Origin of the sequence: Moritella sp. 24, from assembly GCF_018219155.1 — a bacterium.
Taxonomy (GTDB): Bacteria; Pseudomonadota; Gammaproteobacteria; order Enterobacterales; family Moritellaceae; genus Moritella.
In genome coordinates this window covers 1,903,161-1,960,831 of the sequence record NZ_CP056123.1, presented here as the reverse complement: position 1 = coordinate 1,960,831, position 57,671 = coordinate 1,903,161, and the positions used below count along the sequence as shown (strand labels likewise).

52 protein-coding genes (1 of these 52 only partly in view) are annotated in these 57,671 nt (G+C 40.4%); 23 read left to right on the top strand and 29 right to left on the bottom strand.

Annotation, left to right across the window (positions count from 1 at the left end):
- Nucleotides 1-1,060, top strand: partial view of an aromatic amino acid transport family protein gene (locus HWV00_RS08850; RefSeq protein ID WP_255555026.1) — the 3' portion only. The gene continues 110 nt to the left of window position 1, outside the view; the window shows 1,060 of its 1,170 coding nt (coding positions 111-1,170); its start codon lies beyond the left edge, outside the window; it ends in the stop codon at nucleotides 1,058-1,060.
- Between the two features lie 99 nt (nucleotides 1,061-1,159).
- Here HWV00_RS08850 and HWV00_RS08845 read toward each other — a convergent pair whose 3' ends face one another.
- The 3 genes from HWV00_RS08845 to HWV00_RS08835 are packed head-to-tail and all read right to left on the bottom strand — an operon-like array spanning nucleotide 1,160 to nucleotide 4,278.
- Nucleotides 1,160-1,480: a YdbL family protein gene (locus HWV00_RS08845; RefSeq protein WP_211685722.1), complete on the bottom strand. Its 321-nt coding sequence runs from the start codon at nucleotides 1,478-1,480 to the stop codon at nucleotides 1,160-1,162.
- Nucleotides 1,481-1,497: 17 nt separating this feature from the next.
- Entirely contained in the window at nucleotides 1,498-1,680 is a 183-nt protein-coding gene (locus HWV00_RS08840; RefSeq protein ID WP_017219822.1) for a YnbE family lipoprotein, read from the bottom strand.
- Nucleotides 1,681-1,689: 9 nt separating this feature from the next.
- On the bottom strand, nucleotides 1,690-4,278 hold the full coding sequence (locus HWV00_RS08835; RefSeq protein ID WP_211685721.1) for a YdbH domain-containing protein: 2,589 nt from the start codon (nucleotides 4,276-4,278) through the stop codon (nucleotides 1,690-1,692).
- A gap of 248 nt (nucleotides 4,279-4,526) precedes the next feature.
- Here HWV00_RS08835 and HWV00_RS21580 point away from each other — a divergent pair, with 248 nt between their 5' ends.
- The gene (locus HWV00_RS21580) at nucleotides 4,527-5,057 is read left to right on the top strand and encodes a type II secretion system protein (protein WP_211685720.1); all 531 of its coding nucleotides are present in this window, start codon (nucleotides 4,527-4,529) and stop codon (nucleotides 5,055-5,057) included.
- 38 nt (nucleotides 5,058-5,095) lie between these two features.
- Nucleotides 5,096-5,347, top strand: coding sequence for a hypothetical protein (locus HWV00_RS08825; RefSeq protein ID WP_211685719.1), 252 nt, complete (start codon nucleotides 5,096-5,098; stop codon nucleotides 5,345-5,347).
- A gap of 21 nt (nucleotides 5,348-5,368) precedes the next feature.
- On the opposite strand, the gene HWV00_RS08820 is transcribed toward HWV00_RS08825, so the two are convergent.
- On the bottom strand, nucleotides 5,369-5,896 hold the full coding sequence (locus HWV00_RS08820; protein WP_211685718.1) for a YgjP-like metallopeptidase domain-containing protein: 528 nt from the start codon (nucleotides 5,894-5,896) through the stop codon (nucleotides 5,369-5,371).
- Nucleotides 5,897-6,070: 174 nt separating this feature from the next.
- Between HWV00_RS08820 and HWV00_RS08815 the strand changes: the two genes are divergently transcribed.
- Nucleotides 6,071-6,415: a YajD family HNH nuclease gene (locus HWV00_RS08815; protein WP_211685717.1), complete on the top strand. Its 345-nt coding sequence runs from the start codon at nucleotides 6,071-6,073 to the stop codon at nucleotides 6,413-6,415.
- Nucleotides 6,416-6,533: 118 nt separating this feature from the next.
- Here HWV00_RS08815 and HWV00_RS08810 read toward each other — a convergent pair whose 3' ends face one another.
- Nucleotides 6,534-7,883, bottom strand: coding sequence for a BamA/TamA family outer membrane protein (locus HWV00_RS08810; RefSeq protein ID WP_211685716.1), 1,350 nt, complete (start codon nucleotides 7,881-7,883; stop codon nucleotides 6,534-6,536).
- Nucleotides 7,884-8,230: 347 nt separating this feature from the next.
- Here HWV00_RS08810 and HWV00_RS08805 point away from each other — a divergent pair, with 347 nt between their 5' ends.
- On the top strand, nucleotides 8,231-9,076 hold the full coding sequence (locus HWV00_RS08805; RefSeq protein WP_255554981.1) for a DUF547 domain-containing protein: 846 nt from the start codon (nucleotides 8,231-8,233) through the stop codon (nucleotides 9,074-9,076).
- Between the two features lie 44 nt (nucleotides 9,077-9,120).
- Here HWV00_RS08805 and HWV00_RS08800 read toward each other — a convergent pair whose 3' ends face one another.
- From HWV00_RS08800 to hisA, 3 genes are all read right to left on the bottom strand, one after another.
- On the bottom strand, nucleotides 9,121-9,666 hold the full coding sequence (locus HWV00_RS08800) for a prepilin-type N-terminal cleavage/methylation domain-containing protein (RefSeq protein ID WP_211685715.1): 546 nt from the start codon (nucleotides 9,664-9,666) through the stop codon (nucleotides 9,121-9,123).
- Nucleotides 9,667-9,735: 69 nt separating this feature from the next.
- Nucleotides 9,736-11,013 carry an HD-GYP domain-containing protein gene (locus tag HWV00_RS08795; protein WP_211685714.1) on the bottom strand — a complete coding sequence of 426 codons (1,278 nt, stop codon included), beginning with the start codon at nucleotides 11,011-11,013 and terminating at the stop codon, nucleotides 9,736-9,738.
- 206 nt (nucleotides 11,014-11,219) lie between these two features.
- Nucleotides 11,220-11,978, bottom strand: coding sequence for a phosphoribosylformimino-5-aminoimidazole carboxamide ribotide isomerase (gene hisA / locus HWV00_RS08790; protein WP_211685713.1), 759 nt, complete (start codon nucleotides 11,976-11,978; stop codon nucleotides 11,220-11,222).
- Between the two features lie 237 nt (nucleotides 11,979-12,215).
- Here hisA and HWV00_RS08785 point away from each other — a divergent pair, with 237 nt between their 5' ends.
- Nucleotides 12,216-15,128, top strand: coding sequence for an HD domain-containing phosphohydrolase (locus tag HWV00_RS08785; RefSeq protein WP_211685712.1), 2,913 nt, complete (start codon nucleotides 12,216-12,218; stop codon nucleotides 15,126-15,128).
- 160 nt (nucleotides 15,129-15,288) lie between these two features.
- Nucleotides 15,289-15,768, top strand: a complete 480-nt coding sequence (locus tag HWV00_RS21575) for a prepilin-type N-terminal cleavage/methylation domain-containing protein (protein WP_211685711.1) — start codon at nucleotides 15,289-15,291, stop codon at nucleotides 15,766-15,768.
- Between the two features lie 86 nt (nucleotides 15,769-15,854).
- On the opposite strand, the gene HWV00_RS08775 is transcribed toward HWV00_RS21575, so the two are convergent.
- The 6 genes from HWV00_RS08775 to HWV00_RS08750 all read right to left on the bottom strand — a co-directional run bounded on the left by HWV00_RS08775 (nucleotide 15,855) and on the right by HWV00_RS08750 (nucleotide 24,819).
- A complete protein-coding gene (locus HWV00_RS08775) occupies nucleotides 15,855-16,376 on the bottom strand; it encodes a GNAT family N-acetyltransferase (protein WP_211685710.1) in 522 nt (173 codons plus the stop codon).
- Nucleotides 16,377-16,932: 556 nt separating this feature from the next.
- The gene (locus HWV00_RS08770; RefSeq protein ID WP_211685709.1) at nucleotides 16,933-20,466 is read right to left on the bottom strand and encodes a methylmalonyl-CoA mutase family protein; all 3,534 of its coding nucleotides are present in this window, start codon (nucleotides 20,464-20,466) and stop codon (nucleotides 16,933-16,935) included.
- Between the two features lie 55 nt (nucleotides 20,467-20,521).
- Entirely contained in the window at nucleotides 20,522-21,673 is a 1,152-nt protein-coding gene (locus HWV00_RS08765) for a dihydrolipoamide acetyltransferase family protein (RefSeq protein ID WP_211685708.1), read from the bottom strand.
- Complete coding sequence (locus tag HWV00_RS08760; protein WP_211685707.1) at nucleotides 21,673-22,650, bottom strand: alpha-ketoacid dehydrogenase subunit beta; 978 nt, start codon at nucleotides 22,648-22,650, stop codon at nucleotides 21,673-21,675. Before HWV00_RS08760 ends, HWV00_RS08765 begins: the two co-directional genes overlap by 1 nt.
- Nucleotides 22,647-23,753, bottom strand: coding sequence for a pyruvate dehydrogenase (acetyl-transferring) E1 component subunit alpha (gene pdhA / locus HWV00_RS08755; protein WP_211685706.1), 1,107 nt, complete (start codon nucleotides 23,751-23,753; stop codon nucleotides 22,647-22,649). Before pdhA ends, HWV00_RS08760 begins: the two co-directional genes overlap by 4 nt.
- Complete coding sequence (locus HWV00_RS08750) at nucleotides 23,746-24,819, bottom strand: Glu/Leu/Phe/Val dehydrogenase dimerization domain-containing protein (protein WP_211685705.1); 1,074 nt, start codon at nucleotides 24,817-24,819, stop codon at nucleotides 23,746-23,748. The genes pdhA and HWV00_RS08750 overlap by 8 nt, the downstream gene beginning before the upstream one ends.
- A 500-nt stretch (nucleotides 24,820-25,319) precedes the next feature.
- Between HWV00_RS08750 and HWV00_RS08745 the strand changes: the two genes are divergently transcribed.
- Nucleotides 25,320-26,654, top strand: a complete 1,335-nt coding sequence (locus HWV00_RS08745; RefSeq protein WP_211685704.1) for a sodium-dependent transporter — start codon at nucleotides 25,320-25,322, stop codon at nucleotides 26,652-26,654.
- 139 nt (nucleotides 26,655-26,793) lie between these two features.
- On the opposite strand, the gene HWV00_RS08740 is transcribed toward HWV00_RS08745, so the two are convergent.
- From HWV00_RS08740 to HWV00_RS08710, 7 genes are all read right to left on the bottom strand, one after another.
- Nucleotides 26,794-27,192: a CBS domain-containing protein gene (locus tag HWV00_RS08740; RefSeq protein ID WP_211685703.1), complete on the bottom strand. Its 399-nt coding sequence runs from the start codon at nucleotides 27,190-27,192 to the stop codon at nucleotides 26,794-26,796.
- Nucleotides 27,189-27,539 (bottom strand): P-II family nitrogen regulator, encoded by a 351-nt coding sequence (locus HWV00_RS08735; RefSeq protein ID WP_211685702.1) that lies wholly within the window; start codon nucleotides 27,537-27,539, stop codon nucleotides 27,189-27,191. The genes HWV00_RS08740 and HWV00_RS08735 overlap by 4 nt, the downstream gene beginning before the upstream one ends.
- 56 nt (nucleotides 27,540-27,595) lie before the next feature.
- Entirely contained in the window at nucleotides 27,596-28,405 is an 810-nt protein-coding gene (locus HWV00_RS08730) for a DUF1538 domain-containing protein (RefSeq protein WP_211685701.1), read from the bottom strand.
- Complete coding sequence (locus tag HWV00_RS08725) at nucleotides 28,402-29,106, bottom strand: DUF1538 domain-containing protein (RefSeq protein WP_211686458.1); 705 nt, start codon at nucleotides 29,104-29,106, stop codon at nucleotides 28,402-28,404. Before HWV00_RS08725 ends, HWV00_RS08730 begins: the two co-directional genes overlap by 4 nt.
- 321 nt (nucleotides 29,107-29,427) lie before the next feature.
- Entirely contained in the window at nucleotides 29,428-31,665 is a 2,238-nt protein-coding gene (locus HWV00_RS08720; RefSeq protein ID WP_211685700.1) for a TonB-dependent receptor domain-containing protein, read from the bottom strand.
- 204 nt (nucleotides 31,666-31,869) lie between these two features.
- A complete protein-coding gene (locus HWV00_RS08715; protein ID WP_211685699.1) occupies nucleotides 31,870-32,544 on the bottom strand; it encodes a LysE family translocator in 675 nt (224 codons plus the stop codon).
- Between the two features lie 84 nt (nucleotides 32,545-32,628).
- Nucleotides 32,629-33,153: a hypothetical protein gene (locus HWV00_RS08710; RefSeq protein WP_211685698.1), complete on the bottom strand. Its 525-nt coding sequence runs from the start codon at nucleotides 33,151-33,153 to the stop codon at nucleotides 32,629-32,631.
- A gap of 323 nt (nucleotides 33,154-33,476) precedes the next feature.
- On the opposite strand from HWV00_RS08710, the gene HWV00_RS08705 reads away from it, so the two are divergent.
- Nucleotides 33,477-34,394, top strand: a complete 918-nt coding sequence (locus HWV00_RS08705; protein WP_211685697.1) for a bile acid:sodium symporter family protein — start codon at nucleotides 33,477-33,479, stop codon at nucleotides 34,392-34,394.
- Between the two features lie 131 nt (nucleotides 34,395-34,525).
- On the opposite strand, the gene HWV00_RS08700 is transcribed toward HWV00_RS08705, so the two are convergent.
- Nucleotides 34,526-35,734, bottom strand: coding sequence for a NupC/NupG family nucleoside CNT transporter (locus HWV00_RS08700; RefSeq protein WP_211685696.1), 1,209 nt, complete (start codon nucleotides 35,732-35,734; stop codon nucleotides 34,526-34,528).
- Nucleotides 35,735-36,339: 605 nt separating this feature from the next.
- Between HWV00_RS08700 and HWV00_RS08695 the strand changes: the two genes are divergently transcribed.
- The 10 genes from HWV00_RS08695 to HWV00_RS08650 all read left to right on the top strand — a co-directional run bounded on the left by HWV00_RS08695 (nucleotide 36,340) and on the right by HWV00_RS08650 (nucleotide 47,386).
- Complete coding sequence (locus HWV00_RS08695) at nucleotides 36,340-37,512, top strand: isovaleryl-CoA dehydrogenase (RefSeq protein WP_211685695.1); 1,173 nt, start codon at nucleotides 36,340-36,342, stop codon at nucleotides 37,510-37,512.
- 5 nt (nucleotides 37,513-37,517) lie between these two features.
- Nucleotides 37,518-39,125 carry a carboxyl transferase domain-containing protein gene (locus HWV00_RS08690; RefSeq protein ID WP_211685694.1) on the top strand — a complete coding sequence of 536 codons (1,608 nt, stop codon included), beginning with the start codon at nucleotides 37,518-37,520 and terminating at the stop codon, nucleotides 39,123-39,125.
- 57 nt (nucleotides 39,126-39,182) lie between these two features.
- The gene (locus tag HWV00_RS08685) at nucleotides 39,183-39,998 is read left to right on the top strand and encodes an enoyl-CoA hydratase-related protein (RefSeq protein WP_211685693.1); all 816 of its coding nucleotides are present in this window, start codon (nucleotides 39,183-39,185) and stop codon (nucleotides 39,996-39,998) included.
- A 5-nt stretch (nucleotides 39,999-40,003) separates the two neighbouring features.
- A complete protein-coding gene (locus HWV00_RS08680) occupies nucleotides 40,004-42,106 on the top strand; it encodes an acetyl-CoA carboxylase biotin carboxylase subunit (RefSeq protein WP_211685692.1) in 2,103 nt (700 codons plus the stop codon).
- A complete protein-coding gene (locus HWV00_RS08675) occupies nucleotides 42,103-43,071 on the top strand; it encodes a hydroxymethylglutaryl-CoA lyase (RefSeq protein ID WP_211685691.1) in 969 nt (322 codons plus the stop codon). The genes HWV00_RS08680 and HWV00_RS08675 overlap by 4 nt, the downstream gene beginning before the upstream one ends.
- Nucleotides 43,072-43,078: 7 nt before the next feature.
- A complete protein-coding gene (locus HWV00_RS08670; protein ID WP_211685690.1) occupies nucleotides 43,079-45,148 on the top strand; it encodes an acetoacetate--CoA ligase in 2,070 nt (689 codons plus the stop codon).
- Between the two features lie 164 nt (nucleotides 45,149-45,312).
- Nucleotides 45,313-46,200: an MBL fold metallo-hydrolase gene (locus HWV00_RS08665; RefSeq protein ID WP_211685689.1), complete on the top strand. Its 888-nt coding sequence runs from the start codon at nucleotides 45,313-45,315 to the stop codon at nucleotides 46,198-46,200.
- Complete coding sequence (locus HWV00_RS08660) at nucleotides 46,193-46,618, top strand: YeeE/YedE family protein (RefSeq protein WP_211685688.1); 426 nt, start codon at nucleotides 46,193-46,195, stop codon at nucleotides 46,616-46,618. Before HWV00_RS08665 ends, HWV00_RS08660 begins: the two co-directional genes overlap by 8 nt.
- 12 nt (nucleotides 46,619-46,630) lie before the next feature.
- The gene (locus HWV00_RS08655) at nucleotides 46,631-47,074 is read left to right on the top strand and encodes a DUF6691 family protein (protein WP_255554980.1); all 444 of its coding nucleotides are present in this window, start codon (nucleotides 46,631-46,633) and stop codon (nucleotides 47,072-47,074) included.
- 6 nt (nucleotides 47,075-47,080) lie between these two features.
- Nucleotides 47,081-47,386, top strand: a complete 306-nt coding sequence (locus tag HWV00_RS08650; RefSeq protein ID WP_211685687.1) for a helix-turn-helix transcriptional regulator — start codon at nucleotides 47,081-47,083, stop codon at nucleotides 47,384-47,386.
- Nucleotides 47,387-47,528: 142 nt separating this feature from the next.
- Here HWV00_RS08650 and HWV00_RS08645 read toward each other — a convergent pair whose 3' ends face one another.
- On the bottom strand, nucleotides 47,529-48,980 hold the full coding sequence (locus HWV00_RS08645) for a catalase (RefSeq protein ID WP_304610861.1): 1,452 nt from the start codon (nucleotides 48,978-48,980) through the stop codon (nucleotides 47,529-47,531).
- Nucleotides 48,981-49,387: 407 nt separating this feature from the next.
- Between HWV00_RS08645 and glgC the strand changes: the two genes are divergently transcribed.
- A complete protein-coding gene (glgC, locus tag HWV00_RS08640) occupies nucleotides 49,388-50,608 on the top strand; it encodes a glucose-1-phosphate adenylyltransferase (RefSeq protein WP_211685685.1) in 1,221 nt (406 codons plus the stop codon).
- A gap of 2 nt (nucleotides 50,609-50,610) precedes the next feature.
- Here the strand turns inward: glgC and HWV00_RS08635 are convergent, their stop codons facing one another.
- The 3 genes from HWV00_RS08635 to HWV00_RS08625 all read right to left on the bottom strand — a co-directional run bounded on the left by HWV00_RS08635 (nucleotide 50,611) and on the right by HWV00_RS08625 (nucleotide 53,118).
- A complete protein-coding gene (locus tag HWV00_RS08635; RefSeq protein ID WP_211685684.1) occupies nucleotides 50,611-51,585 on the bottom strand; it encodes an electron transfer flavoprotein subunit alpha/FixB family protein in 975 nt (324 codons plus the stop codon).
- Entirely contained in the window at nucleotides 51,586-52,338 is a 753-nt protein-coding gene (locus HWV00_RS08630) for an electron transfer flavoprotein subunit beta/FixA family protein (RefSeq protein WP_211685683.1), read from the bottom strand.
- 162 nt (nucleotides 52,339-52,500) lie between these two features.
- Nucleotides 52,501-53,118: a hypothetical protein gene (locus HWV00_RS08625; protein WP_211685682.1), complete on the bottom strand. Its 618-nt coding sequence runs from the start codon at nucleotides 53,116-53,118 to the stop codon at nucleotides 52,501-52,503.
- A 333-nt stretch (nucleotides 53,119-53,451) separates the two neighbouring features.
- Between HWV00_RS08625 and HWV00_RS08620 the strand changes: the two genes are divergently transcribed.
- The 3 genes from HWV00_RS08620 to HWV00_RS21450 all read left to right on the top strand — a co-directional run bounded on the left by HWV00_RS08620 (nucleotide 53,452) and on the right by HWV00_RS21450 (nucleotide 54,684).
- Nucleotides 53,452-53,700 (top strand): hypothetical protein, encoded by a 249-nt coding sequence (locus tag HWV00_RS08620; RefSeq protein WP_211685681.1) that lies wholly within the window; start codon nucleotides 53,452-53,454, stop codon nucleotides 53,698-53,700.
- A gap of 112 nt (nucleotides 53,701-53,812) precedes the next feature.
- The gene (locus HWV00_RS21455) at nucleotides 53,813-54,295 is read left to right on the top strand and encodes a LysR family transcriptional regulator (RefSeq protein WP_255554979.1); all 483 of its coding nucleotides are present in this window, start codon (nucleotides 53,813-53,815) and stop codon (nucleotides 54,293-54,295) included.
- Complete coding sequence (locus tag HWV00_RS21450; protein WP_370630520.1) at nucleotides 54,235-54,684, top strand: LysR family transcriptional regulator substrate-binding protein; 450 nt, start codon at nucleotides 54,235-54,237, stop codon at nucleotides 54,682-54,684. The genes HWV00_RS21455 and HWV00_RS21450 overlap by 61 nt, the downstream gene beginning before the upstream one ends.
- A gap of 99 nt (nucleotides 54,685-54,783) precedes the next feature.
- On the opposite strand, the gene HWV00_RS08610 is transcribed toward HWV00_RS21450, so the two are convergent.
- The 3 genes from HWV00_RS08610 to HWV00_RS08600 form a co-directional block, all read right to left on the bottom strand.
- Nucleotides 54,784-56,457: an amidohydrolase gene (locus tag HWV00_RS08610; RefSeq protein ID WP_211685680.1), complete on the bottom strand. Its 1,674-nt coding sequence runs from the start codon at nucleotides 56,455-56,457 to the stop codon at nucleotides 54,784-54,786.
- A 134-nt stretch (nucleotides 56,458-56,591) separates the two neighbouring features.
- Entirely contained in the window at nucleotides 56,592-57,182 is a 591-nt protein-coding gene (locus HWV00_RS08605) for a uracil-DNA glycosylase family protein (RefSeq protein WP_211685679.1), read from the bottom strand.
- Nucleotides 57,183-57,226: 44 nt separating this feature from the next.
- Nucleotides 57,227-57,646 carry a hypothetical protein gene (locus HWV00_RS08600; RefSeq protein WP_211685678.1) on the bottom strand — a complete coding sequence of 140 codons (420 nt, stop codon included), beginning with the start codon at nucleotides 57,644-57,646 and terminating at the stop codon, nucleotides 57,227-57,229.
- Between the last annotated feature and the right edge of the window lie 25 nt (nucleotides 57,647-57,671).

Below are 57,671 nucleotides of genomic sequence, written 5' to 3'. Positions count from 1 at the left end.
TCATCAGCATGCAGATCAAGATGCAACACTGAACTCGCTTGCGAAAAGCTTACTGGGTAAACCCGGTCAATATCTCGCGACATTTGCTTCTTTCTTCCTATTTTATGCACTTTGTGCTGCTTATATTGCAGGCGGCGGTTCGCAGTTAACAAATAAGATTAATGATTTACTGAATGCAGAGCTAACACCACAGTTTGGTGCCGTATTGCTAACTATCATCATCGCAACTGTCGTTTCAATTGGCACACATTCGGTTGATATCGTGAATCGAGTTTTGTTTAGTGTGAAAATTATAGTATTAGCACTGACGCTGAGCTTATTATTCCCACACGTAGAATCGATTCACTTATTAGAAATGCCAGTGCAACAAGGGTTATTATTATCTGCGTTACCTGTTATTTTTACTTCGTTCGGTTTTCACGGCAGCATTCCATCAATCGTACGTTATGTCGGTATTGATATTAAAACGCTGAAGAAAGTAATGATCTGCGGTGCATCAGCGCCACTTGTTATCTACCTTTTATGGCAAGTAGCAACACAAGGTGTATTAAGCCAAACAAATTTAATGGCTAATAACTCATTAACTAGCTTTATTGAATCGCTAAGTTCAGTGTTACAACAGCCACAGGTAAGCCAATCAGTATCTGTATTTGCAGACCTTGCGTTAGCGACATCATTTTTAGGCGTGAGTTTAGGTTTATTTGATTTATTATCAGGCATGATGAAACGCGCGAATACAAATATCAATGGGAACAATAACGACAATTACGGTAAATCACATCGTATCAAAACAGCCCTAGTGACATTTTTACCACCACTGGCTTTTGCATTGTTTTACCCACAAGGTTTCATTACAGCGCTAGGTTATGCAGCCATTGCTTTGGTTATTCTTGCTATTTTCTTACCTGTTGCCATGGTATCAAAACAGCGTAAAGCACAAGCAAGCGGTTATAGAGTAATTGGTGGCAACCTGACACTGGTACTTGCAAGTTTGATGGGTTGCTTGATTATTACATCGCAGTTTTTACAAATGGCGAATGTGATCCCTTCTGTTGGTTAGTTCGTTAACCAAAACTAACTGAAAACAAAAAGCCCCACTGTAATGCGTTAACATTGCAGTGGGGCTTTTTACTTCCAAGTCTTACACAGGAAACTTAGATTACTTCTTCTTCCACTGACCCGGAGAAGATTCAATAAACTGACCTTTCTCAGTCATCGACATTGCTTTTTTAGCTGCGCGCGCAGAAATAGCTTGAACAGATACTTTATGCTTGGTTGCTAATTCTTGATATTTCGCTTTACGCTTATCATTTACTGTTTTAACTAACGCATTCACTTCACTACTTGGTTTCACTGCGCCAAGGTAGCCATTCGTTTGCTCACCAACTAACCCTGATTGCTTTGCTGTCTGTAAGTCAATCGCCTGTACCGAAAAAGACATCGCGAATAAAATAATTAAGGTTGAAAAAATTCTTTTCATTGTAATCTCCATTTTGGCTAGAATAACTCATCGTCGCTAAATACATCATCTAGCTCTTTATCCACTTTCACTTTTATCTCATGATCAATTTTCACATTTAAGTTAATCACAATCGGTTTATCGGGAACTGCTAGCTGTACTGTCGGCGTACAACCAGCAATAAGTACAAGTAAACTTGCACTAAATAACAGTGCTTTCATATTATATCCTTATGGGTTATTCATTTTATCAAGCGCATCATACATCGAATCATTAATTCTTAAACTACGAAATAGCTGCAATATATTTTCTTCGTGAGAATAGTTAAATTCAATCGGACGCTCCACACTGGGATTACGTCCTTTAATGTTAATTGTTAGTTTAGTTTCTCCGCTTGGCTTAAAGTTCACATCACTGTGTAAGCGATCGTAATGCAGGTTTTCTAATAACTCCAACGCATAACGTAACTGCGGCTGTGTTAGTTTCAACTGGTCTATTGTTACATTATCCTTAATTTGAATAACGCCCCCATCACCTTGCTGCTCTATCGTTCCATCAGTGATAGATAAATCCTTGCCTTGAACGATAAATGGTAAATCAGCCTTTAATAACCCAGTCACATTTACACCTGGAACTTGATATAATTCAAGCGCCTCTGGTAAAGATAGATTGCGAATATATAACTGACCAACAATATGATCAAAATCAGTAATTAACAATGGTGCAACGGACACAGTACCCGAAAAAATTTCCGCAGAGGCATTATCAACGGCAACTTGTAACTGCTCATTCGCAAATAAAACCAAGCCAGAAACATTCACATTATGCACAATAGGGCCGACATTCACAGATGAAACAGCACTATTAACCTGACAACTTGCGTTTAATGATGCTGCTATATCAGGATCAGCCGCACTTACTTTACAACGCCATTGGTTATTAATGTCAGTCGCGCTAAAGTCATTAAAATCGCTGCTGTCTGCTGTCATCTCACCGACAATATTGGCCGATAAATAAGGACTCCCTTCATCTAAGTTCAACGTATAGTCAACTCGATTAGTAACAGATGCAGGTAAGTACAGCCCTGTTGGCAACGGGTATTTATTTATAATAAAAGAGGGAATCGTTTGTTTTGGTACCTGCCAATAACCTGTTACTTTCGTCGGTAGTCGATTCGACAAACTAACGGTATTGTTACTTGTTAGTATCGCATCATCTAATTGCCAATCCGAATTAAGTGCCACTCGATGTTCACTAAACTGCATTTGATGCTGGGCAGTTAATCGATTAATCTTATCGTTTTTCTGGTATCGGTTATTAAATAGTGTGGTAGAAAAAGCGCTATCAAAAGGTTGAATCTTGTTATTTTCAATCTGAATTGTTGTCGGTTCAAGTAAATGAATACGAATATCATCACTCGATATATCTGTGTATTTAAACTTTTGAGCTGTGATGCTGCCCGTTTTAATTGCCAACTCAATATTTGCCGATGACACAGTAGGATTTATGCTTACATGCCCTTTTGCAGCCATCTGCACTGGAGTCGGTTGCAATACATCACTAAAATAGCGGCTGTTCGTCTCCGCTGAGAATGCCCAATGAGCTTGCCAAGATTGTGGGGTCAATTTCAACTCATCAGCTTGTGTGACTAACTTGCTATCAGACATTAATGCAGTAAGTGCAAGTGATTTCGATTTTACCAGCCAGTTCTCCACATCTCTATCTTGTAGTCTCACCTGTAAAGACAAAGGTACCTGTGGCGTGATCACGATAGGATCAAGTACTGGTGATACGCCCTGCTGAAACGATTGGCAAACACTACTTGCTATTTTAAACAGCGCACTCAATTGTGAACAATTATCTACTGATAGCGTCATAGGGCTGATATTCACCAAATTAACGTCTATTTTCTCTGGTAGCCAACCTTTATTATCCTCTACTAAGGTCGTGTTTAACGAAAGTTCTGCATTCATGATCGCGGGGATCTGCGCATAGGTTAGCCCTCCGTCAGTAAGCAATACCTGTAATGCTATACGATCTGTTTTTTGCGGGTCAAGTACTAGCTCAAGTTGCACATCGCCTGATAACGACATGTCAATATCAGGTAAGACTCGCGTGATTAGCGCATTCGTCTTAGCCAAGTCTGTAGCCAAGCGCGCTTTTAATATTTTACTATCACTCGTTTGACTATCACTTGCCTTGCTAGATCCAGTACTGCCTGAGGTTTTTAGCCCATAGCTTAATTGAGTCGTCAGCAACTGCTGGTCTTGTAACCACACAGAAAAAAGAAACTCAGAATAAGAGTCAGTATAACGAAAGTCGATATTTTTAAAATCGAGTGTATTTAACTTTAATTTTTTTGACTCTACTTTACCGAATTCTAATTGACTTAATAATTGTTCTTTTTCAAAGGCAAAGTCAGGTAGGTTATCACCCTGAATTGTTATATTGGTAATATGGAGATCGGGTATCCAATAAGGTAACTCAGGGATTACAAGATTGACTGGCGTAGCTTTCTTTTTATTACCTTGCTCTTGAGTCGCTTGCTCAAGCTGTAAATAATCAACGTCCACTTTAAGTTGTTCAAGGCTGATGCTGTCGACAAAAAAAGGCTGGTTGAAATCAAACTGTATTGTAAATCCCGCGAGTTCTTCGACTTTTACACCATAATTTGTCGAAAAATGATTAGTGGCATGAGTCAGAATACGTTCACGATTCATAAATGTGGTCACGACACTTAACATCACCAATATAGATAGACCTAAAATCCAAAATATTACCTTGTTCGATGATTTTGTTGTTTGTTTCGGTGTCGACATTTAGGAAAGAACCCTCATCAATTTAATTATCTATTCGATAGAGATATCCTGAACTACAAAGGTTCTCAAAGCAAGTACACTCCATATATATACCACTGTAAAACAATAGATTAAGTATTTTTAGCATCCGTTATCATATGTATGTTTATTGATTTCTGTTAGATATCTTACTAATTAAACATTCGCCTTTAATTGCAGGCTACAGTTATATACTATTCACTTACATTTAATAACCCTAAAGTGTTAGCATGAAGCAGCGTGGATTTACCCTTATAGAACTGGTCATTGTCATCATTGTACTTGGCATATTAGCCGCAACGGCTGTACCTAAGTTTATTAACTTACAAGACGATGCAGAAAAAGCGACGTTAAGCGGATTTGCGGGAGCATTAACGAGTGGTATTGATGTCATTAGTGCTAAACACGAATTAGAAGGGCGTCCAGGTCATTTGCAGTTTAATTCTCCGCTTTCTCCAGTAGGTTATTACAACGTCGGTTTTCGTTCATTGACAGGCTCCGCGATAGAACACTACCCTGCTCCAGCCTCAGAACATTTCTGTGAAGGTGTTTGGAACACAACAGTTGAAGGAGCTGTAGCAAAAGAATCTAAACTTGCGAACGATGACACAGACATAACTGTTACGGTGAAAGTTCAAGGTTATGCGCTACGCTGTAATTATAAATATAAAGATATTGGATCTATTTATTATATGTCAGGTGAAGGGAAAATATGTATTCAATACGAGGGTGATAATATTCCTGATACCTGTAATATATAGCGCTATCAGAATAATAACTTTAGAAACGACATATTTAAATGGCAAAACCGAATAAGAAAGGTCCAACGCAAACTGTTGAGATATTTTGCAGTAAATGTAAAACACTGCTATTTAAGTACCGTAAAGGCGGTAAAGGTAGTCTGGTGAAATGCTTTAAAGAGCGTATCGTGACAGACTACTGTGAAACGCCCTGCACTTGCCCTAAGTGTGAGCAAGTATTTGCAAGAGATACGCTAATTCGTGGCACACCGGCTTATAAGATGGTCGGTGGCAAGGTCACGATGAAATAATTAACGTCGATTCCCCCTATTCTACGAGTAAATCTCACCTCTAAACTCAACTTGGGTTAGATACAAACGCATTTCAAATTCAAGTTGATGGTAATCTGGCAACATGTGTTCACAAAGCTTGTAGAAAGCTTTGTCGTGATCCTTAAACCTGACATGGCATAACTCATGTACTGTAATCATTTGTAAAAAGGCTTCTGGGCAACGTCTAAAAATATCACTAATCCTAATTTCATTTTTACTCTTTAGTTTATTGCCCTGTACTCTTGATACAAAGGTATGTAAACCAAGAGCATTATTCACTACATGAATTTTAGGATCGTAAATAATCTTACTGATTGGCGATGATTTTTTTAGGTAATTATTTTTCAATTCCATTACATATGCCCGCAATTGCTTATCATTCGTTACTGAATGCGTTTGAGGGTATTTAGTTAATAAGAATTTACCAAGTGTATCTTGCTCTAACATCAGTTTGACTTTGCTTTTGACTTGATCTGAATAAGATGAGAGGTATTTAAGTGCGGTTGAATCTATTTTTGAAGCAGACATAAGTAAGATTAGATACTGATAATTAAGATGAGCAGTATTTTACCCGATCCACTTTACCTTATCTACTCTGTTCTCGCCCTCCAATCTATAGCTGAATAACCTATCTAAATAAGCAGTTGATCAGTATTCGATATACTTTTACAATGACCCTTTTATTATTATGGATGAACAATCATGTCATCAGATACTTTAGGTACTAGCGCTGTTTATAAGCGTATGGAACAAGGCTATCGCGAAAAAGCACTTAAGTTATTCCCATGGATATGTGGCCGCTGCACACGCGAATTTGTTTATTCTAACTTAAGAGAGTTAACGGTTCACCACATGGACCATGACCACAGTAACAACCCAAATGACGGTAGTAACTGGGAACTACTCTGCTTATATTGCCATGACAACGAGCATTCAAAATACACTGAACAAGATCAATACGCGACAGAAGTTGAAGCGGGTGATAACAACCAAGAATCAGCGACTTATAATCCATTCGCTGATTTAAAATCAATGTTTAAAAAATAACATCTGATTATTGATCTTAATTATCTATACTAAAAAGCCGTGATTACATCCCACTAACAGGAGATAATCACGGCTTTTTTAACTTTAATATCTCTATCAAGGTACTTAAGACATCGCTTTAGAAAGGCTGATTAACCATAAACCACATCTGCGCATCATTTTCACTTTTCGCGTAATCAATACGAACCAGTACACCTTCCACATTAAAACGTAAGCCTAAACCCGCTGTCCATTTTAAATCGTCATGTAACTCAGCCATATCAAAGCTATCTGCAACCTGCCCTGTTTCAACAAATGCAGACCACTGCCACCAAGGGAAATCATAAAATGGTAGATTGTGTAATGGTTGCCAATGTGGTTTCACACGATACTCAGCGCTATAAGCAACAGCACTACGGCTATAAAATTGACCTGATGAATAACCACGTAATCGGTTAAAACCGCCCAACTTAACACCTGCAAATGCGGGTGGTCGGTGCTTATTATCAAGACCAGTACCACTATCCCATGTTGGAGTATCTGCAAGGTAATAGTTAAATGCTAACACTTGTTCTTTAAATAAGATGTTCTCATCAAACGGGACAAACGCACTTTGCTCAAGCTCCCACGTTGTCCAACTGTTACGCTCGTCATCACCAAAATCGCGTCTAACAGTGAAACGAGTTTGACTACCCGACTCTGTGTCGCCAATGCTGTCACGATTATCCCAGTTAAATTGAAGCTCTAATCCTTGCGCATCACTTGGTAACTCTGTGTAACCAGTGATCTCACGCTGTTGCTTAAATGGTGTAATGTTAATACTCGTAACACCAGACGTAAGCGGATTAAATTCAATCTCGCCACGTTGTTGAACTAAACTACGCGCAGCACCATTAGCGCCGAGGCCCCAAGGTAGAACATATCGAGCATTCAAACGTAATGATGATTCAAGCCCTTCAGCTATAATTTCATCTGTTACGCGGGTATCACCCGGAGCTCTTGTTGTTGGTACATAATAGATACCATTACTAAAATAGCCACGATAATACTCTGTCGAAAACAACCATTGTTTCAAGCCTGGTAATGCGTAGTTATTAAATGAAATAAAACCAATATTACTGTCGTTATCACTGTATAAACCAAGACCGAATATCGATGCCTGTGGCTGTCCAGCATGTTTAATAATACCGGAGACACCAAGGGCTGTACCTAAGGTTTCAGTTGATATGATGAAAGGAACCGCTGCGACTTCAGCATCAAAATTAGGTCTTTTCGCTGTGCTGTCTGCTGTAGTATTACCGCTGCTATTACCGCTACTATTATCGGCACTAGTCGCAGTACTTTCTACTGCACTTTCTACCGCACTCTCGACTGCACTTTCTTCTACACTATTTTTGATATTATTTTCTACAATATCTTCTGCACTAACCTGACTTGTCATCAGTAATGCACTACATAACAGTGAGGTGCAAATATTTTTATATGACACTAATACTCCAAACAGTAATAAAGATCGACATTAATAAAAATGTGATTCGGGAAGATAGCCCAAATCAAGCTATTTGTATACGATAATAAAGTATACGACAATCACATAAACCTAATTCATTATAAAATATAGTCAATTAGGTTGGTTTCTATAATATTATCAATGCATTAAAATCGTTCTAGCTCTCACATTATTAAACCCATGATGAAGACTATTATATAAGACTCGTGATATAGAATAAGTTCAATGGTATAGAATAAGCTCGTGGTATAGAACAAGCTCAACGGTATAGAACAAGCCCAGTAATATTAAAATAATCCAGCGGTATAAGCATAGGTAGGTTAATTGTGAATAAGAATATAAAGCGAATCGTCATCAAGGGGTTTTTAAGTTTATTCATTATACTAAGCGGTTTGTACTCTACTGCGAGTATTACAGCCCCCCTATCCTATTGGGATAAGAGTAATGAATCAATGTTGCAAGATGTTGACCATAGTCAGTGGCAATATATTTTGACCCGCTATTTAATCACAAGTAAAAATAACACGCAGATTAACTTATTTAACTATCAGCATGTCACTAAAGCCGATAAACGAATCCTTAAACAATACCTTGCTAGACTACAACAAATCGACCCGTTACAGCACTCAAAAATACAGCAACAAGCTTATTGGATTAACTTATATAACGCCCTGACAGTACAATTGATATTAGATAACTACCCAGTTAAATCGATTACTAAACTCGGTAAACGTTTCTTTTCTTTTGGTCCATGGGATGATGATGCAGCAGTCATCAACGGAAAAACGCTAAGCTTAAATGACATTGAACATGAAATACTGCGCCCTATTTGGCAAGACCCACGTATTCATTATGCTGTAAACTGTGCCAGTTATGGTTGCCCAAATTTATCTGCAACCGTGTTTACTGGCAATAATACTGAGCAACTTTTAACTGCGGGTGCATATGCTTATATCAATCACCCAAGAGGCGTGAAAATTAAAGGAGGTGATCTCGAAATTTCAAGTATTTACAAATGGTATTCAGAAGATTTTGGCGATGATGATAATGCCTTAATTGAACATCTAAAACGCTATGCGAATCCAAGATTAAAGCAGGCTTTGATATTATTTCAACAAAGCCCTGGTGATATAGATTTTGAGTATGATTGGCGTTTAAATCAGCCTGAATAATTTGTATATTATAGCGATTCATCATACATGAATCGCTATCGGGATTATTGATGCGTCGTTACACTGCCATTATTACTGTCATAGCGGATGTACAATGATCGATTACTAGTACGTTGATACTGACAAACACCTGCTGGTTCTTTCGGCTGGTTATAATCGCCATATACAGCTGTAAAATCGTCATTATAACCACTCGATTTATCTATCTTACTGCCACCAGTATTTAAGATTGTATTCCAAAGTGAAATACAATCATCTCGGTTATCTGTTTTAATTACACTGTCATTACCAGTAAAGCTTTGCGCGGGCCAACCTGTGTCATTAAAATCAATTTTCCCTTCATCACCTGTGCCGTAAAGTGGAATATCATTATTTGATTCACGATCAGTTGGTGACCCCATAAGTATCCACTTGCTATGAGCAAGGTTAACCGCACTTTTCAATGCCCCAGCCGTGCCTTCGACAACCGCTATATCCGCATCATCAGCAAGATTAATAAATCGTGGAAGCGCTGTAGCAGACAAAATGCCAAGCACGATAATAACAATAACCAATTCTATAAGGGTAAAACCACGTTGTAGCGTATTCAAAATTATAAACCTTTAGGGCTAATCAGGAGGACAATTATAGAGTAAAAAGCCTAGTTGTGTATCACTTTATTAACTATTATTCTGTGTACTTTCGAAATAATAACTAATTCGGCTTCGTGGACTTAAGTATTCATGAATCCGTTCCGGTAATTTATCAGGTTTTATAACGCCAGTAATCGATAGTTCCCGCTCTTCCAGATCGATAATGGGCGCTTCTGCACGTGGTATTTCTGGATCGTAAATAAGGATATTTGGATACAACAATCGGTCTGAATTTACTGACAATACCATGCCTATTTGTTCATTCGATAATCGTACAACACTGCCGGGGGGATAAATACCGAGAACCTTAACTAAAAGCTTTAAGTCATCTTGATTATATTTACCGGCACTGCTTTTATATAGCCATGACAATGCATTTGATGGTACGCGTGCTTTAGCGATATCATTCGGATGACACAAGGTATCGTATTTATTTACCACACTAACAAGTTGTGTGAATGAATCAATTTCACTTCCTGATAAACCTTGTGGGTAACCACTACCATCTAATAATTCATGGTGTTGAGAAATAATCGACTTAGCCGATTCTGGAAACGTATCTACAAGATTAACAAGATCAAAGCCATATTTAGGGTGTAAATTTAAAAAATTCTGCTCTGCGCTCGTAAGCGCCGTTTTTTTACGTAATATCTGTGGTGGAATTTTTAACTTGCCCATGTCATGAAATAGCGCACCCATGCCAATAGCCTTTATTTCATCCGCGCTTAAATTTTTCATTTTAGCCAATAGCATAGCCAATACAGATACGTTTAGTGAATGATAATAAATACTTTCATTTTCTTTTGTTTCACTCATCAAGTGTAAAACAATATGTTCTTCTTTTAATAACGACTCAACCATATCACCGACCAGTTGCTGAGCTTCGTCAATGGCATTAAGTGGTCGACTGCTCAGTTTCACCATCACTGAACGAACTTGAGTCATCGCTGATTGAAAGTTTTTTTCTGTTTTTGTTATTTTACGGCGATGGCTTTTTAATTTTTCTATTCGGTCTTGTTTACGTTCCCACAATTCACGCTTAATTCCTTCAAGATCAACATTCGACATATCAGAAGGTTGAATTTTAAATTCAGAATTTGGCTCTGGTAGAGGTAAAAGCCCATTATCACTGCGCTGCGGATAAACCGTGACATGTGAGACGCCAAGTTTACGGATAAGGAGAAGTTTTTCTTGAGTGTCAATTTTGAAATTATTGAACATGAAGGGGTGATCACACCAGCCCAAGGGTAATTTTACATAATTCCCTACTTGGATACGATCCACAGTAACTTTAATACCACTCATAATAAACCACAAACCAAAATAGACAGGATATCTTAGTAGAATGACTCTATATTTTAAAGTTCTTTTATATTACAGATGAATAATAATAGTATTAGTTGATTATCATCACAGCTTTACCCCATTTAACCTCGCTATTATTCTTCTATTTCGAACAATAACAGGTGTTATCACATGTTTTATAATAATACCTGTTATAACAAGGCATGTTAGTGCTGTTTATTCCAGTCAATACATTGCTGTAATGTGATGCCTGAACCACCAAATATATCGAGCGCACTGCCTATCGTTAAATCGACCTTACCATTTGATAATTGATCGACCAAAATAAGATCATCGATGCATCTTGCACCACCCGCATAAGTAACAGGAATAGTCGTATGCTGACCCAATAAAGTGACGAGTTCTTGATCTATACCATTCTGCAGCCCCTCTACATCAGCCGCATGAATCAAAAATTCAGCACAATGCTCAGATAGTTGTAACAAGGTTGCTTCATTAATAACGGTACTTGTCACTGTTTGCCAACGATTAGTTGCAATATTCCATCCTTGCGCCGTTTTTCGGCAGCTAAGATCTAAAATTAAGTGTTCTTTACCAATCAAGGCTTTCAACTGCGCGAGTTTATCCCAGCTAAATTCATCACCATCAAATAGATAGGATGTAACAATAACGTGAGATGCGCCTGCTGCTATATATTTAGCCGCATTCGTTAAATTAACACCGCCACCAAACTGTAACCCTTGGGGCCATGCCGCTAATGCTTTTAATACTTCCGCTTCATTATTTGGGCCTAACGCAATAACATGGCCACCGCGTAAATCGTTCTGGCAATAAATGTCAGCATAATAAGCAGCATCATACTGACTAATAAAGTTAGTTGCTGCACCTTGGTCATTCAAGCTACCGCCAACTATTTGTTTTACTTTACCTTGGTGTAAATCGATACAAGGACGAAACTGAGTCAAAACAACACTCCTCTGTTTAAAGACCAAACGATCAAATCCTGATCGTAACTGACATTTTTAGTACTACAGTATAACCATAATATCCCGATAAAGTGGTGATTTTAAACATCTAATATTAAAAAACTATTTAACAATAGCAATACCAGTCTAGAGTTAACATTCTAGTCGTATCGCCATGATTATATGTTACCCTGTTATTGGTAATACATAAGTATTAGGGCTAAACAGGAGCTAGGTTTGCACAAGATAAAATTATCACTGACAAATTACACTGCAATCGCATTCTCAACATTTTTATTCATCACTGTCAGTGTCTTAATTACCGTCAGCTATAATCGAATGTCACAGATGGCTCATGACACGGTGTCACTACAATTTCAACGTTATGTCGAAGATATTTACACCTCTGTTAGCTATAAATACAAACCGATTACCCAATTATTTGGCTACCTAAGTACGAGTTCAGATTGGGATAAGAAAAAAGCAACTGACATTACCTTAATCAAATCAATTGATCTTGCCCGCTACCTTGCTAATGACCCCTTAACTAACTCCATTTATATGGGATTCCCCAATGGTGATCTGCTCGGCGTTCACAAACTCACGACTAAAACACAACAGTATTATTATGATGCACCGAATAATGCTGAATTTGTCATCGAGAGATTAGAATACCAACAGAAAGAAGCCAATAAGCTTGTCCGTGTTTATCTCAACACTAAATTCAAGACAATCAGTACTACCGTTAACAGCGACTCTTCATTAAACGTGATCGAGCGTCCTTGGTATAAAATTGGACAAAACAGCCCTCAATTAGTACCAACGCCTATCTATAAAGACTTAAGAACAAATGAAGATTCATTAACATTGGTTCAAAAGCATCGATTTTCAAATATCGTTATTGCAACGGATCTGAATATAAACACGATAATTGATAGCCTAAAAGCGTCCGAGCTCACCCATGATGCGATCCGAGTATTATTCGGAGATAAAGGTCAATTCGTCGTTTATCACAATAATGACAGTCGTTTTTCCAATTTTAATCAGATGTCTGATAATGACTTAGGCGACCTGTTACAAAAAGACAAGTTTAAACAAGTTGTTAAAGATAATATTAATAAAAACAAGCTATTTTCTTTCAATTTTAAAGGCGAAGAGTGGTTAGCTCAAACTCATAATATTAGCTTTTTACAACATAACAACGCCCGCTTACTTATTGCTGTACCAAAGAACAGTATTCTCGCACCATCAAAAAAGATGTTGCACGAAAATATGCTCATGCTGGTTTCAATCGGTCTTTTATTTATTCCCCTAAGTTGGCTGTTTGCAGGGGTATTAACGCGCCCTCTTCGCAACCTATCAATACAAATAAAACAAGTGACGGCACTGGATGTATCAGAAACAGCGACTGAAGTTTCTAGAATTAAGGAAATTGCCGAGCTGCAGTTATCAACCGCTAAAATGCGTAAAACACTTGATGACTTCCTACGCTTACTGACAATGCTGTCCAACGAGCAAGATATTCATAGCTTATTAGAAAAAACCTGTTCAAAAGCAAGTGTCATGCTTGATGCTGAAAGTGCGTTCGTATATTTGAAATCTGAAGAAGACGGTAATGTTCTCGAACCTTTTATTCTACATACAACAGACGACAAGTTAGATTCGGATATTAAACATTGCCCGATACTATCAACATCATGGCCTTATCAAAAATTAAGAAGCAACGTCAACGTTAAAGACATTCAATTTAATATCATTCATCCGATGTTAAAAACAGCGTTAATTAATGCAAAAATACACGCAGAAAACAGCACTGTTTACACTTTAACTATCCCATTAATTGATCGTGATAATAATATTATTGGCTTACTTGGTTTTAGTTATAGCGAATGTCTTGAAGGTGAAAAACTGAATCATATTCTTGGTGTTGCAAAAGCATTATCAGACTTTGTTTCGTTATCATTCGAAGGGCAAAATTTAATCGCGAAACAAAAAGAATTACTTAATTCATTTATCAAGCTGATAGCAGGTGCAATTGATACTAAGTCCCCTTATACAGGCGCTCATTGCCAGCGAGTCCCTGAGTTAGCAAGTATGTTGGCTGATGCAGCATGTAAATCAACACAAACACAGTTTGCAAAATTCAACCTTAATTCAGATGGCTGGGAACAGCTAAATATTGCTGCTTGGTTACATGACTGTGGCAAGGTAACAACACCTGAATACGTCATTGATAAAGCGACAAAACTAGAAACAATCTACAACCGTATTCATGAAGTAAGAATGCGATTTGAAGTATTAATTCGGGATGCACAGATTCAAGCACTAACTGCAATATCTCAGGGTGAAGATGCGAAGCAAACAAATCAAATCCTTGCTGACAATATACAGCAGATTGAATCTGACTTCGCATTCATCGCGCAATGTAATCTGGGGGGTAACTTTATTGATGACAACACAGCTTCACGCATAGAGCAGATCTCGAAACAGACGTGGTTACGTTATCTAAGTGATGAGCTTGGCCTTTCCCCTGCAGAGCTTGCACACAAAAAGAGAAAAAAACCAATAGCCTTACCTGCAATGGAACAAGTGCTAATTGATCGCACTGAGCATATGGTTGCACATATTGATAATTCACTAGAACTCGAAGCGCATTTACGTTTCAACATGAAACGCCCACTACATCGCAATAATCTCGGTGAGTTATACAATCTAAAAATTCAACGAGGCACAATTAACACTGAAGAACGCTATACAATTAATCACCATGTAATTCAAACAATTACAATGTTAGAACAGCTCCCATTACCACCACATTTAAGCCGTGTACCCGAAATCGCCGGAGGCCATCACGAACAACTGAATGGGCGTGGTTATCCACGTGGACAAAAAGGTGATGAAATAGCACTCGAAGCAAGAATCCTAGCCATTGCAGACGTATTTGAAGCGTTAACAGCCAGTGATCGCCCTTATAAATCAGCCAAATCATTAAGTCAAAGTATCAAAATACTTAGCTTTATGAGTAAAGACAAACACATCGACACTGAATTATTTAAGTTATTTTTAAGTTCAGGGATTTACCTTGAATACGCACAGAAATATCTAAAACCAGAACAAATTGACGACGTTGATATTTCAGAGTATCTATAAAATCGCATGAATCTGCTTCACGATTCAATTTACAATAAGGTAAATATAATAACTTAAAGTACTTAGTGTAATAGACTGTAAATATCCTAGCCAGTAAGTGGTACAACCAGAGATAATTTAAAAATCAACGCTTAATATTACTCACTCGCTAGGACACAAGATGAAACACAAAGGATTTACCTTAATTGAATTGGTGATCGTCATCATTGTATTAGGGATTTTAGCCGCCACCGCGGTACCAAAATTCATCAATATACAAAGTGATGCCCGAATATCCACTTTAAAAGGTGCTGAAGGAGCTATATTATCGGCAAATAGTCTCGTTTACAGTAAAGCCGTAATACAAGGTATCGAGAATAGCAGTGGCGCAGTTTCTACAGGCGGTAGTTCACTGACAAGATTAGCGCCTGAAAACAGTATCGATACGGTTAAAGGTAATATTGTCATGACTGCTGAGAATTTAAAAAAGGCAATGACAACGACACTTAACTTAGTAAACCATACGAAAGATGGTGGCGTATTAGTTTCTATTGATAAAAATACAATGGCTGAGATAAATGATAGTCAGTGCTATTTATTGATTCAGAGTGATCCAACAGAAGGTACACTCTATTTTAATGAAGACTTTTCAGGCTGTTAATTCGTCATGATAACACGGGTACTATATCTATAATGAAGATAGTACCCATCATAATTCATGTAATAAAAACCAATTTATATTAGTCTTTATAGACTGTCGTTGGTCACAAACTCAGCACCGTATAATTGCAGTACTTCATCCCCTTCTACTAATTCCTTTTCAAACGACAACCCTAACTTATCTAATAACTTAATACTTTTGATATTTTCTTCCGTTGTAATTGCAACTAATCGCGTAATACCCAAATAATCTTTAGCATAGTCAACAACCGCTTGCGTTGATTCGAGTGCATAACCGAAACCTTCATACTCAGGATGAAAACCATAACCGACGTCGATATCATCTAACGAATCTCGTTTGATTAGACCACTAATGCCTAACGGAGTTAAACACCCTTTTAACTCGACCAAAAATAAGCCAAAGCCTTTCTCTGAATACATCGCCCGCGGACCTGTTCGAATATAAGCTTGAGCATCGGCAATCGTTTTCAAATTCCGATCACCGATATATTTTATAAATGTCGCGGTATTGAATAATACATGGATAAATTCAGCATCACTTTCTTCGATATGACGAATGTTTAGTCTTTCAGTTTCAAGTATTTGCACAAGCAACCTCAATATTTGAATCTTAAATGAGGTTTAATAATAGCAGTCTCATCCACAGAAAAATATGAAGAACAGCGCTATATAGAATAATTCGAGGTTTGGAGTATTTGGAGTATTTGGAGTATTTGGAGTATTTGGAGTATTTGGAGTATTTGGAGGTATCGTACTGCAGAAACTAAAACGCCATCTATAAATAGATGGCGTAATATTTTGAATTCCTAGATATTAGTAACCTAAATGTCTTGGGTAAGTGAATTTTGTATTATATAAATCACCAAAGATTGGAGTTGCAGGTACTGAATTTTTCATAGGTCTCACCTTCTAAATCATTAATCAAAAATTGAACCACATGGCTCAGTTGATCTCGGTTCCCTGGAGGCGGTTTAACGGACTCATCCTTTGAGCATTTCTTTATCTTCTCGAGAAGATGTGACCAATGTAACATAAAAACATGCAAAGGCAAGCTTTCATTTGAAACAAATCACATAATCAAACAAATAATATTGCTTTATCCGGAATCCATTTATCTTCAATGCCTACATATTGGTAATCATAATTACATATTACGACGGTACTTCCCTCCCACCAGATACAAGACTTCGGTCAATTGCGACAAGCTAGCAAAAGGACAAGCTTGCGTTAATGCTTCAAAACTATTATTCCCTGACAGTAATGCCGATTTCATCGTGGTTAATGAAGATTCCCGTCGCTGCTGGTGCTGCTGTTTAAACTGGTTATTTGCTTCTATCTGCTGTTGTTTCTTTATATCTGAACAACGTACTAATTGTTTATTAGCTTGTTTCGAATCTGGTCGATGATGACTACCACCCACTTCTCTGGACATGCAATTAACTCCAACCATATCTAACTTTGCAGCGCCTTTTAATTTTTCATAGTACATACTTTGCTGTTGGATTTGCGTTCGTTGATACCCTGTTTCAATTGCACCTAATACACCACCTCGACGTGCTAAACGGTTAAATTCAGCATATACCGCCTCTTCGACCAAATCTGTTAGTAGCTCTATAACATAACTACCTTGCAGCGGGTTTTGATTTTTATTAAGGCCAAATTCACGATTAATAATGGATTGAATTGAAAGAGCCCGATAAACCGAATTTTCCGTAGGGGTCGTTATCGTTTCATCATACGCATTGGTGTGTAGACTATTGCAGTTATCACAAAGCGCATAGATAGCTTGCAAGCTCGTTCTAATATCATTTAAATCTATTTCTTGAGACTGCAAGCTACGGCCTGATGTTTGAATATGGTATTTCAATTTTAGGCTACGTTCGTTGCCGTGATACACCGACTTTAATGTGCGCGCCCAGATCCGTCTTGCCACACGACCAATAACCGCATATTCAGGGTCCATCCCATTACTAAAAAAGAAACTTAGCCTAGGCGCCACATCATCAATATCTAGCCCCTGTGCAAGGTAGTACTCCAATAACGTAAATCCATTCGCAAGCGTAAAAGCAAGCTGAGTAATTGGGTTCGCTCCAGCCTCACCGATGTGATAACCGCTAACGGATACCGGATAGAACTTGGCAATATCGTTCGAACTAAAATACCCCTGCATATCAGCCATTAACTTAAGTGAAAAATCTAACGAAAAAATACATTCATTCTGTGCTATTTCTTCTTTTAAGATATCAGCTTGTAACGTCCCTCTTACTTTATTGTAGGTGCTATTTTTGAGCGCCATATACTCATTATTAAGCCCAAGTAATTCAACCATAAGAACTTGCCCTGATATGTCTAATAAACTCAGTCCTAAACTATTATGCCCATCGGGTAATTTACCTCGATACGCAGGGCGCTGCTTAGTTGTAACGCCACAAGATGATAAGTAAGCTTTAATCTGGCGATTGGCCTTTGGCCATAACTTCATTTGAGTTAAATACAACTCAACTTGCTGGTCTATTGCGGTATGTAAAAACCAAGCCATAAAGATAGGCGCTGGACCATTAATCGTCATCGACACAGAAGTCGCGGTATCACACAGGTCAATACCAGAATAAAGGATTTTCATATCATCAAGGGTTGCGATAGACACACCCGACATCCCAATACAAGCAAACACATCGGGACTTTCAGCAGGATCGTGTCCATATAAGGAATTAGGATCAAATGCGGTAGACAGTCGTATGGATTTTTGACCTTTAATCAAATAATGAAAACGCTTATTGGTATCTTCGGGCAAACCTTCACCCGCGAACATACGCGTCGGGTCTTCATCATTATGCCGAGTAGGAAAAACACCTGCGGTATAGGGAAATTGACCAGGGCTATTTTCGTTAAGCAAAAAGGCAGTAATATTATCCCAGTGCTGCTCGTTTGGTTTAGCAATATGTGGGAGCACAGTACCGCTTAAACTGATAAAGTGATCGTGATGTTCACCATAAGATTGATGAGAGCCAATCGTATCAACGCCCTCTTCAATGCGTTTAATCGCGAGTTCATCGGCATCTCTAAACCAAGCCAATAAAGCATGGCGAAGTGGTACCGTTATCTGCGTCAATAATTTATTATAGCGTGCTCGCAACGGTGGTAATAATACCTTGAGTGATGGTTCTGTGACTAAAAAACTATCAGCATCAATATCATCCTCTAAATCCGCTTGTGGATAACGAACTAATGGGGACGGTAAACAAGGATCACCTAGGTCATTGAGCATTTGATAACTACAGTGCAGCTGACGGACCTGTTCTATTTGTTGCTCATTCTGTTCTGCTAACTGTAAATAATGCTGGTAAATAGACGTTAAATATTCTGGATTTTGCAACTGCAATCGACTTTCTGTCAGCATCCAATCATAACGAGGATAGTTAATTAAGGCTTGTTGGTAGCAATTCTTTAGTGACGGCTCTGCTGAAAAAGGCAGTTTCTCAATCAGGAATGCAATAAAGCGGCTGAAACCATGATCATTATAATGGCTGGCAACCATCGGAAAAATAGGTAGTTCATTGCTAGCTACATCTTCATTTTGCGTATTAAAGCGCAGTTGTTGTTGAATATCGTTAAACGCATCTTCGCTGCCTTGTTGATCTGCTTTATTCAATACGACGGCATCAGCAAATTGTAGCATCTCTATTTTTTCTAGCTGACTGCTTGCGCCATAATCCTTGGTCATTAAATAAAGACTAAAATCGACCATATCAACAATCGCGCTATCACTTTGACCAATACCAGCAGTTTCGATTAATACTAAATCAAAACCATGCTTAATGAGCATAGGTATACACGTTTGCAAAGATTGACTCACTGACGTATTCGCTTGCCGTGTGGCTATCGAACGCATAAACAGACGGTCATGAGGTAATGTATTAATGCGAATACGGTCCCCTAATAATGCCCCCCCGCTTTTTTGCCAACTCGGGTCAACGGCCAAATACGCTATATGTATATCTGGATAGAGCTGCAGTAAAGTATGTAATAATTCATCTGTAAAAGTACTTTTACCCGCACCACCAGTCCCGGTAATGCCCATGACCAAAGATGTTTTAAATTGCGAGTTGGGAGCATTAGCACCCGCTTTATTTTTGTCTCCTCTACGACACTTAACCTCACCTTGTTCTATCGCGGTCATCAGCTTACCTAAATACAACTCAGTAACAGGCTCTGTTTTATCGATAGTTAAATTAGTTTTGCTATCTCGATAGGATTTAATATTCACTAAACGCTGTAGTAAATCAGAGATCATCTCTTCTAAACTCAGTGGGTCAGCACTGGTATAGACCCGTGAAATACCTTGTTCTTCGAGTGCTGATGCTTCTTTAGCTGTAATCGTCGCACCACCACCGACAAATATCGCTGGATTAGCACCAGCCTCTTCTAATCGTGACAATAAATAACCAAAATAAGGGTTGTGACCGCCTTGATAAGAGCTCATTGCAATGGCATCAACATCTTCCTGCAAGGCCGCTGTCACCACATCATGAACAGAGCGATTAATACCAAGATGAATAACTTCAACCCCGCGAGCTTGTAATAACCGTCGGACAATATTTATCGCGGCATCGTGGCCATCAAATAAACAAGTCGCGGTTAAAATCCGTAAGGGGTATTTAGTTGAAGTCGTCATCATCACTCTTCACTCCGTTAGTTATTCATATTAATGCCATGTAATTAACCACATCGCATTAATTATCCAAGGCTAGATCTGTCATTAATACAGCTAAAAATCGTGCAGCTTCACCACCGGTAATTGAACGATGATCAAAGGTTAACGACAAGGGTAATAAGGTGTGTTCGATAACACAGCCAGTGCCGTCATCAGATTTAGCATAGGCGAGTTGCTGGAATAGTCGACCGGTACCAAGAATCGCGACCGTTGGCGGCATCACAATAGGATTCGCATATTTACCAACCATGCTGCCGAAGTTGGACAACGTAATCGTATTACCGCGTAAATCATCCGCGGCAATTTTCCGTTGTGATACCAGCTCTTTCAGCGTGTTAATTTTGTCTCGCATTTCATCTGCACTGTAACGCTGAGCATCTCGGATAACAGGAACAAATAAGCCGTCTTTGGTATCCACCGCTAAGCCAAGGTGCATTGATTTAATAATTCGACGACCGATCGCGTGACTGTCATACCATGCATTTAGTGTCGGCTCTGCTTCGCATGCAAGCGCCATTGCACGGATAAGTCTCACCGTAATATCGCCTTGTTTAAACCAAGCAGTAATATTGGCATCATCATGCAAGGTGACAGGCACAACTTCGGCATGAGCCTGACTCATCGCTTTCGCCATACTCCGACGAACACCTTTTAATGAGACTAACTCCCCTACATCGGCAAATATTTTGACTACACGTTCAACATCGGCAGCGGTGATCGTACTGTGCGGACCAGATGGCGTCACCACTCCTAAGTCAATATTGTATCTGTGTGCAAGTGCACGTACCGCAGGGGTCGCTTTCACCCCAATGCTATTGCTAGAGACAGATTGTGCAGTTTCTTTTAACTTAACGTCCGATGTATTCAGCTCTCCCACAACAGATGTTGATACTTTGGGTTTTACTGCCTGCTCCGTTTTTGGTGGCGCGACAACACCTTCTTCTAAAAACTCCACCAGCGGATCGCCAGTATGAATAATATCGCCACTTTCTCCATACAATTTAATCACAGTTGCAGACTCGGGACAGGGGATCTCAACAATTGCTTTGGCCGTTTCCATCGACACCATTAACTGGTCTGCCGTCACCACATCACCCGGCTTAATGAACCATTCCACAATTTCAGCTTCGGGTAAGCCTTCACCTAAATCCGGTAATTTGAATATATGCATCAGAACTCCATGACTTCGTTAACGGCGGTAAGAATCTTATCCACGCTTGGCATATAGTGCTGTTCCATTTTAGCCAGTGGCATAATCGTGTCATAACCCGTAACGCGCATCACAGGTGCAAGTAATGACATCAAACCTTCTTCAGCTATAATGGCAGCAATTTCAGAAGCGACCCCTCCACTCCGTGCAGCTTCAGACACAATCACACAACGGCCTGTTTTCGCTATAGAACTAAGTATCGTGGTTTTATCAATTGGTTTAATGGAAGCAAGGTCAATCACTTCAGCCGAAATATTACGTTCTGCTAATTGATCTGCCGCCTGTTGGGTTTCATATAACATCGCGCCCCAACTAATTAAGGTAACGTCGGTTCCTTCTCGTAAGGTAAAGCACACATCCAGTGGCAATGCTTTACCATCATTTTCAACGGCCTCTGTTTGCAGTCGGTAAATTCGTTTCGGTTCTAAAAATACCACAGGATCAGGGTCACGGATTGCTGCAAGTAATAACCCATAAGCACGACCCGGTGAAGACGGGATCACAACACGAATACCTGGGATATGGGCAAAAATAGCTTCGGTACTTTCACTGTGATGTTCAGGTGCGTGAATACCGCCACCATATGGAGCACGCAATACCATTGGACAGCTTAAACGGCCACGTGTACGGTTGCGCATACGCCCTGCATGACAAAGAAATTGGTCGAACGCTGCATAGATAAAACCCATGAATTGGATTTCGACAATCGGCTTCATCCCTTGTGCGGCTAAGCCAATCGCCATCCCACTTATTAATGATTCAGCAAGTGGCGTATCAATGACACGTTCACAACCAAACTCAGCCTGTAATCCTTCCGTTGCACGAAAAACACCGCCATTAGTCCCAATATCTTCACCAAGGATTACGGTATTTTCATCTTCAGCCATTGCATCAAACAAGGCGCAATTAACAGCATCAATTAGGGTCATGTCCTTCATTCTTCACCTTCCTGTAAGCTTGCATTACGCACTTGCTCTAGCTGATCTTGATAATGTTCCGGTAAGGTTTCATACAAATACTCAAACATCGCAGTTGGTGATGCTGGCGGCGTAGCAAGATAGCGAGCAACCGCAGCTTCAATATCATCTCCGCATTGTGTTTCCAATCGGTCAATATCAGTCTGTTCAATAAGGCACTCATCTAGTAACAAACTTTTAAGTCGTGTAATCGGTTCTTCCTGCCATGCTTTACCAACATCTTCATCATCACGATAACGAGAAGCATCATCGGCCGTCGTATGATCAGATAACCGATAACTAATGGTTTCAATAACATGTGGGCCTTCGCCTTGCCGTGCTTTTTCGATTGCCTCTTTTATTCTGATATAGCAAGCGATAACATCGTTACCGTCAACTTGTTCACAACTGACACCACCTGCTATGGCTTTCTGGGCAAGGGTTTCGCAACTAGACTGTTCATCCCGCGGTAATGAAATCGCCCACTGGTTATTATTAATAATAAACACCAATGGCAGTTGCCATACGCCCGCAGCATTAACAGCTTCATAAAAATCACCTTTGGATGTCGCCCCATCACCACAGACCACAACAGCTACGCGTGGCTCTTTACGTAGTTTCATCGCATAACTAATCCCTATCGCATGACAACATTGGCTGGCAATTGGAATCGCACAAGGCATATCTTCCCGTGGGCCTTGAAAGTCCATGCCCCGCTCATCTCCCCCCCAATACATTAAAATCTCTTCAGGTTTAACACCACGAATCAGCAAGGTTGCGGTTTCTCGGTAAGATTGAATAAACACATCTTCTTCTCGCATCGCTTTACCAATTGCAGCACCCACACCTTCTTGACCAAGGCAGGACGCATATGTACCTAAACGACCAGTTCGTTGTAATGCAATTGTTTTACAATCAAATGTGCGGGTGAATAACATCCAATGGTACAGCTCAATCAGTAATTCATTACTGACTCCGGCAGCATGAAATTTCTGTAACGATTCGGTTAAATGCCCTTTTTCATCAAGGTATCGGGTATAATTAACGTTAAATGTAGTTTTTATCGTTGTACTGTGTTTATTCATGGTTCGCTCCTGCAAATGAATTCGTCAGTATTTGTTCAGCCAAGCGATTAGCCACAGCAACTGTCGAACTATTTTGGCGTTCCGCTTGTATAAAAATGTCCAGTAAGGTGTCATACAAGGCAGCCAGTTTATGCTGAACGACATCTGGTTTATTCAGATAAGCGATCTGTAATACACCACCTGAATTAATGACATAATCAGGCGCATACAAAATACCCTTGTTCGTAAGCGCGGTAATCATGTCTGGTGTTTGCAGCTGATTATTCGCAGAACCTGCAATAATAGCCGCGTTTAATAAGGCAATAGAATCAGCATTAATGATTTGACCTAACGCACAAGGAGAAAAAACATCACAACTGACAGAATAAATATCATCAGCTGACACCACATCTACCCCAAATTCATTCACGAGTCGTTCAGTTGCCTGCCGGTTTGGATCTGATACGGTTAATTTAACCCCATCCTCATGTAGCAGCCGAGCCAGAGCATAACCAACATTACCTACCCCCTGAATAGCAATATGAAGACCAACAAGTGAATCACGCTGCAACTTAAACTTAACAGCCGCTTTGATACCGTAATAAACACCTTTAGCGGTATGTGGAGAAGGGTCGCCCGATGCCAGACCTGCTGTTGTTGTACACATGACATGATTCGTTTGACTGGCGATGACATCCATATCATCAATCGTCGTACCACTGTCCATTGCCGTTATATAACGTCCATTAAGACTTTCAACAAAGCGCCCAAATGAGGCGAACAGCGCCTTACGGTCGGTTAAATGAGGGGGTTTTAGAATGACGGCTTTACCGCCACCAAAAGGCAGTCTATTAATGGCTGTTTTATAACTCATCCCCGCCGCTAAACAACAGGCATCTTTCATTGCCGCATGCGTAGATGGGTAATTAATCATTCGGCAACCACCAATCGCTGGGCCTAATTTTGTGCTGTGAATGGCGATAATTGCTTGTAATTGTGTTTCGGGATCACGCCAGAAATGCACATCGCTGAATGGATGTTGTTCAGCCATGTCAAATAGATCGGTCGATTCTATGAAGCTTGCCATGAACGGTTCTCCAACCTTGGGTTACAAATACCCTGAAGACGCACAGATTTTCACATTTAAAGTCATTGGGGTATGTAGGACGTTACTCTATCGATAACTATAGACACGATACGCAACAGTGACCATTACGATACGATCTATCATTAATAACAAAGGGGACTAGCGTTAAGCACTAAGACTTATCGTGGCTAGCAATAGAGAGTGGCGGTATAGAAATGAAGCAACAAGAGATAATTTTATATACCGTATATTAAAGCAATAAGGGGCATATCAACTGGATATACTCATTTTGGTTAAATAACGAACCAAAATAACACTGACACATAAAATATACGCCCTCCGGGCTTTTAATGTTACGACAAAACTGTTCTACTTGTCACCAATATCGTTAAAATCTAATTTTCAGCATCTGTACATAAAGGTTTACACCCATTATAAACCCTAGGTTCGATACATAAAATTAATCACTAACTCAGCAAGAAATACGTTGGAATAAAATCATGGCAACAGGTTCAAGAGCACAATTTTCGTCTCGATTCGGCTTCATTATGGCAGCAGCAGGTTCTGCAGTCGGTGTCGGTAATATTTGGGGATTCCCTACACAAGCAGCCAGTAATGGTGGTGCAGTTTTTTTACTTGTTTATTTATTGATGGTATTTATTCTGGCTTATCCATTATTGGTCGCAGAATTAACCATTGGTCGTCATGGCCAAGCTAACCCGATCAAATCTCTTCAATCTGTTTGGCCAAAGCAAAAAATAGCCGCGGCAGGTATCGGCATTGCAGGCATGGTCGCTGTATCAATGATTTTAAGCTTTTACGCGATTGTTGCAGGCTGGTTATTAGGTTCATTACTGTCTCCTTTCTTTGCACTTATCGGACTTGATGCCGCAGCTGAATGGGTTAATGCATTTGGTACTGAGCGTAACTTAGTGATGATGGTTATCTTCATGATCATGACGATTAGAGTTGTTAAAAGTGGTGTAACTGATGGTATCGAACGTTGGTCTTCACGCTTAATGCCTGTACTGTTCCTTCTGTTCGGTTTAATGACGGCTTACATCTTAACGCTAGATGGCGCAAGTGAAGGCTTAGAAATGTACCTTGTACCTGACTTCTCACACTTAAGTTCTGACTTAGTGATCAGTGCGATGGGTCAAGCATTCTTCTCATTATCATTGGGTGTATGCGCAATGATGGTATACGGTTCATACCTAAGCAAAGAGACCAACATTCCAAAAACAGCGGCGCAAGTAGCATTACTTGATACGGGCGTTGCATTTGGTGCAGGTCTATTAATCCTACCTGCTATGTTTGTGGCACAAAAAAATGGCGTGCAAATTTATGACGCAGCTGGCGCCCTACTAAGCTCTGATACATTAGTGTTTACTGTATTACCTGCTATGTTTGATACCATGGGTACGATGGGTATCGTGATCAGTATCTTATTCTTCCTATTAATGCTGATTGCTGCACTGACATCATCTATTTCGATGCTAGAAGTACCTGTTTCTTGTGCAACAGAAGAGTTGAATAAAGACCGTAGTACAGTGGTATGGTGGATTGGTGGAATCATTACACTGATTTCAGCGGTAATCATCCTCAACTTCGGTGATTTATTTGGCCTAGTTATTACTGCAACAACAGTTTATGCACAACCAATCCTTGCACTAATCTTCGCATTATTAGTAGGCTGGGTATGGCGTCGTGATCAACTACTTACTGAGATAAAACAAGGTAACCCTGAGATTGAATCAGGTTTATTCTGGAAGATTTGGCCTTGGTATGTACGTGTAGTTTGCCCTGCACTAATCATCTTAGTATTGGCGTCTTAATTAACCGTTACACGTTAGCTATTAACTATTAACGATAACTGTTAAGCGCTAACAAAATGGCGGCTATGTCTCTATTACTAGTATCACTAGGTATAGTACATAGCCGCCATTTATCTATTTTAACTTGATGCTATTTATCTTATTTTTGACCGAGTTCGTGTAACACCATTTCTTTATAACCAATCAAACCAAGAATGTCTTCATTTTCAATAACTGGCGCATTAGATAAGCCAAAACGTTCAAATAAACGTGCACAATAACGAATATCCATTTCTGGCGGTACTGACACAATTGGTTTAGCCATCACTTCATAAATGTTTACACGGTCAGGTGAACGATCTTTCGCTAACACTTGTTTCGCAATATCTGACAAGACCAAAATACCGTAGGCGTCATGTTGATCACGCTTATTTACGATAATTACTTTCGTGTCATTCTTTTTCATTGCATCAATCGCTTCGCGGATCGTCTGCATACCGTCCATGCAAATATAATTTTGCGTCATAACAGCATTGGCTTTAATTACATTTTTGGTCACAGTTCATTCTCCACCGTTTTTGTTAATTGACTGATTTGATGATTAACGCCAACCGCGTCTTCTACGTCGATTTGCACCGCAATACCAGAACCCGGCTTTTCATCAAGCTGCCCGACTTTATTAATTTCTTCTAAAATGTGTCGGCTTAAATGTTCTTCAACAATAAATAATAAAACGTCACGTTGCGTTTCGAGTGTTAAACCAAAGAAGGTCTTAGATTGCTTTAAGCCCTCGCCCCGTGCGTTATTAATGATCGTGGCACCAGTCGCGCCAGCACTACGAGCTGCATCCATGATGTCATCTGTTATGCCACCATCTACAAATGCGACGATTAATTTAAAATGCATTTTACTCTCCAACAATTCATAATTTTTAACTGTTATGACACGTGCGTATCCACGTTTTAACGTGATGGGATCGCCTTACCACGTGTACTAATCCACTGCGATATTTGTGCATAAGCCATGACCGACATAATCGGAAACAAACTTGCAAACGCAATTAAACCAAAACCATCGATAATAGGATTACGTCCAGGTACCGTTTCTGCTAAGCCTAACCCTAATGCGGCAACTAACGGAACGGTCACCGTTGACGTAGTTACACCGCCAGAATCATAAGCTAAAGGAATAATTAATTTGGGCGCGACAAGGGTTTGTAAAACAACAACCACATAACCTGCCATGATGTACCAGTGAATCGGATCGCCAACCACAATACGGTAGCAACCTAACGAAATACCAATCGCAACACCCAAAGCAACCGATAAGCGCAAGCCCCAGATACCAATCGCCCCACCCGATACTTCATTTGCCTTAATCGCGACCGCAATCAATGATGGTTCTGCAATCGTGGTTGCAAAGCCAATTAAAAATGCAAAGAGATAGACCCAGTAATAATCAGTCCACACTAACTCTCGAACAGTATCAGTCACGACTTCAGCATTATTTACGCTGGCAAGGAAAACAGGATCTGTTAATTGCTGCGCCATCAAACGTCCTAGCGGGAACAAAGCCCATTCAAGACCAATCAAAAATAGCGATAAACCAACTAACACCCACAAAAAACCCATTAATACCCGGCCTATATTCGGTAACGGTTTACGAATAACAGCAAATTGAAAGCCAAATAATATCGCTGCAATCGGCAATACGTCCTGAAACGTCGTGGCTATAGTCGATCCAATTTGATTCAACATATCAATAAAGGTCATAGCATCACCATCCCATATGCCATTACAAAGATCATCGGGTTAAGTGACGCCAACGCGATAAGGCCAAAGCCATCAATCATTGGATTACGCCCTTTAATAGAAGAGGCAAGACCAACACCTAATGCTGTCACCAGCGGTACTGTGATCGTTGACGTAGTAACACCGCCAGAGTCATAAGCAATACCGATGATTTCAGGAGGGGCGAACATGGTCATAATCACCACCAGCACATAACCGCCAATAATGAACCACTGTAACGGCCAACCTTTGATAATACGTAACACACCAATTCCAATCGCAATACCAACACTCAGTGCAACACTCATTCTTAAGCCTTGCGCGTAATCATTCATTGCGGCTTGTGTGTTACCAATTAAATCGCCACTGGCTGCAACCCTTGCCGCTTCTGCTGCAACAGCAATTAACGCGGGTTCAGCAACCGTCGTGCCAAAGCCAAGACAAAATGCAAATGTTAACAACCAGCCAATACTGCCCTTGCGCGCAAACGCATGCGCCATTGATTCGCCAATAGGAAATAAGCCTTGTTCTAGGCCATGAATAAAAAAGGTTAATCCCAATAATACAAACAATACGCCAATGAGGAGCTGGCCGACATTCGGTAGCGGTTGTTGAATAACCACTAACTGAAAGAATAAGATAACAAGAATGATAGGAGCAAGATCCCTAATGCTTCCTAACATAAATTTAAACAGGGTTTTGAACGTGTTAACCAACGTAACCTCCTTGATTAGTTTAATCAAGCGGATACTAGCGTACTGGAAAACTAAAAAATTGATCTAAATCAAAGAGAACAGATCCAACCCCATAGAGGTGTATTTAACATAAAAGAAATCATACGATAAACATATCACAACCACACAGCAACCATTAGACAACCACTGGATAACAAGTAACGATATCACCCATTACTGTAATATTGAGGTATTAATCTTACGAACCCTATTATTTAAGATTAATACCTCAGGTCTAATCACGATGCCAAAAGCAACATCTCGCTTATATTAAAACGTATAAGCAACGTTAGCACGAACCTCTCGACCAGCAGCAGCAACACCGTTTGATAAGTAAGGTTCATAATACCTATCTGTTAAATTCTTAACCGTCAGTCTCATGGTTAACTTTTCTCTATCAGCCAAAGGCTGCCATTTCACATAGATATCTTGCAGTGTATAAGCTTTACTTGCATTGTTAACGACATAACTCGTTGTAGGCACATCATCTTGTGCATCATACCAACGTAAATCCCAACCGGTTGTTAACCCTCTAATCCATTCATAACCTAGTCCAACATTTATATTCAATGGTGGTATACCCGGTACATGATCATCAGCGCCAGTGGCATCTTTCCATGAACCATTATGCTTACCTTGAATACTCACCAATGATGAATTCGCATAAAATCCATTAATGCGATATTGCCCCATCAGCTCAAAGCCGTAGGTTTTAAAACCATCGAGATTTACACGCCAACCTTGCTGAGTGTCCTTAACTCTTTTAGCCCCCATGCGCTGACCAATATCATTTTCGACTTCATTATAAAAACCGGTAATTTGCCCTGCGAACTGATCGTTATGGGTAAATACACCCACTGTATGGTTAGTTAAACTGGTACTAAATGCATGTACTCGCTCCGCATCAATATCACGACTTGTCGCTTTCGCACCACCTGCTTTTGCATATTGGACAGAATAGATATCATCAATTGTTGGCGCTTGAAACGCATAGGCATAAGCCACGTTCAAACTGGTGTTATCGGTAACATAATAATCCAATTCTATACGCGGACTCCAGCCATCATGTGACACCGCACTATAGTCATGCCCTACCGTTGGATCATTGTAGTCACTGGCTAAATTACCTTTACCTTCGCTACGTACATAATCGTAGCGAATTGAAGGTGTGATTAATAAATCATCGGTAATTTGATAAGCGTCAGCAATATAAAATGAGTAGGTTGATTGAGTACCTGATGGCTCATAATAAGGAGTGTAAATACCAAAGTTTTTCGATGCTTTCGTGGCGGCTGAGCGATTGTTTACCAATGAGTCACGATCTTGATATTGGTATTGTAAACCTGTCGTGATCGTATGTTCACCCACTTGTGCAGTGTTATTCAAGTCAGCAAAATGACGCTCATATTCAAGATCTGAAGCATGGCCGTATGATCCAACACTCACATACATGTAACTCTTATTTTTAGTTCCGTCAGGGTTATACTTATTCCAAGTAAAATCAGGGCGTTCCCAGTGACGTTTGTTCTCTGAAATCGACAATGTTAAATCAACATCAACCAGCGCACTAATTGGGTTATAGCGATAATTTGCCGTGGTGACATTATTAGCATATTTGTTATAAACCGTATAAGCCAACTGCGCTCTTTCTACCGAGCCGTATTTCTCGATATGGCGTTTCCCTATTGTTGGCATAGTACCGCGACGTGTTGCCCAAGGTTTACGACCCTCATCAGAAAATTCGCTGTGACTGAGTGCAAAACGATGCGCACCAACCTCATAACTCATTTTAGCTAACCAGTTTTTTTGCTCTGACCCCGAAAATTTAACTGTATTGCCATTACCGTCGGTCATGTCTTCGGTATTTCTCGTAATACCATTAACCAAGTATTGAAAACCACCTGTTTTACCGTAAGCAGTCACATTATAACGCTGGTTATTATCACCGCTGTTAAAACCTGCTTGTACACGAACACCAAAGCTTTCGTCTTCACCAAGTAGATCCTCTGCATCTTTCGTTTTAACGCGGATCGTACCACCTGTGCCACCGTTACCGGTTTTGTAATCATGTGCACCTTTGGTCACTTCAACTTCGCCAATCATACTCGGGTCAAAGAAGAAGCTACCATAACGGTATTGCTGAAAACCAATAGGCGCACCATCAACATAAAAAGCCAGATCTTCAGTCGCAGAAAAACCACGAATATTAATTCGCTCACCACCCTGACGTGCACCGCCATCAATGGTTACACCTGGAATAGTATCGAGAATTTCAGCGACATTATTGGCTTGTTGCTCTTCAATTTCTTCTCTGGTAATTAACGATTTACCCGGTTGGTCTACCGTAATCGCACGTTCAGAGTCATTCGCGACAATCGTTGTCACATTTTGATCTGCTTGTGCTGCAGCTGAAACATTTAAGCTAGAAATCACCGCCAGTGCGACAGCATTAAATTTGAAGAGATTATTAAATGTAGTATTACGTTTAGATGTAGTGTTAATGCGCATTTCATTTGTCTATAAGGTTTGTAAAGGCACATTCTAGACAAAAACAAACTCAAATGATAATTATTATCATTTGAGTTTTGTAAGCATTTGTAAGATTTCAGTTGGTTAAATCGACTAAGGCGGTAATAAAGGAGTTAAATATCAAGATGGCGATCATAACCAGCGGTTAACACTGACGCATATGAACAAACATATAAGTGATATCTAAACCTGCTTACTCATCGCTAATTTAATACCGAAAAATAGGAACAACGCCCCCGTGAACTTGGTAAGGTAAGTCGTTAATCGCTGATTATGCTTCAACTTACCCCCAATAGAGGATGATGACCAAGCCAGAAGATGGCACCAGATCATCGCGTTAATGTTAAAAATAACGCCAAGAAAGATAAATGACAGTGCTTTATTTGGGTAGTCCATCGCGATAAATTGCGGCACAAAAGCAAGAAAGAATAAGGCTACTTTAGGGTTTAACACATTGGTTAAAAAACCTTGAAAAAAGATATTCGATAACGATGTATTTTTGCTTTCGACACGCTTCGCATCGACGCCCTCAGTACTCTCTACAATAGCGGTGTCCATATTCACCGCCTTACTCTTTGACAATAGCATCGTAAAGCCGATGTAGAGTAAATAAATACAACCAATCACTTTAACAACGGTAAAAGCCATCGCTGACGTAGCCAAAATAGCTGATAACCCAAACGCTGCAGCAAAAACATGCACTAAAGTGCCGGCTCCAATACCAAATGCGCCAACAGAACCAGCTCGAAATCCTTGCCCTGCACTACGGCCAATAACATAGAGAGAATCAGGGCCGGGGATCAAGTTGAGCATAATGCCTGATACCACAAATAACCACAGTTCTGTTACTCCAAACATATATAACTCCCTTTATGTTATTGACTACTTATGACTTATTAATTAATGGCTTAGTTATTCATTAATAGTTTAGTTATTCATTGATTAGCAGTTTATTGATGCATAATAAATGTCTGACTGTTCCGTTTTTTTAAATTCAAACTCAACCCTTTTTTCTGGCTGGATACGATAATCTAAACGTAACGTATCGATCTCGTCAACAACTATATTAAATTCTAGTTTATACCAAATCATTTCTTTATCCCCTTCAGCATTAGGTCTGCGGGATACACTAGAAACAAGACTTGGTATTAATGCTTTATTCGATCCATTCACGATAATGTAGACATCATCCACATCAACTTCGGTGCCAAAATTTGTCGTTTCTAAAAATAGAACCGCTGACAAGTTTTCGCCTTCGACTAAGTGGGGAAAAATAGAAATATCGGTATCACCTACCGTTTTCTTCAATCCATCATATTTAGCTTTGTGGTAACCACAACTTTGACTTTTGGCAAGTTCGCTGTCGTTATTCGCATTCATCGGTTTAAAGTAAATGCGGGTCGTCGGAAAAACAGCGCAAGCACTCAGGGTTGTTAGCATTACAAATATACAAATTAACTGTTTCATTTTTATTTAACGCTCAATGTTCACATACAAAGGCGCATTATGAACAATGCGTTTACTTTAATCTATATGCATTTATAGACGCTTACAAAGGTCATACAAAGACAATACAAATCATTCTGAAGACAATATTTAACGCAAATTTGAACACCCACGCGCTTTACAGCACCAAAATACTTTACTTGTTGATAACAACCTGAATACAATCCGTCCCATTAATACCAATAGCTAAAACTTAACTAAGTCTTTCAATACAATACTTTATAGATAATAAAACATACCTTTTGTTATCTCATTACTTCTATTTTAAAGGGATTAAAATCAAGATGGATATACCGGTTATTAACCTACTTAATTTAACGCTAGGCGGATTCAATGTCTCAGATATTGCAACAGGCGCGTTAATACTCATGATGACCACAATGGGATTAACACTCAAGCTAAGCGATTTCTATCGTATTATGACACAGCCACTCCCTGTTATTACCGGGCTATTTATTCAATTACTCGCTTTACCAGTGATCGCTTTTTTGCTTATTGCAATTTATGAACCTGCTTTTCCTATTGCGATTGGTATGATCATTCTTGCTTGCTGCCCAAGTGCTGCTACCTCTAATTTTTTCACCCATATTGCCAAAGGTGATGTAGCTTTATCGGTATCTATGACGGCAATAAGCGGTATTATCGTTGTCTTTACCACGCCACTGTTTATTAACTTAGGTTTTATGAATTTAACCGGTGAAGGTCAAACTATCTACTTGCCTCTGCTGCCATCAATGCTACAAATTATCAAACTGATTATCTTACCCGTCGCGGTTGGCATGACCTTTCGTCATTTTGCTTCATCACTTGCCCAAACGATCGAACCTTACGCGACAAAGCTGTCGTTTGCGTCCATCTTATTTGTTATGTGTATCTTATTCGCCGAAGTTTACCCGAGCTTAGGTACCATTATTGAGTTGGCTTTAGCACCGGTGCTCACACTGAATATTGTGATGATGGTACTTGGGGTGACCATCGCGAAATTACTCAAGCTCAATACCCAACAAGCCCGCTCTATTTGTGTCGAAATTGGTATTCAGAACTATGTGCTCGCAGTGGTCATTGCAATTGCGATCTTAAAACAACCTGAATTTGCGATCGCAGCGATTGTCTATTTATTCACTATGTACGTGTGTGTTTTTGCATTTATTGCTTATTGCCGCTTCCAAGACATGACTGTAAATAAAACGGTAAGTGATTAGCTCTATTGTTCATAAACAGTAAGTAATTTTGTTTTTCATAAACAGTCAATAACAAAAAGGCTCACTTCAACGGTTCGTTAAAGTGAGCCTTTTATTTTCTGATTCAGCTTACTGCGTCATTTTAGTAACCATTATAGGCTAATAAAAATACCCGCTAATGCAGCACTCATTAAGTTAGCAAGCGTTGCCGCTAATACTGCCTTGAAGCCTAAGCTTGCAACATCTGAACGACGTTCTGGCGCCATCACACCAATAGAACCGATTTGAATTGCGATAGAACCAATGTTTGCAAAACCACATAATGCGAATGTAATAATCACTTGGCTGTGCTCTGAAATAGTCTCTTTTACTGCAGCAAAGTCCATGAAAGCAACAAATTCATTTAGAATCATTTTTTGACCAATGAATGAACCTGCGATTAGCATTTCATGTTCTGGTACACCAATCATATATGCTAATGGTGAGAAGATATAACCAAGAACACTTTGTAGTGTTAAACTTTCAATACCAACCCAGTGACCAACTGTCTCTAAACCAGCGTTTGCCATTGCGATAACACTCACAAATGCAATTAACATCGTACCGATTGCAACAGCAACTTTCATACCGTTCATCGCACCAGCAGCTAATGCATCAATTGCATTACTGTGTTCGCTTTTTGCCATTTCAATATCAGCGTCTTCAGTCACTGTTTCTTGCTCTGGCACTAATAATTTAGCCATCATTAAACTACCAGGTGCAGCCATGAAGCTTGCTGCAATCAGGTATTTAAGTTCAACACCTAAACCAGCATAACCACCCAGAACACTACCAGCAACCGATGCCATACCACCCGTCATTACAGCGAATAGCTCTGAACGTGTCATTTTTGGTAAAAATGGTTTAACAAGTAATGGAGACTCACCTTGTGAAAGGAAAATGTTACCTGTTGCCGCTAATGATTCAACGCGACTCGTACCAAGAAACTTCTGGATACCACCGCCAATCACTTTAATCACCCATTGCATTACACCAATGTAATAAAGCAGTGAGATAAGCGCACTAATAAAAATAACTAATGGCAATACACGAATTGCGAAAATAAAGCCTTCAGTCGCTAAATCACCAAATAAGAATTGAATACCAACATCGGCAAAGCCTAGGATGCTTGCAACACCACTACTCATTGCGCCCAACATTGTTTGGCCAATCGAAGAATAAAGTACAATCGCAGCAAAACCTGCTTGTAAAAACAGTGCACCACCAACGGTACGCCAATTGATTGCTTTACGGTTTTCAGAAAGTGCGCAAGCACATAAGATCAGTACTGCGATACCGACTAAGCTAATTAACAACTGCATAATTTCACCTTGTTCATATAATAAGTGTATAAAAATGAAAGGTGTCATACCGATTGTAATAAAATTTAGATGGCAGTAAACGCAGGAGAAATTAACACCCAGTGGGATTAATTTAGACCTGATTAATGATCAGTATTTTATTGCAATGGGTATTACGTGTATTGGTATATGAGGAGAGGAAAAACAGTATTTTTTAAGAAAATAATCTAGTCAGTCCGCCCAATAACAACATACGAGTCACCTTGATAGCAAGCTACAGTCACGCTGGTCCAAAATCCTTGGGTCGTTCACATTTCCTTGGTGACGGCTTGTAACTAAGGTGGCTAAACTCGATGGTTCTGGCCGGATGAGAATTATATAGAGATCTATGTCACATTAACAATAATAATTAAAAGAATATGACAAAAAACAAATTAACGGTTAAATATAAAACTAAAAATACAATTATTAAACTAAAGACACAATAAATCCCTCTGAATTCGAATTGGCAACCTACCCGTTAACTACCATACTCAAATGAATGAAAGGCAAGATTAATTTATTAATTTCGTCAACCAAGACTCGCTAACCTGGCTCTTCACTTTACAATTCGAGTAGGTACACAGATGGCAAATGCTTACACATCACTGAACTTCGCCCTTGGGGATACCATCGAACTGTTACGTGAAAGCGTGGCCGCATTTGCTGAAGACGAAATAGCCCCACGCGCGGCACAAATAGATAAAGAAAATCTCTTTCCCAGTGATATGTGGCGTAAGTTTGGTGATATGGGGTTGCTTGGTATTACCATCAGCGAAACATACGGTGGCGTCAATATGACTTACCTTGCCCATGTCATTGCGATGCAGGAAATAAGTCGCGCATCAGCATCAGTGGGACTTAGTTATGGTGCCCATTCCAATCTGTGTGTCAATCAAATCTACCGCCATGGTAGCGAGCAACAAAAACAACAATACCTCCCTGCACTCATCAGCGGTGAACATGTTGGAGCATTAGCCATGACCGAACCCAATGCAGGCTCAGATGTGGTATCTATGAAATTGTCTGCCGAACTCAATGGTGATAACTACATACTGAACGGCAATAAAATGTGGATCACCAATGGTCCTGAAGCCACAACTTATATTGTTTACGCGAAAACGGAGCCAAGCCTAAACAGTCATGGTATTACAGCCTTTATCGTTGAACGTGGTTTCAGTGGTTTTAGCCAAGCACAAAAACTCGATAAACTCGGTATGCGTGGTTCCAATACCTGTGAACTGGTATTTCAAGACTGCATTGTCCCCAAAGCGAATATACTCGGTAAACTCAACCAGGGAGTGCAAGTGTTAATGAGCGGCCTTGACTACGAACGGCTGGTTCTCACTGGTGGGCCATTAGGCATTATGGATGCATGTATGGATCTGGTCGTACCCTATATCCACCAGCGCCAACAGTTCGGTAAAGCAATTGGTGAATTCCAACTTGTACAAGCCAAAATAGCCGATATGTATAGCCAAATGAATGCCGCGAAATGTTATACCTACACGGTAGCGCGCGCGTGTGACAACGGTGAAGCCAGCCGTAAAGATTGCGCGGGAGTGATCTTATACTGTGCAGAACTCGCGACCAAAATGGCATTGGATACTATCCAATTATTAGGTGGTAACGGCTACAGTAATGAATATGCCGCTGGACGTTTGCTCCGTGATGCCAAGCTGTATGAAATTGGCGCGGGTACATCTGAAATGCGACGCATGTTGATCGGCCGAGAACTGTTTAACGAATCTGGAGCGTAGCGCACATGGCTAAGATTGGTTCAATCGTTAACATTCAGCACCCTACCTTCGTGGCCAAACAACAAGCGATGCATGATCTTGTTAATCAGCTAGAACACAACTTAGCAAAAGTAAAACAAGGTGGTGGAGAAGTAGCCCAACAACGCCATTTATCCCGCGGTAAAATGTTAGCCCGAGAACGGGTTGATGCCTTACTCGATCCCGGATCCCCTTTATTAGAACTCAGTCAATTTGCCGCTTGGCAATATTACAATGATGCCGTACCCGCAGCAGGAGTGGTGGCTGGGATTGGGCGAGTCAATGGCATTGAATGTATGATCATTGCCAACGATGCAACGGTAAAAGGCGGTACTTATTATCCCTTAACCGTTAAAAAGCATTTACGCGCACAAGAAATTGCAGAACGCTGTTGCCTCCCCTGCATTTATTTAGTGGATTCTGGCGGTGCATTTTTACCACGACAAGATGAAGTTTTTCCCGATCGTGATCACTTCGGCCGTATCTTTTTTAATCAAGCCAATATGTCCGCCAAAGGTATCCCGCAAATCGCGTCTGTCATGGGGTTATGTACCGCAGGTGGTGCGTATGTACCAGCCATGGCAGACGAGTCAATTATCGTGAAACAGCAAGGTACTATTTTCTTAGCTGGCCCGCCATTAGTGAAAGCCGCAACAGGTGAAGAAGTCAGTGCTGAAGCGCTAGGCGGTGCGGATGTGCACTGTAAAATATCAGGTGTTGCAGACCATTACGCTCAAGATGATAACCATGCCTTGCAACTTGTTCGCCAAGCCATCGCCAATATCAACCATGTAAAAAGAACTGATTTGGCGGTGTGCCCCAGTAAACCCCCCTTATTCGACAGTCTTGAATTATATGGGATTGTCGGCACGGATTTAAAAAAACAATTCGATGTAAAAGAAGTTATTGCTCGTATTGTCGATAGTTCTGAATTAGATGAATTCAAGCAATACTACGGCTCAACACTCGTATGTGGCTTCGCCCGTATTCATGGCTATCCCGTTGGTATTATTGCTAATAACGGCATCCTATTTTCAGAGTCTGCACAAAAAGGTGCGCATTTTATTCAGCTCTGTTGCAAACGTAAGATCCCACTCGTGTTTCTCCAAAATATCACTGGGTTTATGGTCGGTAAAAAGTACGAGGCAGAAGGTATTGCTAAGCACGGTGCAAAAATGGTGGCGGCAGTATCCTGTGCGCAAGTACCTAAGTTTACCGTGATCATCGGTGGCAGTTATGGCGCGGGTAATTATGGTATGTGTGGCCGAGCTTATAATCCAACGATGTTGTGGATGTGGCCTAATGCAAGGATCTCTGTCATGGGCGGTGAACAAGCGGCCAGTGTTTTAAGCCAAGTGAAGAAAGACGGATTATCCCGCAATAATCAAAGTATGACAGCGGATGAAGAGGCTAAATTTAAAGCCCCTATTATTGAGCAATACGAAACGCAGGGCGACCCTTATTATGCGAGTGCTCGGCTATGGGATGACGGCATCATCGATCCACTACAAACAAGGCAAGTACTCGGACTCGCGATTTCAGCAGCACTGAATGCGCCTATCGCAGACACCCAATTCGGTGTTTTTAGAATGTAATGTTAATGAATGCATAGACGATAACGTCAGCACAACTACTCTAGCTAGGATCAGTTAATGACAAATAATTCAGACAAGTTAAATATCATCAATGCAGAACACTTACACACGGCGATTAACGATCAAGGGATTGCGACGATTACCCTGACTCGGCCTCAAGTTTGTAACGCATTTAGTGTTGAAACAATTAGTCATTTACTCACGACCCTTGCCGTATTACAGCATGATCCAGCAGTACGTATATTACTGTTACGTGCGGAAGGTCAGCATTTTTCAGCAGGTGCCGATATTGGTTGGATGAAAGATATTGCAGAACTCGGCTATCAAGATAATCTCGCCGACGCAGCACAATTAGCAAAGTTAATGAAAAACCTAAATCAATTTCCTAAACCCACTGTCGCACTAGTTCAAGGCTGCTGTTTTGGTGGTGCAATCGGACTTGTTGCCTGTTGTGATTTAGCACTTGCGACAACGTCCGCTAAATTCTGTTTAAGTGAAGTAAAAATAGGACTGATTCCCGCTGTCATTAGCCCTTATGTCGTCGCTGCTATTGGCCCTCGACAAACACGCCGCTACAGCTTAACCGGAGAGGTTTTTACTGCTAAACAAGCGTTAGACTATGGTTTACTCCATCAGTTAGGTGATGATTTAGATAGTGTCTCGGCTCCTTTTATTGACGCATTATTGGCTAACAGTCCCGCGGCAATGCACGCAGCTAAATCATTAATCAATGATATTACGAATCAAGTCATCAACGACACCCTAATAACAGAAACAAGCCAACGTATCGCATCAATTCGGGTATCAAGCGAAGCACAGGAAGGACTCGATGCGTTCCTGAATAAACGTAAACCCGACTGGTTCAAGGAATAACGTCTATGTCGCATCAGGTCTTAGCCAATAAACCAACCCCCTTTACCAAAATACTTATCGCTAATCGTGGTGAGATAGCGTGTCGTATAATAAGCACCGCACAGCGACTTGGTATTCAGTGTGTTGCGGTTTATTCTGCTGTAGACAAGAATGCTCGTCATGTTTGCATGGCAGATGAGGCTTTTTATTTAGGCCCAGCCCCTGCGGCTGAATCTTATTTGAATTGCCCACGTATTTTAGCCATCGCACAACAAGCAAATGCCCAAGCAATTCATCCTGGTTATGGATTTTTATCGGAAAATGCGCAATTTGCCCAAGCTTGCGAACAACAAGGCATTGTTTTTATTGGACCAAGCGTTGATGCCATTACAACGATGGGCAGTAAAAGTGCAGCGAAGACGATGATGACCGCCGCGAATGTACCACTGGTCGCGGGTTATCACGGCCATGCTCAAGATACACAAACACTAACAACCCAATCGCAAAAAATTGGCTATCCACAACTCCTAAAAGCTGTATACGGTGGCGGCGGTAAAGGGATGCGTATCGTCAATACAGCTAACGAATTTAGTCATGCGCTTACGGCCACAAAACGTGAAGCAATGGCGAGTTTTGGCAATGACGATATGCTCATTGAACGCTACCTAACCAAGACCCGTCACATCGAAATTCAGATATTTAGTGACCATCACGGTAACTGTATTTACCTTAGTCAGCGTGACTGTTCTATTCAGCGTCGTCATCAAAAAATATTAGAAGAAGCCCCCGCTCCAGCACTTCCCCTTGCAACACAAATCGCGATGGGAGAAGCAGCCGTTGCCGCTGCAAAAGCCATTCATTATCGAGGCGCAGGTACGGTTGAATTCTTATACGATGAACACGACCAATTCTATTTCATGGAGATGAATACCCGCTTACAAGTTGAACATCCCGTGACCGAAATGATCACTGGACTCGACTTAGTTGAGTGGCAACTTTGCATCGCCAATAATGCGCCTTTACCGTTAACGCAATCAGACGTCCACATTGACGGCCATGCTATCGAAGTCCGGATTTATGCCGAAGATCCAGATAATGATTTTATGCCTGCCAGTGGTGATATTACGTTTTTAAAACAGCCGCCAACATCTCAGCATGTACGGATTGATACAGGAATACGCCAAGGCGATGAAATTAGTCCATTCTACGACCCAATGATTGCAAAATTGATTGTCTGGGATCATACCCGTGACCTTGCTTTACTGCGATTGCAGTCGGCTTTGAGTGACTATAAAATTGCTGGTATAAAAACAAATATAGGTTTTTTAACTCAATTAGCACAAGTGCCCGCGTTACAAGAGGCTGCACTCAATACAGACTTTATTATCACCCACGCTAATGCCTTATTGCCTGACTCAATGAATCTCGAGTATGCATTTATTCTTGCTGCAATGGCATTAGAATTACAACAGAACAATATAAAAGACAGCATAAAAAATACTATAGACAGTCACTCTTCACCTTGGGATGAAACCACTGGCTGGCGTTTGAATCAACCCGCAATCAATAGTCAACAACTGATGACAGAAGATGGCGTTCATTGTCGCGTATCACTAATAAAGCAGGCTCAAGACTATAAAGTTGAGCTATCTAGCCTAACACAGACTAACACCGCACCTCCTGAACACCTTAGTTATAACGTGAGTGGCGAGCTTGATGATAGTGAACTGGTGGCATTCATTGATGGTCATAGAGTCAAAGCAACAGCCGTTATTACCGCATTCAATATTACGTTATTTTATGCTGGTCAGCGTCTTGTATTATTACGTCAACTCGCTATAAAAAATCATGCATCACAAGCCAATCATGCAAACGAATTAGAAGCAAAAATAACAGCCCCAATGAATGGCGTCATTGTCAGCGTACTCTGCCAACCCGAACAACTTGTCGAGGCAGGCGAACCTTTAATCGTGATGGAAGCGATGAAGATGGAGTGTAATATCACCGCTCCAACAGCTGGTGTAATATCAACTGTGTTTTATCAGGATGGAGACATGGTCGAAGATGGTGCTGAATTAATACAATTAACCCCATCCTTGGCTCTTGATAAAAAGGAACAAGTGTCATGACTTCTCTGCTCTCAGATAAAGTGAATCTCGTCGCTGACAAGATTAATCAGCTCCCAGACAAAGTTAAGATTGTTGAAGTCGGTCCCCGAGATGGACTGCAAAACGAAATAGAAATAAGCCTTAGTGACAAGATTTCGCTCATCAATATCCTTAGTAATACCGGATTAACCATGATCGAATCAGGTAGCTTTGTCTCGCCAAAATGGGTGCCTCAAATGGCAAACAGTGGCGAATTATTTAAACGCATCAAACGTAATCGTGGCATTACCTATTCGGCATTAACCCCTAATTTAATCGGTTTAAATGCCGCAATCGCTGCAAATGTGGATGAAGTAGCTATATTTGGTTCTGCGTCCGAAAGCTTTAGTCGGAAAAATATTAACTGCTCGATTAACGAATCATTGCAACTGTTTGAGCCAGTGGTAACACAAGCGCTTGCAGCTGGTTTACGTGTTCGCGGTTATATATCTTGTACACTAGGTTGTCCGTATGAAGGTTATATTAGTATTAATAAAGTGGCAAAAGTCGCGCAGCAATTACATGACATGGGGTGCTACCAAATAAGCCTTGGTGATACTGTCGGCGTTGGAACACCTGAATCAGCAAAGTCGATGATCAATGCCGTTTCTCAGCATGTTCCCATTGATAAGCTAGCGGTTCACTTTCACGATACTTACGGTCAAGCGCTGGCAAATATTTATGCAGCATTACAATTAGGCATCAGTGTCATAGATAGTGCTGTCGCAGGATTAGGTGGCTGCCCGTATGCACAAGGAGCATCAGGTAATGTCGCAACAGAAGATGTGGTCTATATGTTAAATGGATTAGGTATTGAATCAGGCGTTGATCTCAATGAATTAATCGCAGCTGGTAATTTTATTTGCCAACGCTTAAATCGTCATAATGGTTCTAAAGTCGCGTTAGCTTACCCGACTGCACAAGCACGGTTTCAATCATTAATATGAGGTTTTAATGACAGTACAGTTTACAGTGCCTATCTGGACTCCAAGCCAAGCCCGTATTGATGGCAGTAACATTAACCGTTACCTGCATTTTTTACGTGATGAATACAGCCTTACATTTGTACATTACCAACAATTACATCAGTGGAGTATTGATAATACCGCTTTATTCTGGGGGTCGATTGTTACCTTTTTCAAATTTAAAGGCCACTTTGATCTTAATCGCATTTTTATTCAAGATGATTGTTTTTACCGCTGCCAGTGGTTCCCAGGCTCAACATTGAATTTTGCTGAAAACCTGTTATTTCCCAATAATATTTCGACCAATAAAAATGAAAAATCAAACCAAGATAAACTCGCGATCATCAGTCGTGGTGAAGACGGTCGACGTACAGAACTCAGTTATAACGAGTTACGTAATGAAGTCACTCGCGTGGCTGGAGCCATGCGAGAATTAGGTGTAGTCAAAGGCGATCGTGTCGCTGGTTTATTACCCAATAGTAGCGAAGCCATTATTGCCATGTTGGCCACCAGCAGTATTGGCGCAATCTGGTCATCTTGCTCTCCCGATTTTGGACATCAAGGCGTCTTAGACAGGTTTCATCAGATCCAACCTAAATTATTGTTTGCCTGTAACGGTTATCAGTATGCCGGTAAACAAATTAATATCATGGATAAAGTGACCGCCATTGCCAATAAATTACAAGATCTACGCAAACTTGTTATTATTCCCTATTTAAAGACACCACAAGATTCTCAACCAAGCAACATAGATAACCAACACCTTAAAAATACCATACAATGCGGCTGGCAACATTTCAGCGCAGCTATCCCCCGCTCGCTCACCTTTGAAGCTGTACAGTTTTCGGATCCCTTGTATATACTCTATTCATCAGGCACAACGGGCATGCCTAAATGTATCATCCACAGTGTCGGAGGCACGTTATTACAGCATGTCAAAGAACTGGTATTGCATACAGATGTGAGTGTCGATGACCACATTTTTTATTATACAACCTGTGGCTGGATGATGTGGAACTGGCTTGTCAGTAGCTTATCTCAAGGTGCCACCTTAGTGCTATTTGACGGCTCACCTTTTTATCCTCATCAGCAAATACTGTTTGAACTAGCTGACACAGAAAAGGTGTCTATTTTTGGTGCCAGTGCGAAGTATTTTTCAGCCTGTGATAAAGCATTATTACGCCCCCAGCAAGACTATAGTCTCAACCATTTAAACACCATTTTATCGACAGGGTCGACTTTAACACACGAGAGTTATGATTATATTTATCAGCACATTAAAAAGGATATATGCGTTTCAAGCATCTCTGGTGGCACGGATATTATTTCTTGCTTTATGCTAGGCATGTCTACCTTACCCGTATATCGAGGCGAGCTACAATGCCTAGGTTTAGGCATGGACGTTGACTTTATAAAAGGGGAATTGGTTTGTCGTCAACCCTTTCCCTCCATGCCAACCGGTTTTTGGCAAGACCCTTATAAGCTGAAATACCATAACGCTTATTTTACACGGTTCGATAACATTTGGGCACAGGGTGATTACGGCGAGCTAATTAAGCATTACGTCGAGCCCACAGATAAAATAAACATCGCCCCCACTATAAATAGCATGCAGCAAGACATCAATGTGAATCAAATTGGCGTGATGCTCCACGGTCGATCCGATGCTGTATTAAACCCTGGTGGCGTTCGTATCGGTACCGCAGAAATATACCGGCAAGTAGAGAAATTAGCCGTCGTGCAAGAATCGATTGCGATCGCTCAGCAATGGCATGATGATGTTCGCGTTATTCTATTTGTGCGCCTGTCTACTCATGTTAATTTAGATGCCCTGTTAATATCACAAATAAAAAACATTATCCGAACCAATACCAGCCCAAGGCACGTCCCCGCTAAAATAATTGCCGTGGCCGATATCCCAAGAACCATTAGCGGTAAGATCGTCGAACTTGCAGTACGTAACATCGTACATGGTATCGAGGTGACAAATAAAGATGCTCTCGCCAATCCGGAAGCCTTAGACTTGTTTGCTAACCTCACTGAGCTACAATGTGACTAGTAATGTGAATAGTAATGTGGTGAATAGCAATGTTATAACTGTCACATTCACACCTTGCACCTTTACACTCTTATACATAGCACCACTTGTATATCGTAAATTTACAATGTACGATATACATCATTGTAAATACAGATGATAGCGACAGTATTAGAGAGGGTCAGATGTCTTCAATTATAATAAAACACTTTTTTCACCCAGATAGTTCAACGATAAGTTACCTTATTTATGATTTGATTAGCCTTAAAGCTGCCATTATTGATAGTGCACTCGATTATGAAAGTAACTCAGGTAACATTACTTTTGATTTTGCTAACTCTCAAATTGAATTTATAAAGCAGCATAAGTTAACGCTAACGTGGATATTAGAAACACATGCGCATGCAGACCATTTATCAGCCGCTTATTATTTGAAATCACAGCTTGGTGGTAAGATCGCTATTGGTAAATACATCACGCAAGCGCAGCAAACCTTTAAAGACATTTTTGCATTAAACGACGCTGAAATATCAGTGTCTGGTAAAGAGTTTGACCAACTACTCAGTCACGATGACACACTATTCATTGGTGATACCGCCATCAAAGTCATTGAAACACCCGGCCACACCAGAGATAGCGTCACTTATCTCATCGAAGATAATGCATTTATTGGTGATACCTTATTCATGCCAGACAGTGGTTCAGCCCGCTGTGACTTCCCCGGCGGTGCAGCGTCAGAGCTTTATCAAAGCATCAAACAGCTTTACGAACTGCCTGACAATACCAAGCTTTGGATGTGCCATGATTACCAGCCAAATGGCAGAGAATTACAATTCCAAACGACAGTCGCAGAAAGTAAGCAGTCAAATATTCATATTACAGATGATGTCACCCTCGATAGCTTTGTTACTGTTCGTCAAACCCGTGATAACAAACTTGCAGTGCCAAGACTTCTGTATCCTGCATTACAAGTGAACATTAAAGGGGGAGAACTACCGCAAGCAAGTGATCACCAACCAGTATTCTTCAAAATACCTGTGCATATATTAAAAGCAGAGGATCAAAATGACTGAATTAGCATTTTTTGACTCAATTTTAGGTGGGCTTATTTTATCAAGTTCCGCTTTATTACTGCTGTTTGGCATAGGTAAAGTCTGTGGTATATCGGGGATTTTCTATGGCTTAAAAAATTTGCATTCGTCAGGTGAATACTGGCGAATCATGTTTATCCTCGGATTGATCATCAGTCCATTTTTCGCCGGTTTATTCGGATTTTCATTACCGAGTAGCATTGATGTGAGCTGGTCTGCAATTATCATTGGTGGTTTACTCGTTGGTATCGGTTCTCGCGTGGGCTCTGGCTGTACTAGTGGTCACGGTATTTGTGGTATTGGACGACTGTCTGCTCGCTCAATAATAGCAACTATCACCTTTATGAGCACCGCTATGATTACCGTTTTTATCGTCAATAACGTTTTTGCCATCAACTAAGTTAGGATAAACATGACCCTTTTTATAGCGTTATCTATCGCCTTATTCTGCGGTATCTTGTTTGGTTTTGGTTTGATCGTCGCACAAATGGTCAACCCGAATAAAATATTCAATTTTCTTAATATTACCGGTGATTGGGATCCGAGTTTGGCTTTTGTTATGGGCTCGGCATTATTACTCTTCATTCCCGTTTACAAGATCCTAAAGAAAAAATTGAGGCAGCCTTTATTTGCACGTGTATTTAATTTGCCGATAGCAACCTTAATAGACCGTCGCTTAATTATCGGTGCTGGGTTATTTGGTATCGGTTGGGGAATATCAGGTATTTGTCCGGGGCCCGCCTTGGTTAATATCGCGAGTGGAGAGCCTAAAATTATTGCATTTATATTTGCAATGGTGCTGGGGATGTATATTTCTAACTATGTTAATATAGTGATATCACAGCCAAATGACTGATTAACTATGACTGAACAAATGAGCATTGAGCGATTAGAGCAGAATGCAACTAAAGCTGAATCACTGATGAAGGCATTAAGTAACAAGCATCGCTTGATGATACTGTGTTTATTACAGCAAGGTGAGTTATCCGTATCAGCACTGAATGCGTTAATACAGATCCCGCAATCGACGTTATCACAACACCTCGCTTGGTTAAGACGAGAAAAATACGTGAAAACACGTCGTGAAGCGCAGACAATCTATTATCAACTTGATGATAATAATGTGACCAAAGTGATTGATGTATTGCATGACCTGTTTTGTGATTAATCTTGTTTGCTCATTCGATAATAATTAAGCCGTTACTGAATAAGGCAAAATAAATAAGGTGCAAATCATGCACCCTATTTATAACTAACAGTTACTTTAACCATTTGATAGCTAAGCACTGTATGAATGAATAAGCTAAGTATTAGTTTTTATATTTACTCACATCAATACCTAACAACTTAGCAATACCATGGGCATAATCAGGGTCAGCTTTGAAGCAATGTCTTAAATGCCTGATCTGGATTTCTTCAGGTACACCGCCTAAGTTACGCGCCGTATTATCAAATAAAATAGCTTGTTTCTCTGGTGTCATTAGTCGGAACAAATCACCCGGTTGGCTAAAGTAGTCATCATCTTCACGATGATCCCAGTGTGCAGCAGCACCATCTAGACTCAGCGGTGGCTCAGAAAAATCTGGTTGCTCTGCCCACTCACCTTGATCATTTGGTTCATACCCCACTGTTCCGCCATGATTACCATCAACACGCATTGCACCATCACGATGATAACTGTGTACTGGGCAACGCGGTGCATTAACCGGAATGCTGTGATGATTCACACCGAGACGATAACGCTGTGCATCGCCATACGAGAATAAACGCCCTTGTAGCATTTTATCTGGTGAGAAACTGATACCCGGTACCACACTTGCTGGATTAAAAGCAGACTGCTCAACTTCAGCAAAGAAGTTCTCGGGATTACGATTAAGCTCTAACTCACCCACTTCAATCAAAGGATAGTCGCTATGCGGCCATATTTTTGTCAGATCAAAAGGATTATAAGGGACTTTAGAGGCATCATCTTCAGGCATAATCTGTATTTGCATCGTCCACTTAGGGAAGTCGCGATTATCAATACTTTCTAGCAAATCACGGTGATGACTTTCTCGGTCTTTACCAATTAAGGTTTCTGATTCTGCATCCGATAAATTCTTAATACCTTGCTGTGATTTGAAATGGAATTTAACCCAGAAACGTTCATTATCACTGTTGATAAAGCTAAACGTATGGCTACCAAATCCATGCATATGTCGATACGTTGCTGGAATACCACGATCACTCATCACGATTGTAATTTGATGCAAAGCTTCAGGTAATGAAGTCCAGAAATCCCAGTTGTTTTTTGCGCTACGCATATTGGTTCTAGGATCACGTTTTACCGCATGATTAAGATCGGGGAATTTAAGTGGATCACGTAAGAAGAACACGGGTGTATTGTTACCGACTAAGTCCCAGTTACCTTCTTCCGTATAGAATTTCATGGCAAAACCACGGATGTCACGCTCGGCATCGGCAGCACCACGTTCACCCGCGACCGTTGTAAAACGAGTAAATAATTCTGTTTTTTTACCAATAGCCGAGAAAATTTTCGCCTTCGTAAATCGAGTAATATCATGAGTAACAGTAAACGTACCATAAGCGCCAGAACCTTTGGCGTGCATACGACGTTCAGGGATCACCTCTCGATCAAAGTGTGCTAGTTTTTCCAGAAACCACACATCTTGTAGCAGTTGAGGGCCTCGTTTACCCGCGGTTTGGACGTTCTGATTATGCGCAACAGGGCAACCTGCTGCTGTCGTTAGTTTTTTACTCATCATTAATTCCTTCTATGGTTTATGACTTCATACAAAGCACTTAATACTCGTTTACCCTATTTCAAAAATATCGCACCTTCAAGCAGCTTCACCTACTCATGCGATTTATGGTATTTACTCGCTTCTTATTAAACCGATGTATAAATAATAGAATGGTTTTATACTAAAAAGAAAACGGTTTAACCTAAATTGTCAATAGCTTAAAACTATTAAAATTAAAAAACAAAATGCTACAACCTATCTAATGATAATCTCATTAATATTGCGTTATCGTGACGACAAGCTAAAGATACCCATTTATAAATACTTTTATGTATAAAATATTTAACTTTTGATTCATACTTTGTTACAAATAGTATATACCTCTCCGTAACTACTTGAAGATATACAACTAGGAAGTAATTTAAATGCAAGATACATTAACGGTAGTACTCGCAGGCGGAATGGGCGCACGCCTTTCACCACTAACGGATAACAGAGCAAAACCAGCGGTTCCTTTCGGCGGAAAATATCGCATTATCGATTTCACCTTAACTAACTGTCTTCATTCGGGTTTAAGACGTATTCTGGTGCTAACTCAATACAAATCCCACTCTTTACAGAAACATCTACGTGACGGGTGGTCCATCTTTAATCCAGAGTTAGGCGAATACGTTACCGTTGTCCCGCCACAAATGCGCAAGGGAGATAAATGGTATAGCGGTACTGCCGATGCCATTTATCAGAACCTATGGTTACTATCACGTAGCGAAGCGAAATATGTCGTCGTACTTTCTGGCGATCATATCTACCGGATGGATTATGCGCCTATGCTACAACGCCATAAGGAAAATGGTGCCGACTTAACTATAGCCTGTATGGATGTTCCTGTTGCTGAAGCGAGTGACTTCGGAGTGATGTCTATAGATGAAACCAAAAAAATCATCGCATTTTCAGAAAAACCTGGGCAACCGACCCCACTACCAAACGATCCAACAAAAAGTCTTGCATCAATGGGGATCTACATTTTCACGACCGAAGCATTAATCGACGCGTTAGAACAAGATGCTGAAAACCCGCATTCAAACCATGATTTTGGTCAAGACATCATTCCTAAATTAATCGATAAAGAAAAAGTATACGCACACCGGTTTGCAGGCAACTCAGGTCGAGTGAGTAAGGATGCTTATTGGCGAGATGTGGGGACTATCGATTCTTTGTATCAAGCTAATATGGATCTGCTGAAGCATGTATCTCCAATAGATTTATACCAGCGTGATTGGGCAATAAGAACCTACGAGCGACAATTGCCACCAGCAAGAACGACGTCTTCGGAAACGGGGAATGAAGGGATTTTTATCAACTCGTTAATTTCTAATGGCGTATTAATATCAGGCGGGTCTGTTCAAAATTCCGTGCTTTCTGCCAATGTAAAAATCAACGATGCGGCAACGATTTATGCCAGTATACTGTTTGATAATGTTGAAGTTGGCGATCATTGTCAGCTACAAAATTGCATTATCGACAAACACGTTAAGATCCCACCAGGTACAAAAATTGGTGTGAACGCGGCAGAAGATGCTGCACGATTCACCATTTCAGAACGTGGTATTGTAGTCGTGCCATCGACTTATCAGTTTGAGTCGTAGACTCACCCTTTTACTTTCAATACAGTGGTTAACTCTGGCAGTACTTCAAACAAGTCTGCCACTAATCCATAATCTGCGATATCAAAAATAGGCGCATCAGGATCATTATTAATGGCAACAATCACCTTGCTGCCACTAATACCGGCAATATGTTGGATTGCACCTGATATTCCGACCGCGATATACAAATCGGGAGCAACAATTTTTCCTGTTTGCCCTATTTGCAAATCGTTTGCCACAAAACCAGCATCAACCGCAGCACGACTCGCACCAACAGCACCATTAAGTTGATCTGCAAGTGTATCAAGCAGCTTAAAATTCTCTGCGTTTTTCATCCCACGCCCACCAGCAACAATCACCTTCGCAGTCGTTAACTCAGGTCGAGATGATTGAGTTAATGCCGCATTAATAAACGTCGATTTACCACTGTCCGCTTGTGGGTTAAGCACAGTGATAGGTACTTTGTTACCTGTGATTAACAGCACTGGCATAAATACGCTACTCCGTACCGTTATCACTTTAATACGATCAATCGACTGCACGGTAGCAATTGCCTTGCCTGCATAAATCGGCCGTTTAAATGTATCTGCAGATTCGATACTAATAATATCGGATATTTGAGCAACATCTAGCAGCGCTGCGACACGCGGTTGATAGTCTTTCCCACTTGTACTTGCAGAAGTAAGGATGTGACTGTAATCAGCGCTGCTTTGTTCTTGTGCTGCCGATACAATTAATGAAGCAATATTTTCAGCTAATGGCGACTGGTAAATTTGATGATCGGAAACCAGTATTTGGCTAACCCCTGCTATCCCCTGTGCAATTTCAACAACGGACTGACATTCATAACCAATAATAAGCAAGTGTAATTCGCGATCATCAGTGTGCTGCGCTAATTCAGTCGCAGCAGAAAGCACGCTCAGAGTGGCCGTTTGAAGAACCTTGTTATCATGTTCAGCCACGATCAAAATTGCCATTTAAATCACCTTCGCTTGATGCGTGAGTTTATCCACAAGTTCTGCCACATTGGCTACTTTAATACCGGCTTGACGCGCAGTAGGTTCTTCGACTTTAAGGGTGACTAAGCGAGGTGATAAAGCCACCCCCATCATATCAACCGGTGTGATGGTAATAATTTTGCGCTTGGCTTTCATGATGTTTGGCAATGATGGATAGCGCGGAGTATTCAAACGTAAATCGACGGTCACAACAGCAGGTAAACTCAACTCTATCGTTGTTAAACCACCATCAACCTCGCGGGTCACTTTGACGCTATTCGACACAACAAATCGAATCTCAGAAGCAAAAGTTCCCTGCGGCATATTTGCCAGCGCCGCCAACATTTGTCCGGTTTGATTGTTATCAGTATCAATCGCCTGCTTACCTAGCAACACTAGATCGGGTAACTCTTCTTGCACAACTTTATGCAATAATTTAGCAACATCGAGGGACTGCACTTCATCATCTGTTTTAATTAATATGGCGCGGTCTGCACCCAATGCTAATCCTGTCCGCAGTTGCACATCAGCAGCTTTAGGGCCAATACTGACAAGGACAACTTCATCTGCAATCCCCTCTTCTTTAAAGCGTACCGCTTGCTCTATCGCGATTTCACAAAATGGATTAATCGCCATTCTAACATTCGCGTTTTCAACTCCCGTTTCATCCGCTTTAATCCTGATGTTGATCTTATGATCAATAACCCGCTTCACTGCGACTAATATCTTCATGATTGCCCCACAACATACTTCTATTTATTCAACTAATTGGTTCGTGTTTAACAAATCAAACAATGATGCATATAAGAATAGTGGTGTTATGAGGTATGGCAAATTGAGGGGTATACGTAATAATCGATATCGGTAACGATACCTATTATTAACGAGGTGATCTTATTGACTAAATGCGAGGCGAACTTCTGGATCAGCAAATACTTTTTCAAAACGCTGCTTGTAGATGAGCTGCATTTCATTTGAGATCAAGCTGCCGTCAGGCACATCATTTTCACCTTTAAAATTTTTAACTATTTTTTTATTACCTAACTTATCAACAATAATGACGTCCATGTCGTACCACGAATTATCAGTGAATGTATGAAAGTCATATTTCCATTCATTTAATACAAATAAAACTGACTTAAGATCATCTTTGGCCAGTGAGCCCACGACCTTATCAACAGACATCGTTGGTTCAGTATTAACAACGCTCGCTTTAATCCCTTTTTTATCAAAGCCAGCTGATAAACGATTCGTTAAATACACAGACATCGGTTCTTTCGTCGTTGTGTAATATGAATAAGGGATACCAAAACCACTGCGAATAATGCCTTCGAACGCGGGTTCTTTATCGCTGTCGACCACGTATGCTCGTTTGTCCAATACCGCAATCGATATTTCAGTTGGCTTTTCTGCAAAGTTGATTTCAGGTGCTGTTTCATTGGCAGTCAATACACTAGTACAGCCCGAAAGAAGTAACACTGAAGCGCCAATAAAAACCTTTTTGTTTAACATTCTCTATCCTTGAATTTATATTAATAATCACAAAGTAGTATATGTTAAATTAACTTTTTAATAATGGTGTTTTAATATGAACTATTTGTTTTATGATCAACCTCATGAATTTTATGTGTTTTATCTATATATCGATAAATAAATAACCTTAAACCTGTTAAAAATTCAGTCTCATACTCATTTACTCCCTGTCAGCTCATAGATTACGGTTTAGGCATTAAGGCTTAAAACACCGTAAGACTTTAAATCATCAACTATAATCTGTAAAATACACGCCATATTATAACAAGTGACTTGCTTAATTGGGCGAGTCGCCACAAAGAGTACGCACAGATGAATAACGAACATGATGTCATTGATAATTTAAAAGACCTTGAGACTTTCCTACTAGACATTGAAAACGGTGGTTTAGGTCTGCAGGGTGTTGCAGGTGTTGGTATGGCAACAAACACTAAAGATGGCCGTCACTTTATCGCTGTATTTGATGATAAACAAAGTCTACTGTTAGCACGTTATGTAACAGAAGACGTTTATGAAGGTGGTAAAGAAATGGTACGTAACGGTGTTCAAAAGAAACACTAATACCTTACTGCGCAGTAATGAATATTTACCATAATAGCGAATAACAGGGTCTAGTCGATTGGCCAATACCCTGTTATTCTTTCTGTAATATCCATTTTCAAATCGCCGACCTATGAATTCACTCCACCTTAAAGCATTGCTCCTCGCGATTGAAACAGGTTCGATTTCTGCCGCAGCGCGTAAGCTCGGTAAGAAACAACCACAAGTTAGTCAGTGGATAGCAGATCTTGAGATTGATCTTGGTGTCAGTTTCTTTGACCGTACTGGCAATAAAACGACCTTAAGTAAAGCAGGTGAACGCTTGCTGCCAAGCTTAACGCACACCTTGAGCCAACTTGATAAGTTAGTACAAAGTGCAAACATGATCGCGCAAGATGAACCGACAGTATTAACCATCGGCATAGAAAACTACATTCCCGAGCAGACCTTTACGCAACCGCTGTCATTAACACTGGATTTAACCAATTTAAGTGTTGAAGTATACCGCGATGAGATAAACAGCTCACGCAAGACTTACAAAACGGCAATGTCGATATCATTATTACCCATGAATCGGATACCTTACATCATCAGCTGTTTGAATATTGCCGATTAGGACACTATCGAGATGTACTGGTATCGAGCCCTCAACACCCACTTGCCTCATTACCAATCGTAACGACCAATGAATTAAGTCAATATAGAGAATTGATATTAGGTGAAGCGAGCGAACACAGTGAAGGGTTTAGCCCAAGCTATGCCACCTTCTCAGATATTCAGCCACTTATCGCGATGTTGAAACACCATAAAGGCTTTGCATTTTTACCCGCTGAATATGTAAATACTGCAATAGAGCGCAATCAACTTGTTAAATTAAACTGTGATTTTGAACCAGCAGGTATTAACCGCAGAGTTGAATTATGCTGGCGTAATGGCTTAACACTCTCAAAGCAAGGTTGTCAGGTGATATCCGCCTTTAAAGAAAACCATCAGCTTATCCGTTGATGAAACACCCGCGGACTGTAAAAGACCCTTGAACTTAAATCCAATACGAGCGTAATTGAGATAAATAATAGACCTGTTATTTATCTCAATTTAATCGGTTTACTCTTCCGCGTCGTATACTATATTTCCCTGTAACACTGTCATCATAATTTCTGTTTTCGCGATCGCTTTAGGTGACAAACGCGTTATGTCTTTATTCAAAATAGCGAAGTCAGCCGATTTACCCACAGTAATAGATCCCGTAATATCACCAATACCCAAGCTGTCTGCGGCATTTATTGTATACGCATCAATCGCGGCATAGATATCAGGTAACCCTGTTTCTCCCATCTTTAAGCTATTCGCAATACCGACTAATGGGTTGATATCATGTACATTCCAATCACTGCTTAAGGTAACATTCGCGCCTGTCTCAAAGATAGGTTTTAGGTTCATCATTGAATGTGTGCGTTCTTTGCCTAAAAAGGCTTCTGCCCACTGGTGATCATGTTCCGCTACATAGTCAGAACCGACTTGGAAGTCAGCAGTAACATCCAGTGTTTCAAAACGAATAACATCTTCAGGGTTAACCAATTCAACATGCGTCAAGGTATAGGGTTTATCAGAGCCTTGCTCACGGGCATATTCAATCGCATTCAATGACTCTCGAACCGCACCATCACCAATGGCATGAATATGAGCGCTATAACCAAGCTTATCTAATGCAGCTAACCAGCCTTGCATCTGCTTTGGCTGAATATAATTAATGCCGAACGGTTCATCTGGAATGTATGTATCGTCATAAGGCGCTAATGTTTTGGCTGTTCCATTGATGAAAATACCATCGCTATACATTTTCACTTGATCCACCAGCAACAAGCGCGACTTATCACTTGATTGAATGGTCTTTAAAAATGCCAATTGTGGTGACATCGCATCTGCAGGGTAGATCCACGGGCGTAGAGAAACACGCGCGGTCAAATCACCGTCTTTTTCAGCCGCTTTCCATACATCGTACCAGCCCCGTTTCCAATAAAGTCGTCCGTCACCGATAGTGGTAATACCATGTGCAGCCGCTTCTTCAAGCCCATTCATTAAGCCGTCATAGCTTTGGTTAAATTGATTTTCAATACTGTTCCATGCCATTTCCATCATAATGTCACCTGCGTTATCAAACAGGATGCCATTAAGTTCACCGGTTTCTTCGTTTTTGAGTATTTTGCCACCTTGAGGTTCCATCGAGTATTGAGTGATACCAGCCAATTTCAGCGCTGCAGAATTAACCCACATCGAATGTGATGTCTGTTCCATCAATACGACAGGCTGCGTCGGGAATATACGATCAATCACTTCTAGTGGTGTATAACGATTATCATCAGCGAGCACCGCATCGAGCGAAAACCCATACCCCATTAACCAACCACCAGACTTAGCATTTTTACTACACGCTTTTAAATAAGGGATTTGTTCTTCAAGAGACGCATCCATACCAAGTTCGCAATTACCGCCTACTTCTGAAGCCGCTTCAAACACATGATTATGGTTATCAATAAACCCAGGCATGACGTACGCTTGCTCAAGGTCGACAATTTTAGTGCCTTTAGCGCGATACGCGGTACTCGCTTTGGATTTACCGATAAATACAATAGCTCCGTCACGGATTGCAATGGTATTCGCTTTATCATGACCGTGTATATTGGCATTGGTTAGGATCATGTCGGCTTCATTTGTAGCTAAAGCCGTAGGGCTTATTATTAAACTCGCGATTATTGCTAGCGGAGTGACTCTATTCATCGTTGATTCCTTTTATGCCCTACAATCATCATAATTATAGGAGTATGTGGTGATGAGGAGAGTCTACGTCAGTAAATAAATAGAATAAAAGTAGTGAGTATCAGGATTTTTGAATGGTGAGGAATCGCTAATAACTACTCACCAACTAACGAGGCTACCCGCTCTTGCAAATGTGGGATCACATCGTCTTCAAACCACGGGTTCTTCTTCAGCCAAATATTATTACGTGGACTTGGATGTGGTAAAGGTAATAGTTCAGGCCAATAGTCGCGCCAGTTCTTCACTGTTTCAGTCAAGTTTTTCTGTTTTACATCACTCATGTGCCATTTCTGCGCATAAATACCAATAACCAGTATCAGCTCAATATTAGGCATGGCTGCGAGTATCTCCGTTCGCCATGTTCGAGCGCATTCAGGTCTTGGTGGCAGGTCGCCCGACTTCCCCGTTCCCGGATAACAAAATCCCATCGGTAATATTGCTATCTTACTGGCATCATAAAACGTGTCGTTATCAATGCCCATCCATTGGCGTAAGCGGTTACCACTTGGGTCAGTGAAAGGAATACCGGACTCATGTACACGAATACCAGGCGCTTGCCCTGCTATTAATATTTTAGCTTCCGTATCAACTTGTAATACAGGTCTAGCCCCCATAGGAAGTTCACTTTCACAGAGGGTACATTTTCGTACATCGGAAACGATTATGTCTAGCATACGATTTGTCATACTGTCATTTTCTCAAGCATTTTATATAGCTTAGTCATCATTGATTATGTAATAAATTCTACACTATCAAGCAAGTGCTGCTTCAAATAAATAGTTAACTCATCAACCTTCGCGGCTGGAAAGATAAACTCAGGTACAACACCAGATGAGAAATGATGAAGGGGTAATGAAAAATATCCCTCATTTTTAACAGTATCAAGCGCCACTTTTCGAATCGAAGAAACAGGCAATACAGTGGTTCCAATCGTCATATTTATACTATCGAATAAAATGTATGAAACCGGGTCCTGAATATACTGAGGATTATTTTTACGGTTAAACGCAATACAGAAAATCATACTCGAAATTAAAAGAGCAAAATGCACGTTAAAGTCGAAATCGAATACAGCAATAACAGAACAGTAACCCAGTATCGCGACTAGCCATAGCTTTACTGGGTGCATAGTATTAATAGAATTAAACAAAAGACGACCTTATTATATATTTACA

Excerpts from the sequence above, each read along its gene's own strand:
- HWV00_RS21575 (WP_211685711.1), top strand. The coding sequence starts at position 15,289 with ATGAAACACAAAGGATTTACCTTAATTGAATTGGTGATCGTCATCATT.
- HWV00_RS08835 (WP_211685721.1), bottom strand. The coding sequence starts at position 4,278 with ATGTCGACACCGAAACAAACAACAAAATCATCGAACAAGGTAATATTT.
- HWV00_RS08815 (WP_211685717.1), top strand. The coding sequence starts at position 6,071 with ATGTCATCAGATACTTTAGGTACTAGCGCTGTTTATAAGCGTATGGAA.
- HWV00_RS08620 (WP_211685681.1), top strand. The coding sequence starts at position 53,452 with ATGAATAACGAACATGATGTCATTGATAATTTAAAAGACCTTGAGACT.
- HWV00_RS08745 (WP_211685704.1), top strand. The coding sequence starts at position 25,320 with ATGGCAACAGGTTCAAGAGCACAATTTTCGTCTCGATTCGGCTTCATT.
- HWV00_RS08795 (WP_211685714.1), bottom strand. The coding sequence starts at position 11,013 with ATGAGTGGTATTAAAGTTACTGTGGATCGTATCCAAGTAGGGAATTAT.
- HWV00_RS08705 (WP_211685697.1), top strand. The coding sequence starts at position 33,477 with ATGGATATACCGGTTATTAACCTACTTAATTTAACGCTAGGCGGATTC.
- HWV00_RS08610 (WP_211685680.1), bottom strand. The coding sequence starts at position 56,457 with ATGAATAGAGTCACTCCGCTAGCAATAATCGCGAGTTTAATAATAAGC.
- HWV00_RS08765 (WP_211685708.1), bottom strand. The coding sequence starts at position 21,673 with ATGCATATATTCAAATTACCGGATTTAGGTGAAGGCTTACCCGAAGCT.
- HWV00_RS08690 (WP_211685694.1), top strand. The coding sequence starts at position 37,518 with ATGGCTAAGATTGGTTCAATCGTTAACATTCAGCACCCTACCTTCGTG.
- HWV00_RS08645 (WP_304610861.1), bottom strand. The coding sequence starts at position 48,980 with ATGAGTAAAAAACTAACGACAGCAGCAGGTTGCCCTGTTGCGCATAAT.
- HWV00_RS21455 (WP_255554979.1), top strand. The coding sequence starts at position 53,813 with ATGAATTCACTCCACCTTAAAGCATTGCTCCTCGCGATTGAAACAGGT.
- HWV00_RS08715 (WP_211685699.1), bottom strand. The coding sequence starts at position 32,544 with ATGTTTGGAGTAACAGAACTGTGGTTATTTGTGGTATCAGGCATTATG.
- HWV00_RS08695 (WP_211685695.1), top strand. The coding sequence starts at position 36,340 with ATGGCAAATGCTTACACATCACTGAACTTCGCCCTTGGGGATACCATC.
- HWV00_RS08710 (WP_211685698.1), bottom strand. The coding sequence starts at position 33,153 with ATGAAACAGTTAATTTGTATATTTGTAATGCTAACAACCCTGAGTGCT.
- HWV00_RS08685 (WP_211685693.1), top strand. The coding sequence starts at position 39,183 with ATGACAAATAATTCAGACAAGTTAAATATCATCAATGCAGAACACTTA.
- HWV00_RS08680 (WP_211685692.1), top strand. The coding sequence starts at position 40,004 with ATGTCGCATCAGGTCTTAGCCAATAAACCAACCCCCTTTACCAAAATA.
- HWV00_RS08750 (WP_211685705.1), bottom strand. The coding sequence starts at position 24,819 with ATGGCAAGCTTCATAGAATCGACCGATCTATTTGACATGGCTGAACAA.
- HWV00_RS08670 (WP_211685690.1), top strand. The coding sequence starts at position 43,079 with ATGACAGTACAGTTTACAGTGCCTATCTGGACTCCAAGCCAAGCCCGT.
- HWV00_RS08630 (WP_211685683.1), bottom strand. The coding sequence starts at position 52,338 with ATGAAGATATTAGTCGCAGTGAAGCGGGTTATTGATCATAAGATCAAC.
- HWV00_RS08840 (WP_017219822.1), bottom strand. The coding sequence starts at position 1,680 with ATGAAAGCACTGTTATTTAGTGCAAGTTTACTTGTACTTATTGCTGGT.
- HWV00_RS08725 (WP_211686458.1), bottom strand. The coding sequence starts at position 29,106 with ATGTTAGGAAGCATTAGGGATCTTGCTCCTATCATTCTTGTTATCTTA.
- HWV00_RS08770 (WP_211685709.1), bottom strand. The coding sequence starts at position 20,466 with ATGATGACGACTTCAACTAAATACCCCTTACGGATTTTAACCGCGACT.
- HWV00_RS08605 (WP_211685679.1), bottom strand. The coding sequence starts at position 57,182 with ATGACAAATCGTATGCTAGACATAATCGTTTCCGATGTACGAAAATGT.
- HWV00_RS08655 (WP_255554980.1), top strand. The coding sequence starts at position 46,631 with ATGACCCTTTTTATAGCGTTATCTATCGCCTTATTCTGCGGTATCTTG.
- HWV00_RS21580 (WP_211685720.1), top strand. The coding sequence starts at position 4,527 with ATGAAGCAGCGTGGATTTACCCTTATAGAACTGGTCATTGTCATCATT.
- HWV00_RS08730 (WP_211685701.1), bottom strand. The coding sequence starts at position 28,405 with ATGACCTTTATTGATATGTTGAATCAAATTGGATCGACTATAGCCACG.
- HWV00_RS08760 (WP_211685707.1), bottom strand. The coding sequence starts at position 22,650 with ATGAAGGACATGACCCTAATTGATGCTGTTAATTGCGCCTTGTTTGAT.
- HWV00_RS08675 (WP_211685691.1), top strand. The coding sequence starts at position 42,103 with ATGACTTCTCTGCTCTCAGATAAAGTGAATCTCGTCGCTGACAAGATT.
- HWV00_RS08825 (WP_211685719.1), top strand. The coding sequence starts at position 5,096 with ATGGCAAAACCGAATAAGAAAGGTCCAACGCAAACTGTTGAGATATTT.
- HWV00_RS08625 (WP_211685682.1), bottom strand. The coding sequence starts at position 53,118 with ATGTTAAACAAAAAGGTTTTTATTGGCGCTTCAGTGTTACTTCTTTCG.
- HWV00_RS08635 (WP_211685684.1), bottom strand. The coding sequence starts at position 51,585 with ATGGCAATTTTGATCGTGGCTGAACATGATAACAAGGTTCTTCAAACG.
- HWV00_RS08665 (WP_211685689.1), top strand. The coding sequence starts at position 45,313 with ATGTCTTCAATTATAATAAAACACTTTTTTCACCCAGATAGTTCAACG.
- HWV00_RS08845 (WP_211685722.1), bottom strand. The coding sequence starts at position 1,480 with ATGAAAAGAATTTTTTCAACCTTAATTATTTTATTCGCGATGTCTTTT.
- HWV00_RS08735 (WP_211685702.1), bottom strand. The coding sequence starts at position 27,539 with ATGCATTTTAAATTAATCGTCGCATTTGTAGATGGTGGCATAACAGAT.
- HWV00_RS08700 (WP_211685696.1), bottom strand. The coding sequence starts at position 35,734 with ATGCAGTTGTTAATTAGCTTAGTCGGTATCGCAGTACTGATCTTATGT.
- glgC (WP_211685685.1), top strand. The coding sequence starts at position 49,388 with ATGCAAGATACATTAACGGTAGTACTCGCAGGCGGAATGGGCGCACGC.
- HWV00_RS08820 (WP_211685718.1), bottom strand. The coding sequence starts at position 5,896 with ATGTCTGCTTCAAAAATAGATTCAACCGCACTTAAATACCTCTCATCT.
- HWV00_RS08660 (WP_211685688.1), top strand. The coding sequence starts at position 46,193 with ATGACTGAATTAGCATTTTTTGACTCAATTTTAGGTGGGCTTATTTTA.
- pdhA (WP_211685706.1), bottom strand. The coding sequence starts at position 23,753 with ATGAATAAACACAGTACAACGATAAAAACTACATTTAACGTTAATTAT.
- HWV00_RS08720 (WP_211685700.1), bottom strand. The coding sequence starts at position 31,665 with ATGCGCATTAACACTACATCTAAACGTAATACTACATTTAATAATCTC.
- HWV00_RS08650 (WP_211685687.1), top strand. The coding sequence starts at position 47,081 with ATGACTGAACAAATGAGCATTGAGCGATTAGAGCAGAATGCAACTAAA.